The 49,198-nt window shown below is 66.9% G+C and carries 48 protein-coding genes and 3 tRNA genes; 16 read left to right on the top strand and 35 right to left on the bottom strand.

Translation table 11 applies throughout. The annotated features are described in order from the left end of the window. Positions 1–383 precede the first annotated feature (383 nt). Positions 384–929, bottom strand: a complete 546-nt coding sequence (locus tag G6O54_RS27485) for an RNA 2'-phosphotransferase (protein ID WP_165230597.1) — start codon at positions 927–929, stop codon at positions 384–386. 134 nt (positions 930–1,063) lie between these two features. On the opposite strand from G6O54_RS27485, the gene G6O54_RS27480 reads away from it, so the two are divergent. Both G6O54_RS27480 and G6O54_RS27475 read left to right on the top strand, forming a co-directional pair. Continuing rightward, positions 1,064–1,753 carry a Uma2 family endonuclease gene (locus G6O54_RS27480; RefSeq protein ID WP_165230594.1) on the top strand — a complete coding sequence of 230 codons (690 nt, stop codon included), beginning with the start codon at positions 1,064–1,066 and terminating at the stop codon, positions 1,751–1,753. A 119-nt stretch (positions 1,754–1,872) separates the two neighbouring features. After that, positions 1,873–3,285 (top strand): DUF429 domain-containing protein, encoded by a 1,413-nt coding sequence (locus G6O54_RS27475; protein ID WP_165230591.1) that lies wholly within the window; start codon positions 1,873–1,875, stop codon positions 3,283–3,285. A 173-nt stretch (positions 3,286–3,458) separates the two neighbouring features. Here the strand turns inward: G6O54_RS27475 and G6O54_RS27470 are convergent, their stop codons facing one another. Beyond that, positions 3,459–4,025: a PIN domain-containing protein gene (locus G6O54_RS27470; RefSeq protein WP_165230589.1), complete on the bottom strand. Its 567-nt coding sequence runs from the start codon at positions 4,023–4,025 to the stop codon at positions 3,459–3,461. A gap of 3 nt (positions 4,026–4,028) precedes the next feature. After that, positions 4,029–4,481: an excisionase family DNA-binding protein gene (locus G6O54_RS27465; RefSeq protein ID WP_165230586.1), complete on the bottom strand. Its 453-nt coding sequence runs from the start codon at positions 4,479–4,481 to the stop codon at positions 4,029–4,031. Positions 4,482–4,632: 151 nt separating this feature from the next. On the opposite strand from G6O54_RS27465, the gene G6O54_RS27460 reads away from it, so the two are divergent. From G6O54_RS27460 to G6O54_RS27425, 8 genes are all read left to right on the top strand, one after another. Continuing rightward, a complete protein-coding gene (locus tag G6O54_RS27460) occupies positions 4,633–5,388 on the top strand; it encodes a fused DSP-PTPase phosphatase/NAD kinase-like protein (protein WP_250847116.1) in 756 nt (251 codons plus the stop codon). Further along, positions 5,378–7,030 carry a hypothetical protein gene (locus G6O54_RS27455; RefSeq protein ID WP_165230582.1) on the top strand — a complete coding sequence of 551 codons (1,653 nt, stop codon included), beginning with the start codon at positions 5,378–5,380 and terminating at the stop codon, positions 7,028–7,030. The genes G6O54_RS27460 and G6O54_RS27455 overlap by 11 nt, the downstream gene beginning before the upstream one ends. A 266-nt stretch (positions 7,031–7,296) precedes the next feature. Beyond that, on the top strand, positions 7,297–8,208 hold the full coding sequence (locus G6O54_RS27450; RefSeq protein WP_250847115.1) for a serine/threonine protein kinase: 912 nt from the start codon (positions 7,297–7,299) through the stop codon (positions 8,206–8,208). Between the two features lie 136 nt (positions 8,209–8,344). Then, on the top strand, positions 8,345–9,715 hold the full coding sequence (locus G6O54_RS27445) for a cell division protein ZapB (RefSeq protein WP_165230579.1): 1,371 nt from the start codon (positions 8,345–8,347) through the stop codon (positions 9,713–9,715). Positions 9,716–9,828: 113 nt separating this feature from the next. Beyond that, positions 9,829–10,059: an addiction module protein gene (locus tag G6O54_RS27440; protein WP_256369008.1), complete on the top strand. Its 231-nt coding sequence runs from the start codon at positions 9,829–9,831 to the stop codon at positions 10,057–10,059. Then, positions 10,056–10,514, top strand: a complete 459-nt coding sequence (locus G6O54_RS37470) for a hypothetical protein (RefSeq protein WP_205679059.1) — start codon at positions 10,056–10,058, stop codon at positions 10,512–10,514. Before G6O54_RS27440 ends, G6O54_RS37470 begins: the two co-directional genes overlap by 4 nt. Next, a complete protein-coding gene (locus G6O54_RS27430; protein WP_205679058.1) occupies positions 10,511–10,717 on the top strand; it encodes an Arc family DNA-binding protein in 207 nt (68 codons plus the stop codon). Before G6O54_RS37470 ends, G6O54_RS27430 begins: the two co-directional genes overlap by 4 nt. A gap of 1 nt (position 10,718) precedes the next feature. Beyond that, a complete protein-coding gene (locus tag G6O54_RS27425; RefSeq protein ID WP_165230573.1) occupies positions 10,719–11,117 on the top strand; it encodes a type II toxin-antitoxin system death-on-curing family toxin in 399 nt (132 codons plus the stop codon). Positions 11,118–11,149: 32 nt separating this feature from the next. Here the strand turns inward: G6O54_RS27425 and prmC are convergent, their stop codons facing one another. From prmC to G6O54_RS27380, 9 genes are all read right to left on the bottom strand, one after another. Continuing rightward, positions 11,150–12,049, bottom strand: a complete 900-nt coding sequence (prmC, locus tag G6O54_RS27420) for a peptide chain release factor N(5)-glutamine methyltransferase (RefSeq protein WP_250847114.1) — start codon at positions 12,047–12,049, stop codon at positions 11,150–11,152. A gap of 49 nt (positions 12,050–12,098) precedes the next feature. Then, positions 12,099–13,166 (bottom strand): peptide chain release factor 1, encoded by a 1,068-nt coding sequence (gene prfA / locus G6O54_RS27415; protein ID WP_165230570.1) that lies wholly within the window; start codon positions 13,164–13,166, stop codon positions 12,099–12,101. A 284-nt stretch (positions 13,167–13,450) separates the two neighbouring features. Beyond that, positions 13,451–13,693: a 50S ribosomal protein L31 gene (gene rpmE, locus G6O54_RS27410; RefSeq protein ID WP_165230567.1), complete on the bottom strand. Its 243-nt coding sequence runs from the start codon at positions 13,691–13,693 to the stop codon at positions 13,451–13,453. Positions 13,694–13,833: 140 nt separating this feature from the next. Then, complete coding sequence (locus tag G6O54_RS27405) at positions 13,834–14,388, bottom strand: TlpA family protein disulfide reductase (RefSeq protein WP_165230564.1); 555 nt, start codon at positions 14,386–14,388, stop codon at positions 13,834–13,836. A gap of 106 nt (positions 14,389–14,494) precedes the next feature. After that, a complete protein-coding gene (locus G6O54_RS27400; protein ID WP_165230561.1) occupies positions 14,495–15,103 on the bottom strand; it encodes a redoxin family protein in 609 nt (202 codons plus the stop codon). Between the two features lie 469 nt (positions 15,104–15,572). After that, positions 15,573–16,355: a ThuA domain-containing protein gene (locus G6O54_RS27395; protein WP_165230558.1), complete on the bottom strand. Its 783-nt coding sequence runs from the start codon at positions 16,353–16,355 to the stop codon at positions 15,573–15,575. A 264-nt stretch (positions 16,356–16,619) separates the two neighbouring features. Then, positions 16,620–17,333, bottom strand: a complete 714-nt coding sequence (locus G6O54_RS27390; protein ID WP_165230556.1) for a hypothetical protein — start codon at positions 17,331–17,333, stop codon at positions 16,620–16,622. A 34-nt stretch (positions 17,334–17,367) separates the two neighbouring features. After that, positions 17,368–17,856, bottom strand: a complete 489-nt coding sequence (locus G6O54_RS27385; RefSeq protein WP_165230553.1) for a DUF2752 domain-containing protein — start codon at positions 17,854–17,856, stop codon at positions 17,368–17,370. A 114-nt stretch (positions 17,857–17,970) separates the two neighbouring features. Further along, on the bottom strand, positions 17,971–18,636 hold the full coding sequence (locus G6O54_RS27380; protein ID WP_165230550.1) for a lysophospholipid acyltransferase family protein: 666 nt from the start codon (positions 18,634–18,636) through the stop codon (positions 17,971–17,973). 255 nt (positions 18,637–18,891) lie between these two features. On the opposite strand from G6O54_RS27380, the gene G6O54_RS27375 reads away from it, so the two are divergent. Then, complete coding sequence (locus G6O54_RS27375; RefSeq protein WP_165230547.1) at positions 18,892–19,662, top strand: aspartyl/asparaginyl beta-hydroxylase domain-containing protein; 771 nt, start codon at positions 18,892–18,894, stop codon at positions 19,660–19,662. A 25-nt stretch (positions 19,663–19,687) separates the two neighbouring features. On the opposite strand, the gene G6O54_RS27370 is transcribed toward G6O54_RS27375, so the two are convergent. The 9 genes from G6O54_RS27370 to G6O54_RS38665 all read right to left on the bottom strand — a co-directional run bounded on the left by G6O54_RS27370 (position 19,688) and on the right by G6O54_RS38665 (position 29,914). Next, a tRNA-Sec gene (locus tag G6O54_RS27370) sits at positions 19,688–19,786 on the bottom strand. Positions 19,787–19,932: 146 nt separating this feature from the next. Next, entirely contained in the window at positions 19,933–21,636 is a 1,704-nt protein-coding gene (gene msrQ, locus G6O54_RS27365) for a protein-methionine-sulfoxide reductase heme-binding subunit MsrQ (RefSeq protein WP_165230544.1), read from the bottom strand. Positions 21,637–21,677: 41 nt separating this feature from the next. Continuing rightward, positions 21,678–22,664 carry a protein-methionine-sulfoxide reductase catalytic subunit MsrP gene (msrP, locus tag G6O54_RS27360; RefSeq protein ID WP_369432157.1) on the bottom strand — a complete coding sequence of 329 codons (987 nt, stop codon included), beginning with the start codon at positions 22,662–22,664 and terminating at the stop codon, positions 21,678–21,680. Positions 22,665–22,736: 72 nt separating this feature from the next. Further along, a complete protein-coding gene (locus G6O54_RS27355) occupies positions 22,737–23,303 on the bottom strand; it encodes a peroxiredoxin family protein (protein WP_165230541.1) in 567 nt (188 codons plus the stop codon). A gap of 93 nt (positions 23,304–23,396) precedes the next feature. Further along, positions 23,397–24,260 (bottom strand): DUF1223 domain-containing protein, encoded by an 864-nt coding sequence (locus G6O54_RS27350; protein ID WP_165230538.1) that lies wholly within the window; start codon positions 24,258–24,260, stop codon positions 23,397–23,399. Between the two features lie 90 nt (positions 24,261–24,350). Next, positions 24,351–25,124 carry a peroxiredoxin-like family protein gene (locus G6O54_RS27345; protein WP_165230535.1) on the bottom strand — a complete coding sequence of 258 codons (774 nt, stop codon included), beginning with the start codon at positions 25,122–25,124 and terminating at the stop codon, positions 24,351–24,353. Between the two features lie 71 nt (positions 25,125–25,195). Continuing rightward, positions 25,196–27,223 (bottom strand): protein kinase domain-containing protein, encoded by a 2,028-nt coding sequence (locus G6O54_RS27340; protein WP_165230532.1) that lies wholly within the window; start codon positions 27,221–27,223, stop codon positions 25,196–25,198. Positions 27,224–27,524: 301 nt separating this feature from the next. Continuing rightward, positions 27,525–27,773, bottom strand: a complete 249-nt coding sequence (locus G6O54_RS27335) for a hypothetical protein (protein ID WP_165230483.1) — start codon at positions 27,771–27,773, stop codon at positions 27,525–27,527. Between the two features lie 230 nt (positions 27,774–28,003). Then, positions 28,004–29,914: a sigma-54-dependent Fis family transcriptional regulator gene (locus G6O54_RS38665; protein ID WP_165230530.1), complete on the bottom strand. Its 1,911-nt coding sequence runs from the start codon at positions 29,912–29,914 to the stop codon at positions 28,004–28,006. Positions 29,915–30,026: 112 nt separating this feature from the next. Between G6O54_RS38665 and G6O54_RS27325 the strand changes: the two genes are divergently transcribed. Then, on the top strand, positions 30,027–30,605 hold the full coding sequence (locus G6O54_RS27325) for a TetR/AcrR family transcriptional regulator (protein ID WP_165230527.1): 579 nt from the start codon (positions 30,027–30,029) through the stop codon (positions 30,603–30,605). A gap of 104 nt (positions 30,606–30,709) precedes the next feature. Here the strand turns inward: G6O54_RS27325 and G6O54_RS27320 are convergent, their stop codons facing one another. Then, the gene (locus tag G6O54_RS27320; RefSeq protein WP_165230525.1) at positions 30,710–31,927 is read right to left on the bottom strand and encodes an ExbD/TolR family protein; all 1,218 of its coding nucleotides are present in this window, start codon (positions 31,925–31,927) and stop codon (positions 30,710–30,712) included. A gap of 53 nt (positions 31,928–31,980) precedes the next feature. Further along, complete coding sequence (locus tag G6O54_RS27315; protein ID WP_165230522.1) at positions 31,981–32,583, bottom strand: sugar O-acetyltransferase; 603 nt, start codon at positions 32,581–32,583, stop codon at positions 31,981–31,983. Positions 32,584–32,711: 128 nt separating this feature from the next. Here G6O54_RS27315 and G6O54_RS27310 point away from each other — a divergent pair. Beyond that, positions 32,712–32,784 (top strand) — tRNA-Ala (locus G6O54_RS27310). A gap of 297 nt (positions 32,785–33,081) precedes the next feature. On the opposite strand, the gene G6O54_RS27305 is transcribed toward G6O54_RS27310, so the two are convergent. Then, entirely contained in the window at positions 33,082–33,483 is a 402-nt protein-coding gene (locus tag G6O54_RS27305) for a hypothetical protein (protein WP_165230519.1), read from the bottom strand. Further along, positions 33,476–34,015: a DUF4365 domain-containing protein gene (locus tag G6O54_RS27300; protein ID WP_165230516.1), complete on the bottom strand. Its 540-nt coding sequence runs from the start codon at positions 34,013–34,015 to the stop codon at positions 33,476–33,478. Before G6O54_RS27300 ends, G6O54_RS27305 begins: the two co-directional genes overlap by 8 nt. Positions 34,016–34,165: 150 nt before the next feature. Here G6O54_RS27300 and G6O54_RS27295 point away from each other — a divergent pair. Continuing rightward, a tRNA-Val gene (locus tag G6O54_RS27295) sits at positions 34,166–34,233 on the top strand. A gap of 129 nt (positions 34,234–34,362) precedes the next feature. On the opposite strand, the gene G6O54_RS27290 is transcribed toward G6O54_RS27295, so the two are convergent. The 5 genes from G6O54_RS27290 to G6O54_RS27270 all read right to left on the bottom strand — a co-directional run bounded on the left by G6O54_RS27290 (position 34,363) and on the right by G6O54_RS27270 (position 40,271). Further along, on the bottom strand, positions 34,363–35,823 hold the full coding sequence (locus G6O54_RS27290) for a hypothetical protein (RefSeq protein ID WP_165230513.1): 1,461 nt from the start codon (positions 35,821–35,823) through the stop codon (positions 34,363–34,365). Between the two features lie 141 nt (positions 35,824–35,964). Continuing rightward, positions 35,965–37,242, bottom strand: coding sequence for a hybrid sensor histidine kinase/response regulator (locus tag G6O54_RS27285; RefSeq protein ID WP_165230510.1), 1,278 nt, complete (start codon positions 37,240–37,242; stop codon positions 35,965–35,967). Between the two features lie 40 nt (positions 37,243–37,282). Continuing rightward, the gene (locus G6O54_RS27280; RefSeq protein ID WP_165230507.1) at positions 37,283–38,122 is read right to left on the bottom strand and encodes a response regulator; all 840 of its coding nucleotides are present in this window, start codon (positions 38,120–38,122) and stop codon (positions 37,283–37,285) included. Positions 38,123–38,136: 14 nt separating this feature from the next. Further along, positions 38,137–39,132 (bottom strand): GTPase, encoded by a 996-nt coding sequence (locus tag G6O54_RS27275; RefSeq protein ID WP_165230504.1) that lies wholly within the window; start codon positions 39,130–39,132, stop codon positions 38,137–38,139. 101 nt (positions 39,133–39,233) lie between these two features. Then, the gene (locus G6O54_RS27270; protein WP_165230501.1) at positions 39,234–40,271 is read right to left on the bottom strand and encodes an SDR family NAD(P)-dependent oxidoreductase; all 1,038 of its coding nucleotides are present in this window, start codon (positions 40,269–40,271) and stop codon (positions 39,234–39,236) included. Between the two features lie 237 nt (positions 40,272–40,508). Between G6O54_RS27270 and G6O54_RS27265 the strand changes: the two genes are divergently transcribed. Continuing rightward, complete coding sequence (locus G6O54_RS27265; protein ID WP_165230603.1) at positions 40,509–40,793, top strand: hypothetical protein; 285 nt, start codon at positions 40,509–40,511, stop codon at positions 40,791–40,793. A gap of 48 nt (positions 40,794–40,841) precedes the next feature. Here G6O54_RS27265 and lpdA read toward each other — a convergent pair whose 3' ends face one another. The 5 genes from lpdA to G6O54_RS27240 all read right to left on the bottom strand — a co-directional run bounded on the left by lpdA (position 40,842) and on the right by G6O54_RS27240 (position 47,842). Beyond that, positions 40,842–42,248, bottom strand: a complete 1,407-nt coding sequence (gene lpdA / locus G6O54_RS27260) for a dihydrolipoyl dehydrogenase (protein ID WP_165230498.1) — start codon at positions 42,246–42,248, stop codon at positions 40,842–40,844. A 39-nt stretch (positions 42,249–42,287) separates the two neighbouring features. Then, positions 42,288–43,556 carry a 2-oxoglutarate dehydrogenase complex dihydrolipoyllysine-residue succinyltransferase gene (odhB, locus tag G6O54_RS27255; RefSeq protein WP_165230495.1) on the bottom strand — a complete coding sequence of 423 codons (1,269 nt, stop codon included), beginning with the start codon at positions 43,554–43,556 and terminating at the stop codon, positions 42,288–42,290. A 3-nt stretch (positions 43,557–43,559) separates the two neighbouring features. After that, positions 43,560–46,373: a 2-oxoglutarate dehydrogenase E1 component gene (locus tag G6O54_RS27250; protein WP_165230492.1), complete on the bottom strand. Its 2,814-nt coding sequence runs from the start codon at positions 46,371–46,373 to the stop codon at positions 43,560–43,562. A 249-nt stretch (positions 46,374–46,622) separates the two neighbouring features. Then, entirely contained in the window at positions 46,623–47,339 is a 717-nt protein-coding gene (locus tag G6O54_RS27245) for a lipoate--protein ligase family protein (protein WP_250847113.1), read from the bottom strand. A gap of 26 nt (positions 47,340–47,365) precedes the next feature. Beyond that, entirely contained in the window at positions 47,366–47,842 is a 477-nt protein-coding gene (locus G6O54_RS27240; RefSeq protein WP_165230489.1) for a hypothetical protein, read from the bottom strand. Positions 47,843–48,049: 207 nt separating this feature from the next. Here G6O54_RS27240 and purM point away from each other — a divergent pair, with 207 nt between their 5' ends. Then, a complete protein-coding gene (purM, locus tag G6O54_RS27235; RefSeq protein WP_165230486.1) occupies positions 48,050–49,114 on the top strand; it encodes a phosphoribosylformylglycinamidine cyclo-ligase in 1,065 nt (354 codons plus the stop codon). The last annotated feature ends 84 nt before the right edge of the window (positions 49,115–49,198 follow it).

The following is a 49,198-nucleotide window of genomic DNA, read 5'->3' as shown; positions in this document are numbered from 1 at the left end:
GGGGATTGTACGTCGTTTTGAGGCGACTCGACCAACGAGGTGCGACGGCCGAGAATCGAAATTGGCTTTGTTCGTCGCCGCTTCGCGGCCGTTGATGAGCCATTAAACCTATACTATAAAACGAGTTAAGGTCTGTTTTTTGAATTGGCTTTGGTGGTCGATTTTCCGTGAATTGAGATCCTGGTTCCTGGTTCCGAGTGTGGCCTGGCGGCCAGGATCGTCTCGTCCTGGACGTCACTTCGCGCGGCAAGAGTCGATCGCTTGTAGCCATGGATGAACGCCTGGGGGGGCTGGACTGATCTCGGCATGGAGTATCCCTTACGGAATACAGTCCCGATTTCTCGCCTCCGAGTTTCACCAAATTCCGGAAAATGGCGATCGGGTCAGGGAGCCGGGAAGGTGATGAACGCGACGGGCACGCGCCCGGTCAGCCAGACGCCATTCGCCGAGAGGTAGAAGACGTGGCCGGCCCGGGCCATCTCGGCGGCGCGGATGATCAGGACGACGGGCTTGCCGTGGCGCCGGCCGACCTTCGTGGCGGTGGCCTCATCGGGCGAGAGGTGGACGTGCTGGCGGTTCGCGGAGTGCAATCCGCCGGCCCGGATCGACTCGAGGAAGCGGGTGGCGGTGCCGTGATAGAGGAGCTCGGGGGGCGGCGTCGGCGGCAGGTCCAGGTCGACGGCGATCGAGTGCCCCTGGCTGGCCCGGATTCGGGTGCGGTCGTCGCTGAACGCGAACCGCTTCTTCTCGTTCTCCGCGACGATCCGATCGAGCAGGGGGGGCGTGAGCCGGACGCCGTGGTCGTTGGCGAGACGGATCAACTCCGCCACGTCCGCCCAGGCGTTTGCGTCCAGGGTGAGGCCAATCTCCTCCGGCTTGTGCCGCAGGACCAGGGAGAGGAACTTGCTGGTTCGGACGAGGTCCGCCATCGTGGAGAGTTCGACCTGGACAAAGCGACCGGTTTCGATCTGTTTCGCCGACCTGTCACGGTGGCTCTTGCCATCCTATCATGGCAGGAGCGTGGACCCGGCCTCAAGCCCCGTCTCAGAGAGTGTGGATCGCCATGGACACCAGGATCCCGGGGAGCCAGAAGGTTGACATCCCGCGACTCGAGCACGGGGACACACTCCCGCTGGGCGAATTCCGGCGCCGCTGCGCCGCGATGCCTGACCCGAAGAAGGCCGAGTTGGTCGAAGGGGAAGTCTATCTGCCTTCGTCGAGCCCCCCCGAGCACGGTGATGCTCACGCTCTCCTCGGCACCTGGCTCAAGACCTATCGGTCGAGGACGGCCCATCTCGAGACGCGGGACCGTGCGAGCGTGCTCCTCGATCTCGACAATCTACTCCGGCCCGATAGCCTCCTGATGATCCGACCCGGGCAGGGAGGCTCGGCCCGTTTCGGCGAGAATGACCTGATTCAGGGAGCGCCCGAGCTGATCGCCGAGGTTGCCCTGAGCCGCGTCAGCCTGGACGCCTGGAAGAAACCGCGCGTCTACCGGCGGAGCGGCGTCCGCGAGTTCATCCTCTGGCGGATCGAGGACGTAGCCCTGGACTGGTTCGTCCTGCGGGATGGCCGGTTCGACCCACTACCGCCGGGCAAGGATGGCATCCTTCGCAGCGAGGTCTTCCCGGGCCTTTGGCTCGATCGTGATGCCCTGCTTCGCGAGGACTTGCCGCGCGTGGAGGCGATACTCGGACAGGGGATCGCCTCGGCCGAGCACACCGCGTTCGTGGATCGACTGAACCGGCGATGACGCCGGGAGTCGATGTTGAGCGTGCCGGGCCGTGTTGAACTCCTCACCGACCGAACTCGCCTTGTCCAAAGTGCGACCAAGATCCTCATAATCCGAGAGCGAACCAAAGAGCCCAGCAGATGAATCTGCCCAGCGCCCCGCCCCCGGCTCCCATCGCCGTCGATCCGGCGTACCGAATCCGGGACAACCAGTTCTGGTACACGGACTGTGCCTTCGCACACCGATTGGCCGTGGCGGCAAGGATCACTATCAACATCACCGAACTCGGCGTCCGCGTCCTCACCCGCGCCGCCCAAGGCGAGAATCCTAAGCCCACGACGGCGTTTACATTGCCCAGCGACGCGGACAGAGCGTGGTGGGAAGCGCATCGCGGTCAGCGTGTCCGGGTAGAACTGCTCGCCGTCGGGGGCACCGTACTTGCTGGTGTCGCGTCTGCCCCACCACCCGTTATGCCTCCTTCGGCTCCCGTTCACCCACCAGCGCCTCCACACACAGCCACGCCACCGCGCGGAATGCATGTCGTGTGCGGCGAGCGAGCGATGTGGGCGGGGCCGGTCCTCTGCATCGGCTTGGACATCGCTTGGTTCGGCGGCTCCGCGGCCGATCGAGACTCGCGGTACGACTGCTTAGCGTTCGCGCTACTCAGGCGCCGTCCCGACCAGCCCTTCAGCCTGACAGCCCATCTCGAACGAATCGCACTCCACAATCGCGACCCAGACGCGAGTCAACTCCTTCGGGCCGTTGAGGTGGTGCTCGAAAAACATAGTGCCGCCGAGCGTGTCGTGTTCGCCATCGATGCGCCTATCCAGGCTGCGCATCGTCCTGGCATCCCGACGAGGGCCGCTCAGCCTCCGGCGGGCACTATCGAGCTGAGAGCGTGCGAGAGACATCTCAGCCAACAACGACAACGGATTGACAGGGCCGCTGGCGATTCGAACAACTGGCACCCGAACATTCAGCCAGGCGCCCCGCTCGCACCGCGAGTCATGAGCCTGCTAGCCGGGCTCGACCAACTTGGATTTCACTTGTGGACGGAAGCCGACCGCGCAGCGGCGAGGCTCGTGATCGAGTGCTTTCCCGCTGAGGCGATCTGGGCTATGAAGCGGCTGAGGCGCTTTGAGGGATCGCTCACTGCGGCCGAGGTGAAGTGTTACAAGGAACAGCGTGGGAAAGCCCTCTCGGCACAGCAGGTGGCCGACCTCACTCGCACCGTCCTGAATGGGTTCGCGGCGGACTCCGGCGACCGGGCAGTTTGGATCGCCCTCGTGGAGCACGCGATTAACTGGATGTATTCGGACGCCACTTGGCGAATTGCGCCGGACAAGTACCGTGGCGGCAAGCTGCTCGATGACGTCGTGGACAGCATGATCTGTCTCGCAACCTCGCTGAGCTACGCCGGCGGCCGGCATCATGTCTGGCAAGACCCCATTCGCCCTGATGACGGGCACATTATCGGCCCTGGGAATCTAGACGCCCTCCAGAGGGCGTCTAAGGCCAGAAGGCGTCCAAGGCCAGGCACCCACGAGGCGTAGGTCTGGCAATTTTGAGAGGATAGCCGAGGTGATTCCCAGCCACTGATTCCTGCTCCAGTTTGCGCGCGGCCGCTGGTTCCCTGGATTCCTTGAGTGGCCACGGCTTACTGGACGCTGATTCCTTCCTCTATACCTGGGTGCATGGCCACTGATTCTCGGATTCGGGCCCGCCGTTAAATCTCACTCGCATGGCCGTTCAGGCGAGCCACCGTCACCGGGAGGCCGCACTGTTCGAGCGTGGCGAGGAACTCTTCGGCCGCCTTGGGCGGGTTCTTCAAGGCGGTTCGCTGACGACGAACCGCATCGAGCACTGCGGCGGGAGACTCACCCCACAGGCTGACGATGAAATCGTCGGGCCCGATCGCTTCGATGGAGTGGCCCGCCAGGACCGCGGCGGGGAAATCGCTCAGGTTGAACGTCACGATGATTCCCGCACCGCTCTGAATCGCCGCCGCGAGCACATGCCTGTCGTCGGGGTCGGGAAGGTTCAAGCTCGGGATAAGTGACTCGTAATCGGTGACAAGGCTGTCGGGGACATGCTCGTTCATGAGCCTTCGGCAGCGGGCGAGGCTCTCCGGCGAGATGTCGGGGCGATTGGCCGCGACGTTCCGGGTCCATTCGTCGTGGATTTCCTCCGTCCAACGGGCCAGGAACAGGCCCGTCAGGGCGAGTCGCATGAGCAGGTCTCGGAGCGGCGCCGGGTAGAGGACGCAGGCATCGAAGAGGACGATTCGCGGCACCGGTCAGTAACCCATGCCAAGTTCCTGGCTCAACGCGGCCAACTCATCGAGGGTCGCGTGGCGCTTCGCCAGCGTCTCCTTCTTATAGATCAGCAGGTCGGTCAACTTGACCCGCCGATGGCTCCCCACCTTGCGGCTCGGCATCGCCCCCTGATCCAGGAGCTTCACCAGGTGGGGGCGGGACACGTTGAGCAGGTCAGCCGCCTGCTGCGTCGTCAGCTCGGCACCGAGCGGAGTTACCGTGATCGCGTGGCCCTGTCCTAGCTCGGTCAGGACGCGGACGAGCAGACGCGCGGCCGCGGGCGGAAGCGTCAACTCCTCGCTCGTACCCTTCACTTCCAGGCGAAGCGAGGCGTCGGCGTCGAGATGGGCCGCCAACCTCCGGCCTGATTCGGCAGCCGTGGCTGCATCAGCCTTGGTCGGCGTGATCACCTCGTTGCCGTTGAGTAATTGCATACCCGAGTCCTCCTTGGACACCTTCGCTCTACAGTAGCACGTCCGGGCTATAATCGCAATATACGAAACAATCGTGGTCCGCCGTTCGCTCACCGGTTCGGATTGACCCTTTCACGCTCCTGACCTACCATGCCGGCCCGATCCGCCAGGGATGGCCGGCTCGCTGCGCGGGGTGCGCGCCGGGCGGGACGTCCTGGGCTGTCGGTCCGTTTCCGGACTCGCCCGAATTCCCGTCGCGGGGCTCGTTGCGATGCGCAAGGTGGTGCTCGGATTGCTCGTCCTGGCCGGGGTCGGCGTGACCGGGTGGATGATCCACCTGGACCGCCAGGGCCGGCTCGTCTGGGATCACTGGGACACGGTCAAGCCCGGGATCCTCTACCGGAGCGGCCAGCTCACCGGCGACCAGCTCGCCGCCGCGGTGGAGCGCTACGGGATTCGCACCGTGGTCAACTTCCAGTTGCCCGGCCGGGAGATGAAGGCGGAACGGGAGCTCGCCGGCAAGCTCGGCGTCGGCTTCGTGAACCTCCCGATGCCGGGCGACGGCTTCGGCGAGGAGGCCCAGTTCCGCAAGGTGCTGGAGGTCGTGGACGACCCGGCACGCCGGCCCGTCCTGGTCCACTGTGCTCGCGGGACCTGCCGGACCGGATCCGCGGTGGCCATGTACCGCTACGAGCGCGACGGCTGGACGATCGAGGACGTCGCCGCCGAGCTGAAGCGCCAGGCGTATCGCGACGGCCACATCGCCGGTTACATCTACGCGATGGCCCATAACAAGCCGTCGCTGGCGCTGCACAACCCGCAGACCATCGACGACCGCAACGGCACGCCGGTTGAGGTCGAGCCTCAGTCCGATGTCGAGCCGCTGCCGGACGTGGTGCCGCCCAGGGAGGACGCGAATGATCGTTGAGCCGAACCGGGCGGCCGTGGCCGGCCCGCCGAGAAACCGCGTGCTCCGCGCCGACGCCCGGTTGACCCTCCCCCTGGCCCTTGGGGGAGCCTGGATCGCCCCGCTGATCGGGGCGCTGACGATCGGGTTCGTCCTGATCGGCGCCGGGAACCTCGAGCTCGGCCCGGCCGATGCCCGGCTCGGGCTGGCGGCCGGCGAGCCGTTCGGGCCGATCGGGCAGGTCTACGGGAGATACGCGCCGGAGCTCTGGCCGGCGAAGGTCGCGCTCTCGCGGCTCGCCGGGCGATTTGGCGAGCTCGGCGACGCCCTGCCGGGGATCGTCCTCTGGCCGTCGGCCCTGGCCGCCGCGGCGATCGGCTGGATCCTCGCCCGGCGGGCGGTCCAGGAGCTTGGGACCCGCTGCGGCGTGCTCGTCGGCCTGGCCTGGCTGGGGTCGCTGGGCGTCATCGATCATTCCGGGGGCATCGGCCTGGACTTCCTCCCGGGCCTTGCGGTCGTGGCCGCGATCGACCGCCTGCTTTCGAAGGGTTCGGATTGGGCCGCCGGCGCTTGGACGGCCCTCGCCTTCCTGGCGGGGGGCTGGCCGCCGGTCGTGGTCGTGCTGCTGGCGGTGCTGGTCCTGGGCCGGCGCGAGGCCGGGTACTCGGCCCGTTTGCTCGTTCCGACGGTGTCCGCGGCGGCCGTCTGGACGGCCTGGGCGCTCGTCGCGGCGACGCCCGAGGCCCTGGCGGCGGCGCTTGCGCTCCCCTTCACACTCCGCCCCGACTGGTTCCTGGCCCCGAAACTCCTGGGGCTGGGGCTCCCCTTCGGCCCCTTCGCCCTGCTGGCCTGGTCCTCCTCGATCCGCGGGGGTTGGTCGCCCCGGGGCCGCCTCCTGGTCAAGGGCTGGGCCCAGGCGGCGATCGCCTGCCTGGTGGTCGGCACGGTCGTCCCGGGTATCTCCCAGGCGGCCCGGATCCCGGCGCTCGCGGGGATGATGCTCGCGGCCGGGACCGTCCTGGATTCCGCGTGGACCGGGACGCTCGCCCGGGGGCCGCGGCGGGCCTTCCTCGCGATGGCCTTCGGCCTTTCGCTCCTGTGGCTGATGACCCTGGTGTACGGCGAGTATCTCTGGCTCCTCGTCTTCTCGTATTACCGGCCGGTGGGGATCGCCGCGGCGGTCCTGGCCATCCCGCTCCTGGCACTCACCTGGCTGGGGGTGGAAGAAGGCTCGAGCCGCCGGGCCGCGGTCGCCATGCTCCTGCTGGCCGCGAGCCTCAAGCTGGTGCACTGGGGTTACTATGTCCCCGAGTGGAACTACCGACACGGCCAGGGCCCATGGGGGCGCGCCATCGGCCAGTGGGTGCTCCCCAACTGGACCGTGCACACGCTCCACGAGTGGCCGTCCGAGCTCGCCTTCGCCACCGGCCGCCCGGTCCGCCAGCTCCGGACTCCCATGCATCTCGCCTATCCCGAGAACGGCGAGTCGCGGCATGTCCTCCTTCTCGAATCGGAATTCGAGAACTGGCCCGAGTTGGCCCCCAGGCTCCTCAAGGTCGCCCGCTTCACCGACGCCGACGGCGGCGTCCGCATCCTGGCCCGCACGCCCGGGACCCTCGTCACGCCCGCGGGCGCGATCCTCCCCCGGAAAGCCGAGGAATGAGACCTCAGCCCCCCGAACCTTGCGGCAAGTGATTGCGTGCGTGTTCTTTCTGGCATGCCGGGGTCACGCACTCTCGCCGGATCCGTTTGAATTTGGGAGAATTTCTATCAAGCGATTGCCGGTGCTTGCGAACTCCCATCATCCGCGGCCTGCCAGGATCCTCTTCTGGTCGCCAGCCCGCAAGATTCCAGGCCGCAACGCCCGCCAGAGACCCCGGACAGCCGGACGGAACCCCGACCTGAGCCGCTTCACGGGAGCCTGCCATCATGCTCGCAAAACTCATGGAGATCCTGACACCGGGTCCCACGGCGGATGGCGTCTGCCGGAAGCGTGTGAACATCCAGAAGCGGTTCGCGATCCTGGCGGATGCGTCCAGCCAGGGGAGCATGTCGAAGGTCTACAAGGCCCATGACAACGAGGCGGGACGGACGGTCTGCCTCAAGGTGCAGCTCCGGCAGAAGAACGAGGCGGCGGCGGCCCGCGCATCCCGCGAGGAGGCCCGGCCCCCGGAGGGGGCGATCGCGGTCAAGGTCGTGCATCCGAGCGTCGTCAGGACGTTCGAGTACGGCGAGACGACGGCGGGCGAGCAGTACCTGGTCATGGAGTTCATCGAGGGCTACAGCTTCCAGTACATCCACGACTCGAAGCTGGGGAAGACCGCGCAGAAGGTGGAGTGGATCGCCCAGGCCGCGGAAGGGCTGGCGGCCGTGCACGAGGCCGGTTTCATCCACCACGACATCAACCCGCGGAACTTCCTCCTCAACCGCGACCACGCGGTGAAGCTGATCGACTTCGGCCTGGCCGTGCCCAACACGCCGGCCTTCCGCGGCCCCGGCAACCGGACGGGGACGCTCCAGTACATGGCCCCGGAGCTGATCCGCCGCGAGCCGATCGACGAGCGCATCGACACCTTCAGCCTGGGCGTCGTGGCCTATGAGCTGCTGACCGGCCGGCTCCCCTATTCCGCCGCCGGCTCGTCCGCGACGATGCTCCAGCGCCTCAACGTCGACCCCATCGACCCCGCCAAGGTCAAGCCGAAGCTCTCCGAGGAGCTCTGCGAGGTCCTCCGGCGTTTGACCGCCCGCAAGCGGGAAGACCGCTGGCCGTCGCTGGCGACCCTGGGCCCGCACCTGCGCTCGATCCCGGCCAAGCGGCCGCGGCCGGCGGAGCACGGGTGAGGGAGTCGAGAATCGAATCGCTCAGAGTTTAGACTGCGGGTACGTTTTAGAGCGTGCAAAGCTGGCCGCAAGTCCAGTTCTGGCGCCGAAGCTCCTTCATAAACGTCCCGTGGCTTTGCGTGGAGTGAAAGCCACCATGCAGAAGGTCGCTGCCTATCTACTCGAACGTCGGGACGATTTTGAGTCACAAGAAGCGCGCCGAGCTGTGTTCGTTAGATGCATCGACGCCTGCCGGGAATGGCTCCAATCAAAGGGAGCTGCTGATACCGAGAGCATCTCCGGATCATTTAATCCCGAGGATGGGGGACAGGGCCAATTCGACTGGGAGGATGTCGACGACGGGGATCGCTGCTTGAAGATCCTCCGGCTGGATGAAGTTGATGCCAACGGTACGCGGCATATCACGTCTGTCTCGGCGACTGACACGGGCAGCAGGATTTCAGTTCATGTATCGATTGAGGCGGGACTGAACGTCAGCGCGATCCGGCCAGTGCCGATCGACCCGCGCTGTCCTCGCGTGATCAGGGCCCTCCTGGCTTTGGGCGGAGATTGGTTCCACGGCTCGAGCCAGCTACTGGCCCTGAATCACGTGAAGGGAGATGATGATGGGGAATGGCTCGCGGATCAGGTTATCGATCCGAATCGGACCATACCGCTACTCGTGATCGCCGAGGACGATAACGGGCTGGTGTTGCCCGGACTTGATCGCACTGTAGCTTACGATTTGGTCGGGTTGGCGAACGTGTTCGTAATCGATGCGGATGCCGCCTGGGCCCTCACGGCGACTCTGGGCAAGCGCTGGTCGTGCTTCTCCGGGGGGGTGCGTCTTTACTGGCCCGGCGCCTCACGCGGCGGCGATCCGTTCCATCATCCCCTATGGACTTTCGGGCGATTACGCGCCTACGGTGAGGATTTCGACGCTACACGCGAACTGTTTCGGCGCCAACTACGACAACTCGTCATGCAAACGTCTGCGTTAAGCGTCATGCGTCCTCGGGAGATCGACGCAATCCAGCAGGCGGCGATCGTCAGATTCCTGGGCAGCGTGAGGCGCCCGGTCGTCCACGACCCCGAATACGAGGCGATCGAGCAGTCGTATGCAAAGGAGAACGATGAGCTTCGATTGAAAGTGGAATCTCTGGCACAGCGTAACCAGAAACTCGTTCAAGAGTTAGAGGAGGTCCGTGATCGACTGAACAACGCTGAGCTTGTAGCCCGATATCATCCTCAGCCAACACCCGTGATAGCCCCCGTGGGGCCGCGCGATCCGGAGGAGGACGAGGGGCCGCAAGCTGGTGATATCCGCTTCTATAAGTGCGTTGGCCATCCCGAGAAATATGACAAGATGGAACTCGTAAAGGATTGCGGCCACAATAGTTGGCAATCGGCACACAAGGCCGATAAGGCACGCAAAGGGATTATTCGCTTGGAAGGCAAGGGTGACTGGAAAACTCTCCATCACTGTGGCTCTTGTACTGGCGGGGGAGTCTGGCGAGTGAAATGGTGATACACCGATGTTTATGTGTGTGGATTATTTAATGGCGATGATTTGAAGGATGTCATAGTCTATCGGATGTAGTCGACCAGTCGCACAATGTTGCCATTCCGGTGAGATCCACGATGGACTATCAAGTCGTCCTTCATGAAGTCGAGTCCTGGCCCATCGATGACCGGGTGCGGCTGGTTCAGGACCTGTGGGACCGCCTTGCCGACCAAGGCCATGAGCCCGACCTGACGGTCGAGATGAAAGCCGAGCTCGAGCGTCGGATCGAGGAACTCGACAGGAATCCCGATGCGGGCATCCCCTGGGAACAGGCCAAATCGAAGTCCCTTGAGCGAATCCGTCCATGAACCTCCCCGTCATCCTTAGTCCGGAGGCTGATCGGGGGTTCGTGGAGGCGGCTGCCTGGTACGAGCAGCACACGGGTCGCGGGGAGGAACTGATCGAACGCGTCAGGACGCGCTGGAGCGGATCAGCCGGACGCCGGAGCTTTACGCGACGGTTCTTCGCGATGTTCGACGTGCATGGGGAAGGACGAACACGAATGGCTGGAGGAGTCGAACCAAGGAGCGAGCCAGTCCGTCTGCAACTTACACACGATGAAGCCCTCGTGCTCTTTGAGTTTCTGACGCGCTTCCAGGATGAGGATTCGCTTGTCATCCGGAACCAAGCCGAGCAGCGTGCCCTCTGGAACCTCCAGGCTCTGCTCGAGACTTCACTGGTAGATCCCTTCAAACCGGATTACGAAGCACTGGTCGTTGCTGCTCGCGATCGACTTCGAGATCCCGCGGAAAACTCACGGTGAGCACCATGGATACCTTCACGATCGAACTCCCGGAAGAGCAATCGCAACAACTGCGTGAGCGGGCCCGAGAGGCCGGGATCTCTCCCGAGCAGTTATTGCGGTCCGGCGTCCAGGAGTGGCTGGCTCGTCCCGGGCAGGACTTCGGGTCGGCTGCTACCTATGTCCTCCAGAAGAACCGCGAGCTCTACCGGCGGCTGGCGTAGCATGACGCGTTATCTGACGATGGACGAGGTCCTGGAACTGCACCGAATGGTCGTCGAACAATCGGGAGGTGGTTCGGGGGTTCGTGACATCAACGGGTTGGACTCTGCGCTCGCCCAGCCGCGAATGACTTTCGGCGGAGCGGACCTGTACCCGACGATCGTGGAGAAGGCCGCAGCCCTGGGCTTTTCGCTCGTCATGAACCACCCGTTCGTGGACGGCAACAAGCGAATTGGGCACGCGGCCATGGAAACCTTCCTGGTCATGAATGGGTTTGAAATCGTCGCGTCGATCGATGAGCAAGAGCGCATCGTCCTCGACGTGGCTGCGAGCCGGCTCGGGCGAGAAGCGTTTACCGAGTGGCTACGTGATCATCTCGGCGAGGTGAGGCGTTCCCTCTGATGGGCCCGGATGGTCTCGCGGTGGGAGCCGTTTCAGGTCTCTTCGATTCGCACCGCGTGAATCACCCGCGGGTGATTCCTCAGGTCGTGGACCGTGGGCAGCAGCCGGTAGGCGCCGGCGGCCTCGATGAGGGACCGCACGGGTTGTTCCTGGGCGGTGCCGATCTCGAGGATCAGGTGGCCGCCGGGGCGGAGCAGGGGGGCGGCGTCGCGGATGAGGCGGGCGACGACGCGGAGGCCGTCGGGGCCGCCGTCGAGGGCCATTCGCGGCTCGTGATCGCGGACGCCCGGCTCCAGGGTGGCGATGTCGGCGGTCGGGATGTAGGGGGGATTGGACAGGATCGCGTCGAAGGGGGGCTCGTCGGCGACCGGGGCCAGGAGATCCCCCTGGTGGAACCGGATCCGGTCGGCCACGCCGTGCTTCTCGGCATTGCGGCGGGCGACGGCGAGGGCGTCGGGAGAGAGGTCGATCGCCTCGATGCGGGCCGTCTTCTTCTGGTGGGCGCAGGCGATCGCCACGCAGCCGGAGCCGGTGCCGAGGTCGACCGCGCGAGGGGCGTCGATCACCTTGACCGCGTCGAGGAACTCGACGACGACGAACTCGGTCTCGGGGCGGGGGATCAGGACCGCGGGGCTCACCTCCAGGGCCAGGGAGTAGAACTCCTTGCGGCCGACGAGGTGGGCGACCGGGGCGCCCTCGGCGCGGCGGCGGACCAGGTCGCGGAACTCGCCGCGGGCCCGCTCGCCGATGATGTCCTCCCAGTGGGTATAGAGCTGGACGCGTTCCCAGCCCAGGACCTGGGCGAGCATAACCTCGGCGTCCAGGCGGGGGCTCTCCGCGCCTCGGCGGGTGAGGAAATCCGTGGTCCAGGTCAGGAGCCGGCGGATCGTCCAGGGCTCGTCGTCCGGCCTCGTCTCGCGATCGCTCGTCACGTCACGGATCCTTCCGAGGTTCGGTCTGGGCTGGTTTGGTCCGGTCGGATCAGAGGTCGCCGAGCGACTCCCGGCGGTCGTGGTCGATGAGCGCCCGGGTGAGCGGCAGCAGGTTGCCCTGAATGACCTGGTCCAGGTTGTAGAGCGTCAGGTTGATCCGGTGATCGGTGACGCGGTTCTGGGGGAAGTTGTAGGTCCGGATCCGCTGGGAGCGGTCGCCGGAGCCGATCAGGGTCCGCCGCGCCAGGTCGCGCTGGGAGCGGGCGTTCTCCTGGATCTGCTCGAAGAGACGGCTGCGGAGAATCCGCATGGCCTTGGCCTTGTTCTTGTGCTGGCTGCGTTCGTCGCGGCAATTGACCACCAGGCCGCTGGGCAGGTGGGTGATCCGGACGCCGCTTTCGGTCTTGTTCTGGTGCTGGCCGCCGGGGCCGCCGGACCGCATGACGTCGATCTGGAGGTCCTCGGTTCGGATGTCGATCTCCACCTCCTCCGGCTCGGGGAGCACGGCGACGGTGGCGGCCGAGGTGTGGATCCGCCCCTGGGCCTCGGTCTGCGGCACGCGCTGGACGCGGTGGCCGCCGCTCTCGAACTGGAGGTTGCGGAAGGCCGCGTCGCCGGTGACGCTGAAGGAGACCTCGCGGAAGCCGCCGAGCTCGGTGGCCTCCATGTCCAGGAGCTCGAATTTCCAGCCCTGGGTCTCGGCGAACCGGCGATACATCTCGTAGAGGTCGCGGGCGAAGAGCGCCGCCTCGTCGCCGCCGGTGCCGGCCCGGATTTCCATGATCAGGGCCGCGTGGTCGGCGCCGGCCTGGCGGTCGTAGAGGAGGTCGCGGAGCGACTCGCCGATTTCCGCCTGCCTGCCGCGAAGGCCGGAGAGCTCCCCCTCGGCGTAGGACCGCATCTCGGCGTCGGTCTCGGATTCGAAGAGGGTCTCGGCCTCGTCGATCTGACGGCCCAGCTCGAGGTATTTCCCGTACGGCACGCAGAGCTTGGCGAGCGTGCCGCGCTCCCTGGCCAGGGACGTCACCCGCGAGGCGTCGGCCGTAACGTCCGGGTCCAGGAGCGAGCGCTCGATCTGCTGGAACCTCTGGTAATCGGCCTGGAGCTTCTCGAACACGGGAGGAATCCGTGGAGCGGGTGGCTGAGGGTAGAAGTCGACGAGACTATCGCGGGCGCCAGAAGTTGGGTGGCCGTGGTGAAACACCACAAGGAGCGAGCCGTTGCGCCGGCCTGGGCTGGCACGTGGGCCGAGGCGGTTCCGTGGTCTTCCACCACGGCCACCCAGGCCATCTGGGCTCCCACGCCCCTGGGGGCGACCGCGATGCCGGAAACGCAGAAGGCCCGGCGAGCGACGCCCCGAGGGGGTCGCGCGGCGGGCCGTCCTGACAGGAGATCCGGGCACTAGGCCTTGGCGGGCTCGGCCTTTTCCTTCTTGGCCTTGCCGTAGGTGCCCTGGAATTTCTTGTTGAACTTGTCGACCCGGCCGGCGGCGTCCACGAACTTGACCGAGCCGGTGAAGAACGGGTGGCACTTGGAGCAGACTTCCACCATGATCTTGGGCTTGGTGCTGCGGGTCTGGAACGAGTTGCCGCAACCGCAGGTCACGGTGCAGTCCACGTACTTGGGATGGATTCCGTCTTTCATCGCAGTCGATCCGCTATTCGCGTGAGAGGGATTCGATTGGTCAGTTCAGGTCCGGTCACGTCTATCCTACGACCGGGTCAAGCCGCCGGCCTCCGGGGCAAGAGAGCCATGATATCACGAAGGCCCGCGGTTTCCCAGGGTCATTTCGCCTCGAGCCGCGCTGCGATCTCCTTTTCCACGTCGGCGTAGGTGAACTGGTGATCCGGGTCGTCCATGGTGAACCGCTTCAGCTCCTTGCCGTCGGGGCCGAAGAGGAAGACGGCCGGGATGGCGTTGATGTCGAGCCGGTCGTAGCCGTCGCCGAAGTTCTCGTCCAGCAGGACGTTCGTGAAATCGGCGTTCTTCTCCTTGAGGAACTTCTCGGCGGCGGCGACCGCCTTGGCGTCGGTCGGGTCGTCGAGCGTGAGGGAGATGACGTTCAGGCCCTTGCCCCCGAACTTCTTGTGCATCTCGACGAGGTGGGGGAAGTTCTCCTTGCAGGGGCCGCAGGTGGTGGCCCAGGCGTCCACGACCGTGAGCTTCGACGACTTGGCGGCGGCGAGCCGCTCCTTGAAGGCAACCCACTTGAGGCGCTCGAGCCTCACCGCGGAGCCCGGCCCGGCCTTGCCGTCCTCCGCGGACGCGCCGGGCCCGGAGTTGAGCAGGAATCCGATACCGGCAAGACCCATCGACAGGGCGATGAACGTTGACTTCATGAGGTCGTTCCTGCGGGTGGAAGGCGTCGAGTCCGTGGAATCGAACAGAGCCGGCGCGGAAGCCCGCGCCGGCTCTCTGGACTGGGAGTCCCGATCGCGTTCAGGCTCAGTTGTTGTAGCGGATGCCGCAACCGGCCGGGCGGGTCTCCTCGAGGGCCGGGGCGTTGCCCGCGAGCAGGGCGTCGACGGCGTCCTTGAGGTAGTGCTTGGTCGCCTTGGTCTCGTTCATGACGTTGTCGTCCATCGCGCCGATGTAGCGGATGTTCCGAGCCTTGTCGAGGACGAAGAAGTGCGGGGTGTTGCTGGCGCCGTAGGCCTTGCCGATCGCCTGGGTCTCGTCGTAGCCGTAGGTGTAGTTGATCTTCTTTTCCTTCATGTGGTTCTTGATGCCCGGGATCTTGTCCTCGTCGGCATCGCTGACCGCCACGGCGACGACCTTGACCGGCTTGTCCTTGTACTCGGAGGTGAACTCGATGATGCGGTCATCGGCGGCCAGGACGGCCGGGCAGTGGTTGGCCAGGAAGACCAGGACGACCACGTCCTCCTTGATGTCGCTCAGCGTCAGGCTGGTCGTCTCGCCGTTGGGGGCGACGGCCGGGATGCCCGAGAAGTCAGGCGCCTTGTCGCCGATCTTCACCTTCTTGTTGTAGTGGTCGGCGGCGAAGGCCGGGATGGCCATCGCGACGAGGGCCAGGCTCAGAAGCACCTTCCGCATCGTTGAACTCTCCAGTCTGTGTTGGATTCACGAGGGACGGGCCATCCCTATATGGCCTGCCCGGGGACTCACTCCGAGACGCGAGACAGGTCGGCGACGCAGTCGGTCGACGAAATCCCGTGGTGCCTTGGAACGCAACCGCGGGGGGTTGCCGTGTACAAGAGCGACAAAGCGGATCGGGGGGGCCGGCGAATCCGGCGTGGCGGCAGTTCCCTCACGACCCTCGCGACGCATCCGACACCGCGAAGATCAGGGAGATTATTGGACGACACACCTGCCGTAGTCAACGGGTCAAAATCCCGCTACTTGGTTGGTGTTGGTGCGTGCTTGGTATCAGGAATTCATGAGGGAGAACAGGGGCGGGCGGGCATGCCTGGCCCCGGAAATCGCCCTCAGGGCCTGTCCATGATCCCCGAGGCTGGACATCCCTGTCCGCCGTTCACCCCGACCTCCGAAGGATGACCGGGATCTAGGTCCGTCGGCCGGCCCAGAGGGCCGAGTTGGTGACGGCCAGCCTCACCGAAGGATGGAAGAGCACGGGGTAGCTGTCGGGGCCGGTCCTCAGGTAGGCGACGCGCCCCTTGCCGACGGTCCAGGTGAGGCCGCTGCGGAGGGTCTCGCCCTTCTCCCAGGACGAGACGAAGACCACCGACTCCGGCTCCGGGACGGCGAACGGCTCGGAGTACATGTCGGTCCTGGGGATCGTGAACGGGGTGATCCCGCGGGCGATCGGATGGTTCGGGGCCTTGACGCTGACGAACTCCGGCCGGCCGTCCTCACGCCAGCCCCCCGGCTCGCACGAGGTCTTCATGAGCTGCTTGAACGGCTTGCTGCAGCACGAGGCGTAGAGCGAGACCAGGCCCAGCCGCCCCTCCTGCACGCGCCGGACGACCGCCGCGGCGCGGTCGTCGGGCAGCTCGTCGTGCCGCAGGTGCCCCCACCAGACGAGGACGTCGGTCTGGTCGAGCACGGCGTCGGAGAGCCCGGCCAGCGGCTCTCCCAGGCGCGACCGGGCGATCGCCACCCCCTCGTGGCGCCCCAGGTGGTCGGCGAGGGCGCCGTCGATGTCGTCGGGATAGACCGCCTTCGGGGCGGTCCTCTCGCACCAGAGTCGGATGCGGAGCGGCCGATCCTTCGCCTGCGGTTCCGTGGGCTTCGTCTCCTGTCCGCGCGATTCCATCGAGCCGAGGAGGTGGACGGTCGGCAATCCTCCGACCATGGTGCGCACGAACGATCGACGATCGACGCGCATGACGAAGAGGCTCCTGAATCTCGGATGGACGGCCGAGCCAACGGGTGGGCCGGACCGTGCGAGGCGGGGGGCAGGTTGAGGAGGATCGCGCACGGCGTCCTCGGTGGGTTTATGACCGCAAGTCCATAGTATACCGCAACACGGGCGGCTGCAAGTCGTTGCCCTCGCGGGTCGGAAAAGTTCGAAACGTCGCGGAGCCCGGCCGGCCGTGAGAGGCGAGGCGGGCTCCGCGTTGGGTCGAGCCGGCGATCGGGGGCGTCGCGATCAGCGCTGGCTGAACTTCACGTCCTGGATGACGTCGTCCTCCGAGTGCTCGACGAAGTGCCAGGAACACTCGGCGCCGACGACCTGGATGAACTTGTTCTTGAAGGCCATCCGGCCGACGCCCCCTTCCATGGGGACCGGGCCGCGGACGGGGAAGGCGCTCTCCTGATACTGGTCGTAGATCTCGTGCGACTCCTTGGGCTGGTCCTTGATGGGCTTCCCCTTGGCGTTCTTGGGGTAATCCATCTCGGCCGCCTTGATGTGGACGTTGGAGGTCCCCTGGAGGACGTTCAGGTCGCCCGGTTCCTGGATCCGGAAGGCCTCCATCTCCAGCATGATGACGACGTCCGCCTCGAAGTCCTTGGCCGCCTCGGAGGGGTCGGTCGAGTTGGGATGGGCTTCCATCCAGGTCTGGACCCTCTTCGGCTCGATGATGGTGATCTTCTTCGCCTTCTTCTTGAGGTTGTTGACGAACTGGGTGTTGAGCTCGCGCTCGATCCCCGGGAATTCGGACTGGCTGGCGGCCGTGCCGTAGGTGAGCACGACGACCTTCTTGCCGGCGAGCGAGGGCCCCGGGGCGGGGATCGTGGGCTCGAACGGCTGGAGGAAGTAGAAGAACGGTCGGGGGTCGCAGCCCGCCGTGGCGAACAGGCCGCCGGCCACGAGCACCATGGCGGCGACGTGCCGCAACCTTCCGAGTGTGCGAGGGGTCATCCTTCCCCCCTCCTTCCTTGGTTGGGGTGCCGGCTTACCGGAGCCTGGCCGGGATGGGACCCGGGGCGACCGGCGGGGCGAGAACACCGAGGACACCTAGGGACCATGACGCGAGGCCGAGGGCGACGATCGCCACCGCGAGCCCCATCAAGGGGCCGCCGATCGTCCGGGTCCCGATCGGCCTCCTCCACCGGACGCAAGCGAGCAGCCAGGCCGCGACCGGGGCCACCAGCAGGGCGATCACGCACCCCGCCGGATTGGCCCGCCACGACCGGCCGAGGTCTCCGCGCGTCATCCAGGCGAACGCCGTCGTCATCCCGCACGTCGGGCAGGGACGACCCGTCAACTCCCGGAAGGCGCAGGGGCCCAGGCCGAGCTGCGTGTGAGTGCCGTAACCGCGAGGGTCGGGTTCCACCAACCATCGCGACACCGCCAGGAGCCCGAGCAGGACGGCCGCCAGCAGGAGCAGGAGCCATCGGGCGCCCCCCTCGAGCCGCTGTCGATCACACGGGTGCCTGTCCATCGGTGGCCGATCGCTTCATCCGCCGCCGGCCGAGAATGGCGGGCCGCGCGGCGAGAACCTGGAAATGCTCGCGTAAGCTACCGCGGACCCCGCGGGCTGGCAATGCCAATCGCCCTACAGCGTTTCCACCCACCGCTCGGCCTCGTCCATGGCCCGGTTCATCCGGGTTTCCACCTCGAGCCGGCACGATTCGAGTGCGTCGCGATCGGCGTCCGGGGGGACGACCACCGCGGCCGGTGCCACGCACGCGGCCTTGCTGAAGGGCCTCGGCACGGCGAACCGGTCCCAGCTCCTCGCCCGCCACGGATCCTTGAACGCCATCCCCGCCCCGATCACCGGCAGGCCGGTCCGGCTGGCGAGGTAGACGAGCCCCTGGTGGACGTGCCGCCGTGGCCCGCGCGGGCCGTCCGGCGTGACGCACAGGTTGTCGTGCTCGATCTTCGTCGTCATCTCCCGGAGTGCCCGGGCTCCCCCGCGCGTGGTCGAGCCCCGGACCACGCCGAATCCCAGCCGCTTCACCACCTGCGTGATCAGCTCGCCGTCGCGATGATCGCTGATCAGGATGTGCATGGTCGGCCAGGCCCAGTAATGGGCCGGGAAGAGCATCACCTCGTGGAAGAAGGCGTAAATGTAGCGGTGCCCGAGCCGCCGCGCCACCTCCGGATCCACGAGCGGATCCTCGTACCGGAAATGGTAGTCGATCGTCTCCCCGAGCCGCCGGACCAGGAATGAGCCGGCGACGCCGACCGCCTTGATCAGGAGCGGATGCTGGATCTTCATGCCGTCCTCCGTTTCCTTCCCTGGACACGGAATCCGCCGAATTCACCCGCGGAGCCTACGCCAAAGCCCCCGGGACGGCCAGTCCATTCCATCGGCGGTGGGGAAGCGTCCGCACTCCTCTCCCGCTCCTGAACACGATTTCACGACACTTTTTCCGTGATTTGTGTCACACTGGGGGCTTTGAGTGAACCCGACGGGCCGCGTGGGTCGGCCCGCGACCTCTCGCGGGTTGCACCCAGGTGCTGGAGTGAACGCATGCTGCTGGATCATTTCGATTACGAGAAGCTCCTGGTCCCCCTGAACCGGTTCTACGACCTGCACACCGGTGGCGCCCGCCGGCCGATCTTCCACGACATCGCCGCGACCCGCCCCGAGCTGCTGGAGCTGGACCGGAGCTTCCCGGTGATTCGCGAGGAGCTGCTGGCGGTGCTCCCGGAGCGGGCCTCTATCCCCCGCTACCACGAGCTCGACGCCATGCAGACCTACATCTCCGGGACCGTGGACAAGGACCGGGACTGGAAGGTCTATCCGCTCAACCTCATGGGCGTGAAGCCGGCGGGATTCGCCGACCGCTGCCCGCGGACCGTCGCCTTGCTGGACCGGATCCCGGGCCTCTTCGAGGCCTTCTTCTCCATCCTGGAGGGGGGCAAGTCGATCCCGGCGCACGAGGGGCCTTACCGGGGCTACCTGCGGTACCACCTGGGCCTCGTCGTCCCCCACGAGAACCCGCCGTCGATCCGGCTCAAGGACCAGGTCTACACGTGGAAGGAGGGGGAGAGCATCCTCTTCGACGATAGCTGGAACCACGAGGTCTACAACACCTGCGCCCAGGACCGGGTCATCCTGATCGTCGACATTCGCCGGCCGATGCCGCAGCCCTTCGACATGGTCAACCGCGCGGCCCAGGCCGTCATGAAGCCGATCTACGGCGGCCAGATCGCGAGGAAGCTGGCGGCCATGAAGCCGCCGGGCCTCCCGGAAGCTACTCCCGCGACGACCGGCGAGGAGGCGGGCGCGTCCCGGTGAACGACGCCGGCCGGGGTGGTCGTGATGGCGGGAGCGTATGGGAATCGAACCCACCAGGAGCCGCTCTCGCGACCCCTCAACGGTTTTGAAGACCGTGCCACGCACCAGCGACGGACACGCTCCCCCATGGGGCTGGCTGGCCGGTTTGACCTAAACCAATGCCGGGCACAGGCTAGCCGATGGCCCGTTTCCCAGTCAAGGAGTCGTGACAGACCGCCGGCCTGCCCCGGGCCCCGACGATCGTCGTCATGAGAGGCCTTCGGCCGGCGTCTACGCATCCACCTCAACGTGGTCGATGCAGCGAGCCTGGCAGCTCAGGATGACGTCGTTCTCTCGGTCGGTGGTGGTGAGAGCGTCCTCCGCGTCCATGACAACGTGTCCGGCCAGCCGCCTGACCTTGCACTCTCCACAGATGCCCGCGCGGCAATCGTAGTTGATGCTCACGCCCAGCGCCTCGGCGGCGTCGAGCACCGTTTGATCGACGTCGACCGGCCCGGACTTGTGAGACCGCGTGAAGCGGATCGAGGCGTCTCCCGTTCCCGGATCCATCGCTACCGTGGTCGCGGCGTTCCGTCGCGTGGCCGATGCGACCGGCGAGGGATCTCGGCTCGGTGAGGTGAACGACTCAACCAGGATCGAACCATCGGGTACGCCGAGTTCGCGGAGGATCGATCGCGTGGCCTCGACCATTTCCGTGGGCCCGCAGAGGTGGACGCGACGGTCCGCGATCTGGGGGACAACCCGCCCAAGCATCGCGCCGCTGATCCGGCCGCGTTCCCCAGTCCAGCGGGGCCCCTCGTCGCGGGTCAGCGTGATGGTGACGCGCAGGTTCGGGTGGCGGCGTGCCAGGAAAGCCAATTCGTCGCGGAAGATGATGTCTGTCTCGGTCTTGACGCAGAATACGAGGTCGATGTCTCCGGGCCAGCTCAGGTCAGTCAGGTATCTTATCTTGGCCATCAGCGGGGTAATCCCCACGCCCCCGCCGATCAGGACGATGCTCTCGGCCTCCATGCCCGTGAAGGTGAACTTGCCGGCCGGGGCACGCACGTCGAGCACGCAGCCCTCGCGGATGGCGTCGTGCAGGTGTCGCGAGGCGAGCCCTCGGTGCTCCCGCTTGATCGTCAGCTCGCAGTAAGCCGCACGGGAAGGAGACGAGGCGATCGTGTAGGATCGACGCACGGTCATGCCGTCGATCGACAGCGTCAAGTTCAAGTACTGTCCCGGGAGGAAGTCGAACGGCAGCCGCGAGCCGGTCGTCGAGACGAATCGGAAGGTGCGTACCTCCGCCGCCTCATCGAAGACCTGTGCAACCTTCAAGGGCCCGGCCCAGGGACGCGGCCGCGAGGCGTGCTGGGCGGTCGGAGCGGATCGTGACGTCCGGGCGTCGTGTCGGAGCCGGATGTAGTGAGCAGCCAGGCGGTACAGGAACAGCACGCCGAGTGCGGTGGCGAAGCCGATCGGCCGGCTCGTGTCGGCCTTGACGAGCATGTAGAAGTGGAGAACCCCGGCCGTGGCCGCCAGGTAGGCCAGCCGATGCAGGGCCTTCCATCTCGCCGGCCCGAGCCGTTTGATCATGCGATTGGTCGATGTCGCGGCCAGGGGGATCATCAGGACCAGGCCGACCGTCCCCACCAGCAGGTAGGGCCGCTTGGCCATCTCCGAGGCCGTATCCCGAACATCTCCGGCGCGGTCGAAGGCGAAGAACAGGAGGAAGTGGAGCGCGGCGTGGAAGAAGGCATAGAGGCCCAGCATCCTGCGGAACTGGCCGAGCCACCCCCAGCCGGTGATCCGACTTGCCGGCGTGACGGTCAGGGACAGCACGAGGAAGATGAGAGAGAGGATGCCGGTCGTTCGGATGGCGAAATTGACGGGGTTGGCACCGAGGCGGCCGCCCCAGGCGTCCCAGCCCAGGAGGGCGACCGGCACCGTGCAGTTCAGGAGGACCACGGCCCTGGTGAATCGGTCGATCTTCAACGGCAATGCCTCTTGGTCGGATGAGATTCAAGGCCGCATTTTCAGAAGTTCGCCCTGAGGTCCATGCCCGCGTACAGGTGGCCGACCTGGTCGGCGTAACCGTTGAACAGGAGCGTCCGTCGCCGCCCCCCTTCGCCGATTCGCTGTTCCGTCGCCTGGCTCCAGCGGGGGTGCGGGACCTCCGGGTTGACGTTCGCGAAGAAGCCGTATTCGGAGGGTGCCAGGGCGCTCCACGTGGCGACCGGCTGCTCGGCCGAGACGCGGATCTTGACGATCGACTTGATCCCCTTGAACCCGTACTTCCAGGGCACCACGAGCCGCAACGGCGCGCCGTTCTGGGGCGGAAGCTCCCGACCGTACAGCCCGGCGGCAAGCAGGGTGAGCGGGTGCATGGCCTCGTCGATCCGGAGCCCTTCGACATAGGGCCAGTCGAGGACCGAGCCTCGCTGATTCGGCAGCCGCGCGGGGTCGAGCAGGGTCTGGAAGGCGACGTACTTGGCGCCGCCAAGCGGCTCGACCCGTTCGAGCAGCCGAGCCAGCGGGAGCCCGAGCCAGGGGATGACCATCGACCATCCCTCGACGCACCGCATCCGGTAGACGCGCTCCTCGAGCGAGCCGATCCGCAGCACCTCGTCCAGGTCGAAGACCGTTGGCTTGCGGACCATCCCCTCGACGGCCACGGTCCACGGCCGCGACACGAAACCGACCGCCGCGCCCGCGACCGCCTCCTTGTCCGTCGTGAACTCGTAGAAGTTGTTGTAGTTGCCGATCTGCTCGAGCGTCGACATGGCCTCGCTCGTGCGGAAGCCGTTGGCGGCGGCGTCGGGGCTCGTCGCCGCGATCGACACCCCCGGGAGTTCACGGCTCTCGATCGCCCCGCCGCCGGCGCGGTTCAGCCGTCGATAGACGGTGGCGGTCGTCGCCAGGCTGGCGGCCGCCGCTGCGACCTTGAGGATCGCGCGGCGGTTGAAATAGAGCCCCGGCGGCGTGATCTCATCCGACGGGATGCGGTCCGATCCGGGCACGATGAGCCCCTTCCGCGCGGAGAGGAACGGGAGGATGTTGCGGTCGTTCGAGTCGGACAATACGTGATTGTAAAATCACTTTTTCAGTCGGCCGAGCGCCTCGAGTACGTCGCCGGCCCTGGCCCGGTCGCCGTGCGAATGGCTGATTTTCGCGAACGCGATCCGTCCGTCCTTGCCCACCACGAACGTCGAGGGATAGGCCGTCTCCCGGGGGGCATTCCAGCGCAGGTCATACGCCTTGGTCAAGTCGTAGTCCGGGTCCACCACGAAATGGAAGTTATCCGGGAGCGTCTTGCCCCTGGAGAACTCGCTGGCGTGCTCCTCCAGCCCCTGAGCCGGTCCTGGGTACACGAGCACCGTCTGGGCACCGGCCTCGGCGAGCTCGGATGCCTTGCCGATCAGTTCCCCCACCTGTTGCGTGCAGATCGGGCACTGATAGCCGGGCCAGCCACGCAGCACGACCAGGACCACCGGCCCCTTCTCGCGGAGCGTGGCCAGCCGGACCGTCTCGCCGCCGGGTGTCTTGAGGGTGAAGTCGGGCGCCGCGTCACCCACCTTGGGCGCATCGGCCGACGCTACCCCCACGCAGATCAGGCCTGAAAGGATGCCGAGGGACGAGGAGAGCGACAGGCGACGAATCATTGGGGTTGGTCTCCGAGAGGACACGCTTGAGGAACGCGAGAGAGCCATTTGACCTCGACCGGGAAGGAGCGATCGAACTTGTGAGGCCGATGATCAGCGCGATGTTCCGGCCGTTTCAGTCCCCGGCCTCGAGGATGGTGCGTCGGTCGCGGTCGATTCCCAGGGGAGGTCGACGGCCTGATGGACCACGCCGGTACGCTTGTCCTGGATGAACACGGCGAGGCGTAGTTTCTTCTGGTTCCAGGTCGGCCCGACGTCGAAACTGAGTCGTTGCGTCCGGGGTGCTCTGCCGTCGAGCTCGATGAACTCGTACTTCGTCACGCGCGCCGGGAACCGCGCCACGAGCGACTTGCCCTTGTTCTCGCCCGATCCGATGTCGGTGACGACGCCGTCCTCGCGGAGCACGGCGCAGGCGAGCAGTGGCGTCTTCTCCGCCCGCGCCGAAAGGCTCGTCACCCTGATCTCAGCCGAGCCCGAGAGTCCGCCCGGCTTCACATCGACGGCGACCCGGAGCCCCACGGCCGGCTTCCTCGCCAGGGCACGACGGATCGCCGCCGCGGCCGCCGCGGCGTCGCGGCCGTTGACCGTTTCCACGCCGTCGATCATCAGCATCGGCGTGTAATAGAGCCCGTAGTCGGGATGCTTCGGCCCCGTATAGAGGTCGTTATACGTCATCTGCCTCTGGCTGTAGAGCGGATCGGAGAAGACGTCCTTCCAGGGCTGGTTGAAGTAATCGACGTGGAAGGCGACCGGGACGATCATCCGGTTCCCCTCGGCGAGAGTCCCCAGGATCTTCTCGGCGGTGGGGCACATGTCGCACCCCTGCGAGGTGTACAGCTCGACGAGGACCGCACGCCTGGGCGCATCTCGCCGACCGGTCTCCTGCCCGACGGCGTCGCGCCCCAGGAAGGCCAGCGAGGCGACCGGGATCAGGAGGCAGTGAATCAAGGCTCGCATGATGGTGAAATCCCGTTTTCGTGATGACGCCGGGCCATGGGGGGCGGCCCGGATTCCCTGCTTCGAGGCGAAGTCGTGACGGCCGAGTGATCAAGGCTGCCTATCCAGACGTCGGAGCTCGGCGATCACTTCGGACGGCTCTGCTCGTTTCCGGTAATCCGCGTCGACGAATGCGTAGCGGATGACCCCTCCGCGGTCGACGACGTAGGTCGCGCCGAGCGGCAGCTCTCCCGAGTCGTCCCCGTTATACCTGGCCAGGTCGAGCCTCCCCTTGAATTGCTCGGCGACGACACTGGGGATCTTGTAGGAAATGCCGTAGGCTCGCGCGGCCTTGCTGCCACGGTCGCTCAGCACTTCGAAGTCGAGCTGGTTCTTCTCCGCGGTGCTCAGGCTGTTGTCGGGCGTCTCCGGCGAGATCGCCACCAGGCTGGCGCCGGCAGATCGGATCTCCGGCAGGCTCCTGTGGAGTCCCCGGAGGGCGATGTTGCAGTAGGGGCACCAGCCTCCTCGATACCAGGTCAAGACGACCGGGCCGCGGGCGATGAGTTCCGAGAGCTTGACCTTCTTGCCGGTCGCGTCCGAGAGTTCGAAGTCCGGCGCCCGATTTCCGACCTTCAAGGCCTTCTCGATCACGCCGGATCTGCGCACCTCCTCGATCCCATCCTCATAAGCCTTGAGGCGGTCCGGGGGCGCGGTCTTCGCCATCCTCTCGCGAAACGCCTCGAGCTCCTTGCGGACGGGAGCATTCCCCGCATCCTTCGCGGGCTCCTGGGCGAGGAGCGTCGCGGCGGTCGTGAGCGTGACAAGGGATGCCCCGAGGGTCGACAGGATCAACGGTACATGACGAGCAGGACGGCGGCTCATGGACGTTCTCCTTCCGGAAGCGGACCCATCGATGCGACTGAGGCGTGAGGTGGTTTCAACGAATTATAGTGCTAAGGTGATTTCATGTTGATGTTACTTTGAGGCCCGTCTTTCCCTTCGAGCCTGCCGTCGGCCGGGCCTTTCCCGGCGATCGAAAGCACCTCCAGCCCGACGTTCAGCGGCTTCGTGGCGGAATTGATCGCGACGATCCCGACGCGCAGCTCGTCGTCGAAATCCACCGCCATCGGTGAGAACCAGGTCCAGAACACGCCGTCGGGCCCGAAGGCCGCACGCACTTCAGTCCCCCGTCGCTCGAGCCGGAGGCGCGTCGAGCCGTTCCTGATCTCCAGCCCCCTCGAGACGGCCAGAGAGCCGCCCTTGCGGAGCTCGAAATTGGCGTATGAACGGGGCTTACCTCGATGGATGTCGGCGGCGATCTCGAGACGGAGGTAATTCCCCTCATCCTGCCAAAGGAGGATCCCAGCACCGTGGTACGGGGCGTATTCCTTCATCGTCGCGCGGCCCGAAGGATTGGAAACCCCCGTCACGTTCACGATGACGTCGAAATCGCCTCGCATTGGCCGGAGCAAGCGAGGGGCATTCCGGCGGCCGAGCTCGGCACTCAGGACGTGGGGCGTGCCCGGGACTGCGATCCTGATCTCGTGGCCCGTATCGTCGACTTCGAACGTACAGTCTCCGTCGGGGTCGATGGGCGGGCCCCAGTCATCCCGACTCGGCATCGCGACGGTCGCCGGGGGGAAGGGCATCGGACTGGAGGGCGGCAGCAGCGCGTCTTCGTGGCCGATTCTTTGCCGTGGGGGCCACTCGGCGCCGGGCGGTCGATCCTCCAGAGGTCGTGTACTCGCCTCCTGTCGACTGGCGCCTGGATTTGCTTCGAGAATGGCAGCCAACCCGGCTCGGCCGGCGAGTGGCTTGGCGTCTTTCCCGGGCACCGTGGTCAGGGCCACATCCGAATTCGGCCGATCGTGATCGATTTGCGGAAGGGCAGAGGTCGTCTCCTCGCCCCTCGACCTGGCTGCATCGAAGGCGATGACCGCGGGCGCCGGATTCACCGCCGGGAGCGTGACCTGACGTTGCCGGGCGATGAAGATCGCACCGGCCGCCACCGTTGCGGCAAGGACTCCGGCCATGGTCCGGACTGCGCATTTCGGGCGCGGCTCGCGTCGGAGTCCGTCCTGAGAGCTCCCGGTGGTGACATCGACCGGTGCCGGGGCCATCCCGTCCGCCGGCTGATGCGACACGTCCGAGGGCTTCATCGTTTGCCGTTCGGCCTGGATTCCGAGCTCGATTGCCTTGATGGCCTCCACCACCGCCTGCGCCGATGCAGGCCGGGCCGATGGGTCCTTCGCCAGCAGTCGCATCACCAGATCATCAAGTGCCGGATTGACGTCGGGCTCGATCTCCCGGAGCGTGCGGGGGGTCTCCGATGCCAGCGCCGAAAGTACGGCCAGGATCGACCCGCCTTCAAACGGTTGCTTCCCCACGCAGAGGCGGTAGAGGACGCACCCCAGGCTGAAGAGGTCGGAGCCGGGGCCGGCCGCCTCGCCTCGGGCTTGCTCCGGCGCCATGTAGGCCGGGGTTCCCATGACCGTCCCGGCGTGGGTGATCGACGCGTCCCGTTCGGAACGGGCCATGCCAAAGTCGAGGATCTTGACCCGTCCCGAAGGGGCTTCCAGCCAGATGTTGGCCGGCTTGATATCGCGATGCACGAGGCCCTCGCGATGCGCCGCCGCCAGTCCCGAGGCGATCTCCCTGCCGAGCCGCAGGATGAGCTCCGTCGACGGCTTCCGGCCGCGCTCCAGCCAGCCCTGCAGCGATACGCCCCGCAGGCATTCCATGGCCAGGAAGAGGACACCGCCATCCCGGCCCACCTGGTAGATCGTCACGATGTGGTCGTGACGGATCGCGGCCAACGCCTGGGCTTCTCGGACGAACCGCTCCCGGACCTCCGGCCCGTCGGCGAGTTCCGGCCTGATCACCTTGAGGGCGACCGGCCGAGCCAGGTGGGTGTCCTCGGCCAGGAAGACGAGGCTGGTTGCTCCCTCGCCGATTGGTCTCTTGACTCGGTAATGGGCCAACCGACCGAGGTCTCCCTGCTCACGGGGCGGACGCAGGAACCCGAAGCGCGGCACCGCTCCCGCAACGACCGAACTGCCCCAGCCTCCGCCATCGGGCGACGAATCACCGGGCGGCCCGAACGAGACCGTCTCGCCGACATCGCCCATGGCGACCAGGCCGTAAGGCGACGCGATCGGCGATACCTGAGGGTTCGACGCGGATGATGGCATGGCACGCATCTCAAGACAGGAACCGAGCGTCCGGTCCGCCTCCCGGGAATAGACGGCGCTGATGCTCCTCGTCCGCCCTGTACGGGCGACGTTACTTCGAAGCTCCAACCATCTTGCCCTTGTCCATGGCGCCGCCGTCCATCTTGCCCTTGTCCATGGCGCCGCCGTCCATCTTGCCCTTGTCCATCATTCCGCCCATTGCTTCCTTCTGCATGGCGCCGTTGTCCATGGCTCCCCCCTTCTTGCCTGCCTCCGGCTCTCCGGGCGCGCAGCCGGGGAAGGCCAGGGCCGCCAGCAGGAACGGAACGGCGAGCAAGGCGCGACGGTTACAAAGGCGCATCGACGATCTCCTGGAAGTCATTCAGACGTCGAATGAGCACACGTGAATTCTGCGCTCAGGCGGTCGAACCTTCTCAGGTCAAGTGCGATTGGCGTGCCGCGCGCCGGCGGACGGTGGACTCGATGCCGCATGTTGCTTCGTGGCCAGGGCATGGAATTCCTGGCGCGAGCGGGACCGAACGCGGGGGCGGAATGCGGATGGTGGATTCGCCACGAAATCTCGTGGGCGAGCTACGAGGTTTCGTGGGCTGGCCGGGAAATGCCGAGCTTTTTGAGGCGACTGCGTAGCGTGTTCGGATGGAGGCCGAGGGCCGCCGCCGCCCCTCGTGGCCCCTCGATGACCCATGCGGCCTTCCGAAGGGCTGCCAGGATGTGGTCACGCTCCACCTGCTCGAGGGAGCTCGAGGTCTCGGCCGACTCCTCGGCGACGGGGAGCCGGAGCGTGTCGGGGTCGACGTTCAGCACGGGTCCAGCCGAGAGAATGACAGCCCGCTCCACCACGTTCTCCAGCTCGCGGACGTTCCCCGGCCACGGGTAAGCGACGAGCCGGCGCATGGTCTCTGGAGCGATCCCCTTGAAACGCCTGCCGACTCGCGCGGCGGCGTTTTCGAGGGCAAAACTCGCGAGCAGGGGGATGTCGTCCGTTCGCTCTCGAAGCGGCGGGAGCTGGATCGGGAAGACGCTGATGCGGTAGTAAAGGTCCTCTCGGAACGACCTTTCGCCCACGGCCTTGACGAGGTCGCGATTGGTCGCCGCGATGACACGCACGTCGACCTTCTTCGACGTACGGCCACCGACGACGTCGTACTCATGCTCCTGAAGGATGCGTAGCAGCTTGGCCTGGGCCTCCGCGGGCAGCTCGCCGATCTCGTCGAGGAAGATCGATCCCCCGTCGGCGATCTCGAACCGTCCCGCGCGTCGGGCGATCGCCCCGGTGAACGCCCCTTTCTCGTGGCCGAAGAGCTCGCTCTCCACCAGCCCCGCGGGCAGGGCCGCGCAGTTGACCTTGATCAGCGGCTTGTCGGCCCTCCGACTCGCGGAATGGATGGCCCGGGCGATCAACTCCTTTCCCGTGCCCGTCTCGCCCAGGATCAGGACCGTCGTGTCCGTGGGAGCGACCCGGCGAACCTTGTCGAGAACGCTGCCGATCGCCGCGCTCCGGCCGACGATCTCCTCGAAGTTGTGGACGGCGTTGATCTCCTGACGCAGGTACGAATTCTGCTCCGCCAGCCGGGCCGACTCCGCCTCGGCGAGGACGCGATCGGTGACGTCCAACCAGATCGAATGGACGGCCTCGGGCCTGCCGCGGTCGCCGCGCATCGGCCGGATCCAGGCGGTGATCCAGAGAGCATCTCCGTTTCGTCGCCGCATCTCCAACTCCAGCCCCGAGATCTCCTCGCCGGCCAGGCACTCCCGGAACGCGCGCTCGGCCCGGGCCCGGCCCGAAGGCGTGTCGGCGAACCGATCCAGGATGCTCGCGCGGAGCAGCTCTTCCGCTGGCCGGTCGAGTAGCTGCGTCGCGCGGCGATTGACGCTGATCGGTCGAAGATCCTCCCCCAGCGACACGTAGGCGTTGGGTGCCTCTTCGTAGAGTTCGCGGTAGCGACGCTCGCTCTCGACCAGCCTCTTCTCGACCTTCAACCTCTCCAGCTCAACGGCCGCCCTTGCGGCAAAGATCCGAAAAATGAAGAGCTTACGCGGCTCGGGAGGCATGGGCCGCTCATCATAGACGGCGAGATGCCCCAGGACCTTCCCCGCCCCATCGAGCAACGGGACGCCCAGGTAGCTTTCGATCCCGAGATCCGCCAGGTCCCGATCGAGCGGGAACTTCGCGTGGACGCCGAGAGGATGATGGCAGAGCCCTCCACGCACCACGTCCTCGCAGGGCGTGCCGGCGAGCTCGAACTCGAGATTCGCCAGGATCTCACCATGGCCCCAGTTGGCGAGCGTCCGGGCCCGCTTGACGTCGTCGGCGAACTCGGCGACGAAAGCATGATTCACGCCGATCGTGAGCGCGAGATGCCGCACGAGCGACTCGAAGAAGGCCTCGCCCTTGCTCCTCGCGGTTCCTTCGACGATCGCCCGCAAGGCCGCGATCTCGTCATCAATCGAACCCGACGGTCGTGCCGTTTCGTCCCGCATCGACGCCATCTCCAGAACTCCCGTCCGGTCCGCGACGGACGAAGCGTACAGCCGGCTAGATCTTATCGGTGCTCCTCCTTGACCGTCTACCTATCGGCAGGTAGGATCCGCCATGCCCAATACCGAGACTCGTGAGGCCGTGCTCGACGTCTCCCAGAATCTGCTCCAGACGCGGGGGCTGAACGCGTTCAGCTTTCGCGACGTGGCCGAGCGCGTCGGCATCAAGGCCGCGAGCATCCACTACCACTTCCCCAGCAAGACCGAACTCTGCCTGGCCCTGATCGCGAGACAGAGAGCCCAGGTCAAGGCTTCCCTCGACCAGATCGACGGCGACGAGCGCGATGCATATCGGAAGCTCGCCCGCTACGTCTCCGTCTTCCGGGCCACCCTCGAGGTCGGCAACCGGATGTGCCTCTGCGGGATGCTCGCCGCCGACGTCACGATCCTGGCTCCATCCGTCGTCGAGGACCTCCGGCGGTCCTTCGAGGACCACGAGGCCTGGCTGAGGCGCGTCCTCGACGAGGGCAAGAAGTCCCGCTCGCTCCGCTTCGACGCGAGCCCGCGGGACGAGGCCCGCCTGATACTCTCGTCGCTTGAAGGAGCGATGCTGATCGCGCGAACCTTCGAGGACATGCGTCGCTTCGAGACATCCGCCCGGCACATCCTCGCGAAGCTGAAAGCGTCGGGGTGAGGACGCGAGGCTCACGTCCCGGACCCAGGCGTCCGACCGCTTTCAATCGGCGCCGGCGGAGATTCTCCGGCGGCGGTTTCCCCGTCGTCGCGTTCCGGCTCGGTTCATGGCCCTTCGGTCGCCGGCATGATGCGAATCGATGCGATCCCCGCAGCGCGGATCGCCTCCGTGGCGGCCAGCACGCGAGAATAAGGAGTGGATGGCGGGACCGCGAGGACGACCCGACAGCCTGGCTCCCTGCTCACGGCCTGCTTCAGCAGGTCGGACAACTCCGCCGCCGTCTTCCCGGTCGGGTCGGTCCGGACCCGGTAGCGGTCTGAATCCGCCTCGATGGCGACGCGGATCCAGGTGTGGTTCTTCGCTTCGGCCTGAGGCGGGCTCCCCTCGACGGCGACACCGGGAGCCAGCTCCAGGTGCAAGTCCGACGGGGCGTTCGCGCCTTCCCGGACGGCCACGAAGCTCGACTCGTGGTGCCCCATGGTGAACAGGCCGGCGAGGACGTTCTTCCCGTCGGACCAGAGACGACCCGTGAAGTCCTGGCGGGCGCGCGGGAACTGGATCGAGAACGAGACGACGGGTCGCCCGTCGGCCTCGACCTTGCCCGAGACCGGTGACTCGCTCCCCGTGCCGTCCGAGAGGAACGATCCGCTCACCGCGCCGGCGGGCTCAACCTGGAGCGTCAGCTCGCCGGACCACTGGCCGTCGGCGACGAGCCGGTACTTGCCCGCGAAGTCGGATGGCACCACGACCTTGCCCGCGGAGGGGCCGGCCGCGGCCGTGGCCGGCGGGCCGGGCCGCGACTCCGGGATCGCCAGCAGGGCCGGCTCGATCGGGGCCAGGCTGCCGTCGTCCTCGCCGCGGGCGGTGAAAAGGAGGTCGCCGCCGAGTCCCTCCGGGACGATCCGCCCCGAGTCGAGATCGAGGCGAAAGCCCGGGAAGAGGGTGAGGTCCCGCCCGCGTGCCACCCGAGCTCCACCGCCGCCTTCGAAGGTCTCGAACCGCTCGATGACCAGCACCGGCACGAGCCCGCCCTTGGCGTCCTTCCGCTTGTGGAACCCCGGCGCGATGAGCAGGCGGGCGGGATTGCCCTCGTCGGTCTTCACCACGATCAGCGGCGATCGGCTGTCGCGCAGGATCGCGGGCAGGGCCTCCATGTCGCGGAAGCCGAGCGACCGGGTCGTCCGCGTCTTCGTGTCGCGGAGGAGTGTTGTGAGCACGCCGCCATCGAGCCGGTCGAACTCGTCGCCGATCGCCGCGGGCAGGGGGAGGCCGACGATCGCGGCCAGCAGGCCGAGGCATGCGTTGCGTCGTCTCGTGGTCATGGGAGTTCCGGCTCAAGGATGGTGGGTGAGAGATCGCCCGACGCACCGCGGATTCAGGATCGTCCACGATGGGGCGAGGAGTGGCCCCCCGCGGTTCCGTTCGCGCCGACCTCGCGGATGACGCGGCAGGGATTGCCGACGGCGAGGACGCCCTCGGGGATGTCCCGGGTGACGACGCTCCCCGCGCCAATGATGGACCGAGAGCCGATCCGGACGCCCGGGCAGATGATGGCCCCGCCGCCGACCCAGACGTCCGAGCCGATCTCCACGGGCTTGCCGTACTCGACGAACCGGCGGACCGTGTGCTCGAGCGGGTGGAGCGGGGTGTAGATCTGGACGGCCGGCCCGAACAGGCTGAAGTCGCCGATCCGGACCTCGCAGACGTCCAGCACCACGCAATTGAAGTTGAAGTAGACCGACTCGCCGAGCTGAATGTGCGCGCCGTAGTCGCAATAGAACGGCGGCTGGATCCGGACTGAGTCCCCTCCGCGGCCGAACAGGTCCTTGCAGACCCGTCTTCGCTCCGCGTCGTCCCCGGGTGCCGCCCGATTCAGCGTCGCCAGCAGCTCCCGGGCCCGCCGGGCCGCCGCCACGAGCACCGGGTCCGCCGGGTCGTAAAGCTCTCCCGCCAGCATCTTTTCGCGTTCACTTCGCATCCGTCCCCCGTCCCCGGCCCGGCCCGACGTCGAACTCGTTCCCCTAACGAATTATGATAGCGCCGTCGGAGAGGAATTGACATGCGACGAGATTCCTCTAAAATTCAATCCTGTCAGCCAGCCCATACGGGGGATTAGCTCAGCTGGGAGAGCGCTTGCATGGCATGCAAGAGGTCAGGGGTTCAAATCCCCTATCCTCCACTCGCAACTGCTGTAAGGGCAATGACTTAAGACGAGAATAGTCCACGGAAGAAGTAAGTTTCGATCCTTGCCATAGCAGAGTCAATGGCCATCAGGCACTCCCAAGTCGTGGAGTGCCTTTTCTTTTGGTTGAAGATAGCGGCAGAGTTGCCAGCGCCTGTGTGATCGGCCGACTTGCCGTTGATCTTCTTCCAGACGGTGCTGCGATACCGGCGAGGCATCGATCGGCCGACGGCGCCACGCTCGGCGTTGAGCGAATGGCACAGGGAGCAGGGTGAAGTGGACCCCTGGACCGGTTCAGACGTGGGCCTTGACCTTGGTCGCGGGCGTCTTCTCGACGGCTTTCGGTGCGACCTTTTTGCCTGCTTTCGGCGGGGCGGGCTTCCTGGGTGCTTTCGGCGCCGGCCCGGTCGTCTTCTTCACCTTCGCCGAGCCGCCCACCGACTGCCGCATCCTGCCGACGAGAGACCGCACCGGCAACTCTGCATCCTCGATCAGCCCGGCCTCTTCAAGCTGAGTACGTATGGTTAATGCATGAATTGAGCTCAGACGCTGGTCCGGCGCATAGCGCGGCAGGGCGAAGAATGGAGCACCGGACGAGTGCTTGAAGAAGACGTGTTTCGGAGTGTAGCGGGCCCTGAAGCCCAGCCCGATCAGCGCGGCCTTCACCTCCGCGAATGTCGCCCCAGGCTTAAGCATGAGCTTGACTCCCGTTCACTTTGGCATGCACGTTCTGCTTGAGATGTCTGGCATGCCTGAAGAAGCTCGTCTTGACCCGGTTTGCCTTCGGCACGCGGACGCGAATCGTCTTCGCGCCCTTCTTCGGCTTCGGCGCGCCCGCCTGTCGCAGATATTCCTGAAAGTAGAGCCAATAGGCTCGGATCGAGGACGCCTCATAGAGGATCAGGAAGACCGGATTGATTTCATCCGCCCATTGATTGTAGTCGCGAACGTCAAGGTCGAAGCAGTAGCTGACGCCATCGGCGTGAGGTGTGAGGATCTCGGATGCCTTCAGTTGGATGTAGACGGCCAGCGGGTCCATGTACCCATCGCGATCGAATGTCGTGACGACCAGGTCGTAGCCGTAATCTTCCTTGGACGACGCCATGGTGAATCCCGCGTTGGCGACGAAGTACTGGACGTGCGCCACGCTGAGGGACTCGATTACATGCTCGCGAGTCCGCTTCTTGCGGGCCGCCTGCATCTTCGTCGCGGAGGCTTTCTTCGGCACGGTCGCCAACCCGCTGGCCTGGTGTCTGGAGCCTTTCCAGCATAGCCGATTTGCAGCACGCGTTGCAGCATAAGCCGCGGAACCCTCCATAAGTCCTGGGATGCCCGTAGAGTATAGGTTGTTCTAAACGCTGTAGACCGCTTGTTTTGCGGAAAATTCGTCGGTCGGTCGCTTGCATGACATGCAAGAGGTCAGGGGTTCGAATCCCCTATCCTCCACTCTAAGTTCTATCGAGAATGAGATTTCTGACAAACCCCGGTCCTTCGCCGGGGTTTCTCTTGCCTCCGTGTCAGCAGTCCGCGACCGCCTCTATCCCGCAACGATGAGGCTTGAAATCATCGAGCGGTTCACTTGCTCGGCCAGAGTGATTGGAGCACCCCGACCGTCCGGTCCACCAGGACCTGGCCTCCTTCGGGGCCGACGACGCTGCTGGCGACGATGGCGCTGTAGCCGCCGCCGCGGACGGCTGGGGCGGTGGGTAGGTAGGTGCCGGGGCCGGTGAGCTGGATGACGAAGGTCTGGAGCGCCGGGCTCCGGGCCTTCATCTGGATGCCGTACTGGGTGTAGAGCTCGAACGGGTTGGTCGCGATGGCCACGTCGCCGAGCCGGATCGCGTGCAGCTCCATCCGGTAGGGCTGGGGCGTCCCGGCCTTCTGACGGTCATAACGGTCGATGACGTCCTGATACCAGGCCACGACCCATCGCCGCTCGGGGAAGGGCTTGTTGGTCGCGACTTCCTTGCGGGCGCCGGCCACTTCCTCCTCGGTCACCACGCGGAGCGGGAGGTCGACGGTCTCGACCCGATGGATCAGGGCGAGGTCGTCATGCTGCTCCTGGCGGGCGCCCTCGTAAGCCTCCTCCCAGGCCGCGACGACCCGCCGCGCCAGCTCCTCGAGCCGGCTGAGCTTGCGGAGCCGCCGCATCCGCTCCTCGGCCTCCTTGCGGTACATGAGGTGGGGCGACTGGTCGCCGGCGGCCCCGGTCCAGCCCAGGATCTGGAGGTCCGCCCCATGCCTGGCCTTGAGCGACTGGCGGATCTCGTGCCAGAAGTCGGCGTCGATGACCGAGTCCCCCTCGACCTCCTGGGACGGGCAGGCGACGTTCACCGCGGTGGCGAGGAGCTTGCCCTCGGCGTCCCAGAAGAAGAGCACCTCGATCCCCTGGTCCTCCGGCCCCTCGATGCCGCGGAAGTCGTCCTTCCCCGTGACCCCGTACATCACCGTCTTGCCGTCGGCGAAGACGGCGCGACGATTCTGGGCGACGACCGCGTGCCCGAGCCCCCAGCCGGCCCGACCAGGCGAGCGCGACGTCCAGGCCTTCGCGGCGGCCTCGGCGATCCGGCCGGCCAGGAACTCGGCATAGTCCAACGGCTGCATGACCCCGTCCTTCGGGATCAGGTATTGACCGTCCGAGTAGACGGGCGCGGTGTGCGTGTGCGTGGCGCTGACCACGAGCTTTCGGACGTCGAACCCGGGCAGCCGGTCCTTGAGAAGTGCCCGCGAGCGGTCGAGGACGGCCTGGTCGATCCCCACGAGGTCGCACGCGACGAGGATGGCGTGGTCGGTCGCCCGGTCGCCTTGCCTCGACTCGATGGCCAGCGCGGTCGCCGTAACCGGGCTCCTCACGCCCTTGGAGATCCGCGTGTTCATCTGGCCCTGGAGCGCGACCGTACGGTCGGGCGTGATGCTCACCGTCGCCGCGCCGACGCGAAGCTCGGCGGCCCGGGACTGGACGGGAGCAAGGGATGCGATGAGGGTGGTTGCCGCGAGGATGAGGCGGCGGGGACCCCGGGATGTAGCGGTCATCATGTCAATGATTCCCCTCGTTCGCGGATACGCCGCTCGCGGTTCATGGATGGCATTCGCGGGTCCAGGAGGTCGACGTGCGGTCAGTATCGCAGTCCGCCGTCGCGATCGCCAACTCCACGCGCGGAATTCCGTTCCGACGGGTCATTTCGGGTCGTCACGACGGGAATCTCCCGGGGGATCCTCCCCGCGCGGCAGCGATGACCGGCGGGACTCGCGTGGAATCACGACGCGGTCGTCGGGCGAGCCGGCGGCCTGTCGTCGCGGCATGACGAACCCGAACGACGATCCCTGGCCGGGGTGGCTCGAGAACTCGACGCGGCCGCCGTGCAGCTCCACGAACGCCTTGACCAGGCAGAGGCCAAGGCCCATCCCGCGCTTGCAGAACTGGTAGTCGCCGGAGGAATGGTGGAGGGTGTCGAAGCCGGTGAAGAAGGGCTCGAAGAGGTAGGGCTGTTCGCCCGGTTGGATGCCGATGCCCTGGTCCTCCACGACGACCCGTGTCCAGCCGTCGGGATCGGCCGCGTCCGCGAACCGGACGCGGATCACGCCGCCGTCGGGCGTGAACTTGATGGCGTTGGCGACCAGGTTGATCAGGATGTCGACGAGTTTGGGGGGATCGCCCTCGACCCGATTCGCGGCGGGATGGCCGTGGACCTCGACCCTCTGATTGCGGGCCTCCAGGTAGGGGGCCAGGGATTCCAGGGCCTCGGCCGCGACCTGCTCCAGGTCCACCGGCTGGACGTCGAGCGGGCGGCCGAAGGAACGAGTCTCGATGAGGTCGAGCATCCGGCGGACGGACTTCGCCAGTCGGGCCGCGGCGGCGTCGATCCGGTCGACCCATTGTCGCTCCGTGGGGCTGGCCTGGCCCTCCATCTTCATCTTCCAGAGGTTGGTCAGGCCCATGATCACGGTCACGGGCGTGTTCAGCTCGTGGCTGGCGACCTCGAGGAAGGCGTTCTTCAGCCGGTTGGCCTCGTGGAGGCGCTCATTGCTCGCCTTCAGGTCCGCGACCAGGCGGGCCTTCTCGACCAGGAGATCGTGCCGCTCCACGGCCTGGCGGAGGGCGGCCTCGAGATCGCCGGGCTCCCAGGGCTTGGTGACGTAGCGGAAGACGTGGCCCTCGTTGATGGCATCGACCACGGCGCGGATGTCGGTGAACGCGGTGAAGAGGAGCCGCGTGGATTCCGGGCGGATCGACCGCGCCTGGCGGAGTAGCTCCACGCCGGACATCCCCGGCATCCGCTGGTCCGAGAGGACGACCGCGACGTCGGGCTCCCGGCGGAGGACCTCGAGGGCCTGCTCGCCGTCCTGGCGGGTGACGACCTCATACGAGCGGCGGAGGAGGTCATGGACCGAGCGGAGGACGTCGGCCTCGTCGTCGACCACGAGCACCTTGGGGCGATGCTGGTCTCTTGCCATCGGCCGCTGGCCCTCTCGCCCGAGCCGTCCGGCCCGGCCCTCAGGATGCCTTGGACGGGGCGAACCTCTTGATCAGGGTGACCTCGTTCCCCTGCTCGTTGTGGCGCATCTCGTCGACCATGCCCTGGCAGATGAGCAGGCCGAATCCCCCCGCGCGGAGGCCGAGCTGTTCGCGGACGTCCAGGTGGGTGAAGGGGTCGTCGGGCATGGCGGCGTGAGGCAGGTTGGAGCGATTGAAGCCCGGGCCCTGGTCGCGGACCGTGATCTCCAGGTAGTCCTCGTGGATCCGGTACGTGATCTTCACGGGCCGGTCGGCCTGGTGCTGGTTGCCCCACTCGATGGCGTTGTGGGCCATCTCCATGACGGCCTGGCGGAGCTGCATGATCTGTTCGTCGGTCAGGGGGGTGGCCTGGCAGACGTGCATGAGGAAGTCGTTGAGGTCCTTCAGCAGCGAGACCTCGCTGTTGAGCTCGACGCTGACCTCTCCCTTGAGGGCCCTCTGATGGATGCTGTTCCGCCAGGCCCGGGCGGCGCCGATGGCCTCGATGAGCTCCTCCACGCCGTACGGCTTGGTCACGTAGGCGTTGGCGCCGACGCGGAACCCGTGGACGCGGTGCTGCATGTCGTTCAGGGCGGTGAGCATGACGACCGGGATCAGCATGGTCGCGCGGTCGAGGCGGAGCTGCCGGCAGACGTCGAAGCCGTTGATGTCCGGGAGCATCAGGTCGAGCAGGAGGACGTCCGGGACGTGCGTGCGGGCCAGGCGCAGGCCGGTCGAGCCGTTCTCGGCGACGAGCGGCTCGAAGTCGCGCATCCGCAGGATCCGGGCGACGAGTGCCGCCTGGTCCGGATGGTCTTCCACGATGAGCGCCTTGGCCATCGATCGGCTCCCCGTTAGGTGACGTGCAGCTCCACGACGTCACCGTCCTGCAACTCATGGTCTCGCTTCACGGTCTGTCCGTCGAAGGCCCCGCTCCCCCAGACGCGGGCGGACTTCAAGGTCTGCTCGAAGTCCCGGTGGATCTCCCGGGCCAGGTCGAGCACGATGCTCCCCATGGGCAACGTGAAAGGCCGGGAGCGATCGACGGGCTTCCCCGGCACCTTCGTGTAGACGCGAAAGACGCCTAATAGATGGTATGCGGCATCGCGGACCGATTCCAGCCCTTGCCCGCCCTGCGCCGAGGCCGGGATGATCGGGAAATTCGATTCCATCAGCTCGCGGAGGATCGCGAGCCGGTCCTCGGCGCCGGGCTCGTCGCACCGGTTCGCGATCATCACGGTCTTGATGTGACGCAGGGATTCATCCTCGTCATCGACGGGCGGCGTGCCGACGAGCTCGGTCTTCGTGGCCGCCAGCCGCTGGAGGACGGCGTCGAGCGCCTCCACGACGTCATCGCTGGAGAGGTCCGCGACCAGCAGGGCGGCGTCGGCCGATCGGACGAGGCTTGGGACCCACGGCTCGAGGAACTCGGGCGAGATCGGCGGCAGGTCCACGAGCTGCACCGGGACGTCCTGCCACATCATGATGCCCGGCTGCGGCGCGCGCGTCGTGAACGGATAGGCCGCGACTTCCGGGTGGGCCTTCGTGAGCGCCGCAAGCAGCGCGCTCTTGCCCGAATTGGGAGGCCCCACGAGCACCACCTGCCCGGCGCCGTCGTGGGGGACGGCATGGCTCACGCCCGACTTCTTGGCGGCCCCCTTGGATCCCTCGATCTCGTCCTTGAGCCGGCTGATCTTCTGCTTGAGATCGGACTGGAGCTTCTCCGTCCCCTTGTGCTTGGGGAGCAGGCGGAACATCTCCCGGAGCTTTTCGAGCCGATCCGCGGCCGTGGAGGCGCGGCGGAATTCCTCCTCGGCCTTCAGGTAGGGCGGCGGCAGGTTGGCCGGCATCGCGGCAACTCTCCACGGCGGATCGGGTCGCAACCCCAAGAACCGTATCGAGTGCCGGGATGCAATGCAAGGGTATGAGCGATGCCAGGCGGCCCGCCGACTCAGGCTTCCCCCGGGGCGACCTCGTTGTTTCGCCGCGCGGCGGCCTCGTTGAGCGTCGTGAGCCACGAGGGCGAGAGTCGCGAGGTGCTGTCCTTGCCGAGTGCGGACCGGGTGCCGATGCCGCCGGGACCGGGGAGCAGGCGATTGAGCAGGCCCATCAGGTCCGCCGTCAGGCCGGGGAAGGGGCCGTGGAAGAGCACGGCAAGCTTCGCCGGCAGGGTGATGATCACCTCCGGGTCGCCGTGCTCGAGGGCATTCACCACGGATCGCGCGGCAGCCTCGGCGCTGATGGACAGGCCGGGGATCGAGTCGCTGATGCTGAAAATCGCGTACTCGGCCCGATGCTGCCCCTTGAACTCGGCGTTCCGCGGGCTTCCCGTGCGCATCAGGCCCGGCAGGACGGTCGTGACGTGAATGCCGTCCTTGAGCAGCTCGGCACGCAGCCCTTCAGAAAGGCCACGGAGTGCGAACTTGCTGCTGCCGTACGGCACCAGGTGCGGCGCGCTGACGGCCCCGCCGACCGAGGCGATGTTCACGATCCGGCCCGACTTCCGCGATCGCATCTCCGGCAGGACCTCGAGGATCGCGTGCAGGGGGGCCCAGAAATGGGTCTTCATCGCCCGGTCGAAATCCTCGGTCGTGGTGGTCTCGAACGGCCGGACCTGGATGATCCCCGCATTGTTCACGAGGATGTCGATGTGGCCGTAATGCGCCCGGACCTCGCCGACGAGGCGGCGGATCTGGTCGGGCTCGGTCAGGTCGCAGGGGACCGCGAGCACCTCGGCCCCGCGGCCGGCCAGGTCCTGGCGGGCACGCTCGAGCTCGTCGACATCGCGGGCGCAGATGGCCAGGCGGGCACCCCGCGAAGCGAGCTCGCGAGCGATCGTCAGCCCGAAGCCGCGCGAGCCGCCGGTCACCAGGGCGACCCCGCCCCTCGGGTCGAGGCGGCGGGCCCGACGGATCAGCGCCCGGCCGATCAGGATCGAGCCCGCCCCCGCCGCCGTAGCGAGCAGGCCCTTTCGCACGATCGCATTCATCGTCCTTTCCCCCTCCCGTTCGGTCGTCCGGGCCGTCATCCGGGCGGGCTCGCGGGGGTGGCATCAACCCGAGCGGCGAGCCGGCAAGGCTGCCAGAAGCAAAAGCCCTGCCGCGTCCTCCCTCGAGCCGAATCGGAACGCGAATTGCTTCCAGCAAGGGTATGGCTCCCGCATCGCGGGCAAGCCCCGGACTTCCGCACCGAGAGAGACTTTCTGGAGATAGCCGCCATGAGTCGCATGACGAATCAACCCCGGACGGGTCACCAATCCGGAAACTACCCCGGACGTGGCGACCACACAGAAGGCGTCGTCGCCCGGACGATTGAGGAGCAGACGGCGAAGCTACCGTCGGACCTTTTCCTCTGGGCCGCCGGAGCATCGATCATCGGCTCGCTGGCGATGAAGGTGTCCGGACGAGACCACGAGGCCCTTTTCGTCGGCCAGTGGGCGCCCACGTTCCTCCTGCTCGGGATCTACAACAAGCTCGTCAAGGTGGCGGGCTCGGACGCCTACTCGGGTTGAAAGGCCCGTTCGAGGCCCCCTCGCCATAGGGCGAGGGGGCTTGACCTTTCAGCTATGGATCGCCCGCTTGTCCACGGCGAGGGCCGCCTCCTTGACGGACTCGCTGAGGGTCGGATGGGCGTGGCAGGTCCGGGCGATGTCCTCGGCGGAGCCGGCGAACTCCATGACGGCGACGGCCTCGGCGATCATGTCGCTGGCGCGGGGGCCCAGGATGTGGACGCCGAGGACGCGGTCGGTCGCGGCGTCGGCGAGGATCTTCACCAGGCCCTCGGTCTCGTCCATCGCCTTGGCGCGGCCGTTGGCCAGGAAGGGGAACTTGCCGACCTTGTACGCGAGGCCCTTCGCCTTCGCCTGCTCCTCGGAGAGGCCGACGCTCGCCAGCTCGGGCCAGGTGTAGACGACGCCCGGGATCGTGTCGTAATTCACGTGGCCGGCCTTGCCCGCGAGCAGCTCCGCGAAGGCCACGCCCTCGTCCTCGGCCTTGTGGGCGAGCATCGGGCCCTCGATGAGGTCGCCGATGGCGGAGATCGTCGGCACGTTGGTCCGGAAGTGAGCATCGACGGTAACCCGGCCCGACTTCGCGTCCGATTTCACGCCCGCGGCCGCGAGGTCCAGGCCCTCGGTATACGGCCGACGGCCGACCGCGACCAGCACCTTGTCGCAGCTCACGGTCACGGACTTGCCGTCCTTCCCCTCCGCGCTGACGGTGACGCGGTCCCCCTCCACCTTGGCGCCGGTGACCTTGGTGTCGAGGTGGAACTGGAAGCCCTGCTTCGTGAGGCTCTTCTGGAGGAGGGTGCCGAGCTCCTCGTCGGCCGTGGCGACGATCCGGGGGAGGAACTCGATGACCGTCACCGCGGCGCCGAGCCGCCGCCAGACCGAGCCGAGCTCGAGGCCGATGACGCCGCCGCCGATGACGACGAGGTGCTCCGGCACCTTCTCGAAGCAGAGGGCCTCGGTCGAGCTGACGACGGACTTGCCGTCGAACGGGAGGAAGGGGAGCCGCGTCGAATCCGAGCCCGTGGCCAGGAGGATGTGGCCGGCCTCGAGGTCGGCGGTGCCCCCCTCGTTGAGGGCGACCTGCACCGTGGTGGGCGAGGTCAGCTTCGCGGAGCCGAATACAGGCTCGATCTTGTTCTTGCGGAAGAGGTAGCGGACGCCGTCGGTCAGCTCCTTGACGACCTTGTCCTTGCGTTTGAGCATGGCCGGGACGTCGAGGCCGAGGTTGTCCACCTTGATGCCGTGGCGGCCGAACCGCTCCTTCGCCAGGTGGTAGAGCTCGCTCGAATCGAGGAGGGCCTTGCTCGGGATGCAGCCGATGTTCAGGCAAGTCCCGCCGAGGGCGGCCCGCTTCTCGACGCAGGCCACCTTCATGCCGAGCTGAGCCGCGCGGATCGCCGCCACGTAGCCGCCCGGCCCCGCGCCGATGACGACCAGATCAAACCGCTGTGCCACGTTCAGTTCCCTTTCCGGATCGGCCGCGTGCCGAATTGCTCAAAGGTCCAGGAGCATCCGCTCCGGCTCCTCGATGCACTCCTTGATCCGGACCAGGAAGCTGACGGCCTCGCGGCCGTCGATGATCCGGTGATCGTAGGAGAGTGCCAGGTACATCATGGGTCGGATCACGATCTGATCGTCGACGACGACGGGCCGCTTCTTGATCGAGTGCATCCCGAGGATGCCGCTCTGGGGCGGGTTCAGGATCGGCGTGGAGAGGAGCGAGCCGAAGACGCCGCCGTTGGTGATGGTGAACGTCCCCCCCTGGAGCTCGTCCACGGTGATCGTCCCCTTGCGGCCGCGTTCGCCGAGGCCGGCGATGGTCTTCTCGATCGCGGCGAATGACAGGGTGTCGGCGTCCCGGATCACCGGGACCATCAGCCCGCGCTCGGTGCTGACGGCGACGCCGATGTCGTACGCGTTGTTGTAGACGATGTCGGTCCCGTCGATCCGGCCGTTGACCGCCGGGAAGGCCTTCAGGGCCTCGATGGCGGCCTTCACGAAGAAGGACATGAAGCCCAGGCCCACGCCGTGCTTCGCCTTGAACGACTCCTTGTAGCGGGCGCGGAGCTCGCTGACGCGGGAGACGTCGACCTCGTTGAAGGTGGTCAGGATGGCGGCCGTGTGCTGGGCCTCGACGAGCCGCTGGGCGATCTTCTGGCGGAGCCCGCTCATCCGCTGGCGGGTCTCGCGGCCGGCGGAGGGCCGTGCCGTCGCCGCCGGAGCCGAGGGCGGAGCGGAAGGCTTCACGACCGGCGAGGCCGCGGGCGCGGCCGGCGGCGCCGGTTTTTCGGGCGCGGCCGGCTTCGCCAGGTGCTCGATCACGTCCCCCTTGGTGATCCGGCCGCCGGGGCCGGTCGGCGCGACCTTCGCGGGGTCGACGTGCTCCTCGGCCGTGATCCGCCGGACGGCCGGTGAGAGGGGCAGGGCGGCCTCGGCCGAGGTCGCCCCGCCGTTGGGCGACGGGGCCGCGGGGGCGGGTGCGGGTGCGGGGGCGGGGGCGGCCTTCTCAACGGCCGCGGCCTTGCCGTCGGGGTCGAGCGTGCCGATGGTGGCGCCGATGGCGACGGTGTCACCTTCCGCGGCCGCGACCTTGAGCAGGCCCCCCGCGGCGGCGGGGACGACGTTGCTGGCCTTGTCGGTCTCGAGCTCGAAGAGGGGCTCGCCCGCCTTGACGACGGAGCCGTCGGGCTTCAGCCAGCGGGCCAGGATCCCCTCGGTGATGGATTCCCCGACACCGGGGACGACGATCGGGACGGCAGCCATGTCTCAGTGAACTCCTTGGCGGGCGGCCATGCCGGGCATGGCGAGCGAGCGGACGGGGGTCGCGGCCACGAGGTGCGGCACGGTCGCGCCGATGGCCGCCTCGACGAGCTCGGCCTGCTCCTGGTCGTGGACGAGCTTGGAGCCGGTGGCCGGGCTGGCGCTGGCGTCGCGGCCGACGTACTGGAAATGGCCCTTCGTCAGCTCCTGGAGCCTGGGCGCCACGAACGTCCAGGCGCCCATGTTCTGGGATTCCTCCTGGACCCAGACCCATTCGGTCGCGGCCCCGTAGCGGGCCAGCACCTTCTTCAGCTCGTCCGCCGGCCAGGGGTAGAGCTGCTCGACGCGGATGATCGCCACCTCCTTCTCCTTGCCGACGGCCTCGCGGCGGGCGACCAGGTCGTAATAGACCTTGCCCGAGCAGAGGACCACCCGGCCGGCGCGGTCGGAGGTGGTCGCGTCGTCGAGGACGTTGCGGAAGGAGCCGACGGTGAGCTGGTCGACGGGCGAGACCGCCGCCTTGTGGCGGAGCAGGCTCTTGGGGGTCATCACGACCAGGGGCTTGCGGAAGTTCCGCCGCACCTGCCGCCTCAGGAGGTGGAAATACTGGGCGGGGGTGGACGGGACCGCGACCTGGATGTTCTCCTCGGCGCAGAGCGAGAGGTAGCGCTCGAGCCGGGCGCTGGAGTGCTCGGGCCCCTGGCCCTCGTAGCCGTGCGGCAGGAGCATGACCAGGCCGCTGCCGCGGCCCCACTTGGACTCGGCGGAGGCGATGAACTGGTCGATGATGACCTGGGCCCCGTTGGCGAAGTCGCCGAACTGGGCCTCCCACATGATCAGCATGTGGGGCTCCTCCAGCGAGTAGCCGTAGTCGAACCCGAGCACCGCGGCCTCGGAGAGGAGGCTGTCGTAGACGCAGAGCTCGGCCTGGCCCTCGGCCAGGTGGTTCAGCGGGGTCCAGCGGTCGCCGTTGTGCTGGTCCACGAGCACGGCGTGCCGCTGGCTGAAGGTGCCACGGCGGCTGTCCTGGCCGCTCAGGCGGACCGGCGTGTCCTCGAGCAGGAGCGACCCGAAGGCGAGGGCCTCGCCGGTCGCCCAGTCGACCTCGCCGCGGGTCTCCACGGACTTCAGCCGGGCGCCGTAGATCCGGGTCAGCTTCGGATTGACGGTGAAGCCGGCCGGCGGCTGGGTGGCGACCGTCGCGATCGCCTTCAGGGTTTCGAAGGCGACGCCGGTCTCCACCGACTCGAACGAGTAGTTCGGGGTCAGGCTCGCCCACGGCCCGGTGGCGTATCCCGGCGAGACCATCCGGGGCTCGACGCCGCGGACCTTCACCTCCTCGAAGACCTCCTGCATCTTCTCGGCGAACGTCTCGGCGATCGTCTCCGCCTCCTGGCTGGAGAGCTCGCCGGAGAGCACGAGCTGCTCGGTGTAGAGCTCGCGGATGCTGATCCGGTTGCGGATCTTCTCGTACATCAGGGGCTGGGTGAACCCCGGCTCGTCCCCCTCGTTGTGGCCGTGCCGGCGGTAGCAGAACATGTCGATGACGACGTCCTGGCCGAACGTCTGGCGGAAGTCGGTGGCGAGCTCGCCGACGTAGACGACCGCCTCCGGATCCTCGCCGTTGACGTGGAAGATCGGCACCTCGATCATCTTGGCGACGTCGGTGCAGTAGCGGGTGGACCGGGCGTCGCTGGGCGAGGTCGTGAAGCCGATCTGGTTGTTCACGACGATGTGGATCGTCCCGCCGGTCCGGTAGCCCGGGAGCTGGGACAGATTGAGTGTCTCGGGGACGAGCCCCTGGCCGGCGAACGCGGCGTCGCCGTGGATCAGGATCGGGACGCCCAGGCGTCGGTCGGAGTCCTTGTAGCGGCGCTGCTTGGCCCGCATCCGGCCCTCGACGACCGGGTCCACGGCCTCGAGGTGGCTGGGGTTGGGCGTCAGCGTGAGGTGGACCGTCCGCTTATCCTGGGTCACGTGGTCGGCGGAGAAGCCGAGGTGATACTTGACGTCGCCGTCGCCGGCGACCGTCTCCGGCATGTTCCCCTCGAACTCGCTGAAGATCAGGCTGTAGGGCTTGTGGAGGATGTTCGCCAGCACGTTGAGCCGCCCGCGGTGGGGCATCCCGAGCACGACCTCGGCCACGCCGTGCGTCCCCGACCGCTCGATGATGGCGTCCAGCAGCGGGATCAGCATCTCGCCCCCCTCGAGCGAGAACCGCTTCTGGCCCACGTAGTTCTTGTGGAGGAAATTCTCGAAGAGCTCCGCCGCATTCAACTTGTAGATGATCCGCCGCCGCTTCTTCAGGTCCATCGCGGGCCGGTTGCGGACGGGTTCCATCCGGTCGAGCAACCACTGGCGGATTTCCAGGTTCTGGATGTGCATGAACTCGACGCCGATCGTCCGGCAGTAGGTGTCGTGGAGGATCGACAGCAGTTGCCGGAGCGTGCAGTGGTTGTTCGGGCCGAGCTTGCTCCAGAAGGTCTGGTCGAGCATCTCGTCGGAGAGCCCGAAGTTGGACAGGTCGAGCTGCTCATACGACTGACGCCGAGGGACCATGCCCAGCGGGTCGAGGTTGGCGAGATAGTGGCCCATCTCCCGGTAGGCGTCCACCAGCCGGGTGACCGCCTTGACGGCGAACTGCCGGGGCGCCTCGCCGTCGCCGTCGGCCGTCAGCCCCTTGAAAGACTGACCGAGCTCGTAACCCTCGAAGAAGTTACGCCAGGATGGATCCACCGATTCGGGATCACGCAACCAGCGTTGGTGATAGTCCTCGAGCAGATCCAGGTTGGCTCGGTTGGCCACCGTTGGGGGTGTCATGGTCGTGTGATCTCCAGGCGAAACAGGGGCCGCCTGACGGCCGGGCGCGTTCGCCTCGGAAGGGGGGGCGGGATGGGGCTGGTCGGTGGGCCTTCCCGGCGGGCGCGCCGGGGCTCGGCGGGCGGCCCGTCGCACGCCGGATATCTCCACGGCACGTCGGATCGATCGTCGGCCCGCGTCCTCGGAGAGGAGATCGCGGACAGGGTACGAACCTCGGGCGCGGCCGTAAACGGCGAATGAGCCGTCTCTTCAGAATCGCTCGATCCAGGATCGGTTGGCGAACCGTTCGGAGAGCAGTGATTCGAGCAGGTGGTGCGGAACATCCGTCGCCGAGGCTTGCGAAGGAGGGATCATCCAGGCCGCGCGGATCGATGCTTCCACGATTCTACGCGGAAGGCCCAGATTGCTCAAGAACTCGCCGTGGGATCGGCCCTGCCGATATGCCGGTTGGCGAGGTGGCGCCTTGAGATAGCGCTCGATCCGGTCGAGGTCGAAATGATGGAGGATCGAGGCGTGGACGAGGAACCAAGACCGGAGCCGCCGCTGGGCGCTGCCGGCGACCTTGCGGCCGTCGACGGCCAGGTCACCGGATCCCAGGACGCCGACGGGTCGCTCGGGCCTGGTCAGCGCCTCGGCCAGCCGGCCCATCACGTATCCCTGAGCACCCTCCACGGTCGCCAGGCCCGGGGCCGCCGTCGCGGGAAGAACGACCGTCACGTTCAGCGCCCCAGGGCCGATCAGGACGGTCCCGCCGCCGCTCGATCGCCGCAGGACCGGGACGCCGTCCGCCTCGCACCGGTCCAGGTGCACCTCCTCGGCCCGCCTCCGCGAGGCCCCCAGGATCACGGCGTATCCCGGCGACTCCCAGGCCCGGACGACCGCGCCGGCCCTCCCCTCGTCGGCCTCGATGAGGAGGGCCTCGTCCGCGGCGAGGTTCGCCTCGACCGGACGGAACGTTTTGTCCATCCAGGAGATAGAGTCGAGGGGCGGGGTCAGAACGCCTCCTTCTCCACGCGGAAGATCGTGTGGCAGTCCACGCACGTCTTCTTCACGTTCTCGTAGAGTTGCTTGGCGTCCTTCTGGCTGGTGGCCTCCTTCTTCACGCCGTCGGCCATCTCCTTCAGGGTCTTCTCCCAGGCGTCCATGATCTCGTCCCACTTCTTGACGGGCTCCTTCACGTCCTTGACGTTGGTGACGTACGGCTCGCGGATGGACTTGCTATCCTTCGCGAGCTTGATGTACTCCTCGAGGGCCTTGTCCAGGTCCTTGCGGGATTTCTGGTACTGGGCGGCGTTGCGGACGTACTTGGGGACGGCGATATTGAGCTTCTGGACCTTCTCCATGATCTTGCCCAGGGGCGTCTCATTCTCCTCGTGGGCTTCCTTCTTCTCCTGGGCCTGGGCGGAGCCCAGCCCGCAGGCGACGATCAGGGCGGCGGTGGCGGCGAGGCCGATCCATTTGCGGTACATCGGGGCGGGCTCCTGGGGAGAAAATAGGGTAGGCTGTAGCGGATCCGGCCGAGGATCGGTGCACGGGACGATCCTCCGGGCGTGCTCGTTCCGGGGATCCTAAAAAATATCTCGGCCCGTCGACCGCTTCAAGGGCGTCGCCGAGCCCGGGCCGGCCGCGACCGGCCCGCCACAGGACTTCCGAGCAGAGGGTGCGGTTCCTCCATCATGAGCGAATCCCTGGACTACCGATCGGCGGGCGTCGACCTCAACACCTACGAGGAGACCATGTCCCGCCTGCCGCCCCTGATGCGGCGGACCTTCTCCCCTCGGGTCATCGAATGGAAGGACGGCTTCGCCGGCCTCTTCCGCCTGGATGACCAGATCGGCCTCCTCTCGCGGACCTATCGGGACCCCGTCCTGGTGGCCTCCACCGATGGCGTCGGGACCAAGCTCAAGGTCGCCGTCGCCGCGGGCCGGCACGGGACGGTCGGGATCGACCTGGTCGCGATGTCGGTCAACGACTGCCTCTGCGCGGGGGCCGAGCCGCTGATCTTCCTCGATTACGTCGCCATGTCGAAGGACGACCCCGCGCTCACCGCCGAGATCGTCCGGGGGATCAGCGACGGCTGCATCGAGGCCGAGTGCTCCCTCATCGGGGGCGAGACGGCCATCCTGCCGGAGTTCTATCAGCCGGGCGAATATGACCTGGCCGGCTTCTGCCTGGGCGTGGTCGATCGGAAACAGATCCTCGACGGGAAGGAGATCCGTCGGGGGGACAAGGTCATCGGCCTGGCCAGCTCCGGGCTCCACTCCAACGGCTACAGCCTGGCCCGCAAGATCGTCGAGCGGTCCGGGCTGGCGCTCGACGCCCGCGTCGAGGCCCTGGGGAAGACCGTCGCCGACGAGCTCCTCGAGCCGACCCGGATCTACACCCGTCCGCTCAAGACGATCCGCCGCAACTATCGGGTCAAGAAGACGATCCACGGCGTCGCCCACATCACCGGCGGCGGCCTCATCGACAACCCCCCCCGCGTCCTCCCGGAAGGGCTCGCCATCCGCCTGGAACGCGGCTCGTGGCAGATCCCGCCGGTCTTTCGCTGGCTGCAAGGCCTTGGCGGGATTCCGGATCCGGAGATGTTCCGGGTCTTCAACATGGGCATCGGCCTGGTCCTGATCGTGGCCGAATACTACGCCGACTCCATCGTCCGGCACCTGAACCAGAAGGCCGCCGTGCCGTCCTGGATCATCGGCGAGGTCATCGCCGGCGATCGCGACGTTCTGTGGGCCTGACCGCGGGACGGGGCGGCCCTGATCGCGGCGCGACCGCGAACAGAATCCGAAGGGCGCACGACACGGTTTGTATTGACGGCGGTC

This window comes from Aquisphaera insulae (genome assembly GCF_011064615.1).
Classification (GTDB): domain Bacteria; phylum Planctomycetota; class Planctomycetia; order Isosphaerales; family Isosphaeraceae; genus Aquisphaera; species Aquisphaera insulae.
Note: the sequence above shows the minus strand (reverse complement) of the source record. Positions and strands in the feature narration are given on the sequence as shown.

Excerpts from the sequence above, each read along its gene's own strand:
- G6O54_RS27265 (WP_165230603.1), top strand. The coding sequence starts at position 40,509 with ATGACGAATCAACCCCGGACGGGTCACCAATCCGGAAACTACCCCGGA.
- G6O54_RS27380 (WP_165230550.1), bottom strand. The coding sequence starts at position 18,636 with ATGAAGATCCAGCATCCGCTCCTGATCAAGGCGGTCGGCGTCGCCGGC.
- G6O54_RS27250 (WP_165230492.1), bottom strand. The coding sequence starts at position 46,373 with ATGACACCCCCAACGGTGGCCAACCGAGCCAACCTGGATCTGCTCGAG.
- G6O54_RS27385 (WP_165230553.1), bottom strand. The coding sequence starts at position 17,856 with ATGGACAGGCACCCGTGTGATCGACAGCGGCTCGAGGGGGGCGCCCGA.
- G6O54_RS27395 (WP_165230558.1), bottom strand. The coding sequence starts at position 16,355 with ATGCGCGTCGATCGTCGATCGTTCGTGCGCACCATGGTCGGAGGATTG.
- G6O54_RS27390 (WP_165230556.1), bottom strand. The coding sequence starts at position 17,333 with ATGACCCCTCGCACACTCGGAAGGTTGCGGCACGTCGCCGCCATGGTG.
- G6O54_RS27425 (WP_165230573.1), top strand. The coding sequence starts at position 10,719 with ATGACGCGTTATCTGACGATGGACGAGGTCCTGGAACTGCACCGAATG.
- G6O54_RS27480 (WP_165230594.1), top strand. The coding sequence starts at position 1,064 with ATGGACACCAGGATCCCGGGGAGCCAGAAGGTTGACATCCCGCGACTC.
- G6O54_RS27245 (WP_250847113.1), bottom strand. The coding sequence starts at position 47,339 with ATGGACAAAACGTTCCGTCCGGTCGAGGCGAACCTCGCCGCGGACGAG.
- G6O54_RS27455 (WP_165230582.1), top strand. The coding sequence starts at position 5,378 with ATGATCGTTGAGCCGAACCGGGCGGCCGTGGCCGGCCCGCCGAGAAAC.
- G6O54_RS27405 (WP_165230564.1), bottom strand. The coding sequence starts at position 14,388 with ATGAAGTCAACGTTCATCGCCCTGTCGATGGGTCTTGCCGGTATCGGA.
- odhB (WP_165230495.1), bottom strand. The coding sequence starts at position 43,556 with ATGGCTGCCGTCCCGATCGTCGTCCCCGGTGTCGGGGAATCCATCACC.
- rpmE (WP_165230567.1), bottom strand. The coding sequence starts at position 13,693 with ATGAAAGACGGAATCCATCCCAAGTACGTGGACTGCACCGTGACCTGC.
- G6O54_RS27275 (WP_165230504.1), bottom strand. The coding sequence starts at position 39,132 with ATGCCGGCCAACCTGCCGCCGCCCTACCTGAAGGCCGAGGAGGAATTC.
- G6O54_RS27270 (WP_165230501.1), bottom strand. The coding sequence starts at position 40,271 with ATGAATGCGATCGTGCGAAAGGGCCTGCTCGCTACGGCGGCGGGGGCG.
- G6O54_RS27240 (WP_165230489.1), bottom strand. The coding sequence starts at position 47,842 with ATGTACCGCAAATGGATCGGCCTCGCCGCCACCGCCGCCCTGATCGTC.
- purM (WP_165230486.1), top strand. The coding sequence starts at position 48,050 with ATGAGCGAATCCCTGGACTACCGATCGGCGGGCGTCGACCTCAACACC.
- G6O54_RS27450 (WP_250847115.1), top strand. The coding sequence starts at position 7,297 with ATGCTCGCAAAACTCATGGAGATCCTGACACCGGGTCCCACGGCGGAT.
- G6O54_RS27350 (WP_165230538.1), bottom strand. The coding sequence starts at position 24,260 with ATGCGAGCCTTGATTCACTGCCTCCTGATCCCGGTCGCCTCGCTGGCC.
- G6O54_RS27315 (WP_165230522.1), bottom strand. The coding sequence starts at position 32,583 with ATGCGAAGTGAACGCGAAAAGATGCTGGCGGGAGAGCTTTACGACCCG.
- G6O54_RS27460 (WP_250847116.1), top strand. The coding sequence starts at position 4,633 with ATGGCCGGCTCGCTGCGCGGGGTGCGCGCCGGGCGGGACGTCCTGGGC.
- G6O54_RS27325 (WP_165230527.1), top strand. The coding sequence starts at position 30,027 with ATGCCCAATACCGAGACTCGTGAGGCCGTGCTCGACGTCTCCCAGAAT.
- G6O54_RS27475 (WP_165230591.1), top strand. The coding sequence starts at position 1,873 with ATGAATCTGCCCAGCGCCCCGCCCCCGGCTCCCATCGCCGTCGATCCG.
- G6O54_RS27320 (WP_165230525.1), bottom strand. The coding sequence starts at position 31,927 with ATGACCACGAGACGACGCAACGCATGCCTCGGCCTGCTGGCCGCGATC.
- G6O54_RS27290 (WP_165230513.1), bottom strand. The coding sequence starts at position 35,823 with ATGATGACCGCTACATCCCGGGGTCCCCGCCGCCTCATCCTCGCGGCA.
- G6O54_RS27445 (WP_165230579.1), top strand. The coding sequence starts at position 8,345 with ATGCAGAAGGTCGCTGCCTATCTACTCGAACGTCGGGACGATTTTGAG.
- G6O54_RS27285 (WP_165230510.1), bottom strand. The coding sequence starts at position 37,242 with ATGGCAAGAGACCAGCATCGCCCCAAGGTGCTCGTGGTCGACGACGAG.
- G6O54_RS27345 (WP_165230535.1), bottom strand. The coding sequence starts at position 25,124 with ATGAGCCGCCGTCCTGCTCGTCATGTACCGTTGATCCTGTCGACCCTC.
- G6O54_RS27465 (WP_165230586.1), bottom strand. The coding sequence starts at position 4,481 with ATGCAATTACTCAACGGCAACGAGGTGATCACGCCGACCAAGGCTGAT.
- G6O54_RS27485 (WP_165230597.1), bottom strand. The coding sequence starts at position 929 with ATGGCGGACCTCGTCCGAACCAGCAAGTTCCTCTCCCTGGTCCTGCGG.
- G6O54_RS27305 (WP_165230519.1), bottom strand. The coding sequence starts at position 33,483 with ATGCTTAAGCCTGGGGCGACATTCGCGGAGGTGAAGGCCGCGCTGATC.
- G6O54_RS27400 (WP_165230561.1), bottom strand. The coding sequence starts at position 15,103 with ATGCGGAAGGTGCTTCTGAGCCTGGCCCTCGTCGCGATGGCCATCCCG.
- G6O54_RS27440 (WP_256369008.1), top strand. The coding sequence starts at position 9,829 with ATGGACTATCAAGTCGTCCTTCATGAAGTCGAGTCCTGGCCCATCGAT.
- G6O54_RS37470 (WP_205679059.1), top strand. The coding sequence starts at position 10,056 with ATGAACCTCCCCGTCATCCTTAGTCCGGAGGCTGATCGGGGGTTCGTG.
- G6O54_RS27355 (WP_165230541.1), bottom strand. The coding sequence starts at position 23,303 with ATGATTCGTCGCCTGTCGCTCTCCTCGTCCCTCGGCATCCTTTCAGGC.
- G6O54_RS27280 (WP_165230507.1), bottom strand. The coding sequence starts at position 38,122 with ATGGCCAAGGCGCTCATCGTGGAAGACCATCCGGACCAGGCGGCACTC.
- G6O54_RS27335 (WP_165230483.1), bottom strand. The coding sequence starts at position 27,773 with ATGCGCCTTTGTAACCGTCGCGCCTTGCTCGCCGTTCCGTTCCTGCTG.
- G6O54_RS38665 (WP_165230530.1), bottom strand. The coding sequence starts at position 29,914 with ATGCGGGACGAAACGGCACGACCGTCGGGTTCGATTGATGACGAGATC.
- G6O54_RS27375 (WP_165230547.1), top strand. The coding sequence starts at position 18,892 with ATGCTGCTGGATCATTTCGATTACGAGAAGCTCCTGGTCCCCCTGAAC.